Origin of the sequence: Nocardioides iriomotensis (assembly GCF_004168035.1) — a bacterium.
Taxonomy (GTDB): Bacteria; Actinomycetota; Actinomycetes; order Propionibacteriales; family Nocardioidaceae; genus Nocardioides_B; species Nocardioides_B iriomotensis.
Window position 1 is genome coordinate 223,209 of sequence record NZ_SDPU01000034.1, and the last position, 49,583, is coordinate 272,791.

Genomic DNA, 49,583 nt, shown 5'->3' on the forward strand with positions numbered 1-49,583 from the left:
GGGACCGCTGATGACGGTCGCGGCGATCATCGCCGGGTCGCCGGTGGTGTAGTAGGTCGACGCCAGTGTCAGGGTGCGCGGAACGACGACGTTCTCGCGGTAGGTGCCCGGCGAGACCAGGACGAGTGCGTTGAGCGGGGCGGCGTTCAGGGCCGCCTGCACGGTCGGGTAGTCGGCCGGTACGCGCAACGTCGCCGCGTGCGTCGTGCCGACGGTGAGGGACAGGTCGTCGCTCGCCGTCCCCCCGCCGTCGTCGGCGGTCAGCCGCAGCACGTAGCTGCCCGCCGCGCCGAAGCGCGCCGACGTGAAGGCCTCGTCGGCCCGGCCGAACGTCACGCTGCCCGGTCCGCTGACCACGCTCCACCGGGCCTCGACCTGCGACGGGGCGGGCTGCCCGTCGTCGCTGACCCGCCCCGGGAGGAACGCGGTGTCCGCGGTGGTGAGCACCTGGTCGGGCCCGGCGTTCACGGTGGGTGGTGCGCCGGTCGCCGCGCCGGCCGGCACGGGCCCGAGCACCGAGGCGCACACCGACGCCACGACGAAGGTGACGAGAGCAGGACGCAGGCGACGCTTTCCCCGGAGCATGCGCCAGGATCACCCGGGCGGTCCGGAGGGAGGATCGTGCGATGTGCGTAGGAATCGGCCGTAAAAGGAACGGCGCCCCCGGTAGGATTCGAACCTACGCACCCGCCTCCGGAGGGCGGTGCTCTATCCCCTGAGCTACGGGGGCTCGGGATGCGCCGAAAGCGTACATGAACGTGGCTCCTACGACGGACCGGGGGTTTGACCGAGGTGATGGCCCGATGACGCCGCCTCGGGGGCGCGTGCTGGTCGTCGACGACGCCCCCGCGATCCGTGAGCTGATCGCCGTCAACCTCGAGCTCGAGGGGTACGACGTCGACCGGGCGGGCGACGGCGAGGAGGCCCTGGCGGCGGTCGCCCGGCAGCGGCCCGACGTGATCACCCTCGACGTGATGATGCCGCGGCTCGACGGGTTCTCGACGATCGAGCGGCTGCGCTCCGACCCCGACACCGCCGACATCCCGGTGGTGCTGGTGACCGGCCGCGCGTCGGCCGCCGACCGCGCGCGGGGCGAGCTGCTGGGCGTCGACGGGTTCCTCGCCAAGCCGTTCGAGCCGGCCGAGCTCCTGGCCACGATCCAGCGGCTCACGGGCGGCGCCCCGGTCGTGGACTGAGGGGCCGGTGAGCCGGAGGTCACGCCTCGCATACCGATATCGGTAGCGGAGCGGGCACGGCGCGTCGATACCCTGGTTCGGTGACCCCTGAACAGCTCTCGACCGCCATCGTCGGCGCGCTCACGGACCTCGTGGACTCCGGCGCGCTGACCCTCCCCGACGCCGTGCCGGCGAGCGTGGTGGTGGAGCGACCGAAGAGCAAGGAGCACGGCGACTACGCCACCAACGTCGCCCTCCAGCTGGCCAAGAAGGCCGGCCTCCCGCCGCGCGACCTCGCCGGCCTGCTCGCGGACCGGCTGCGCGCCACCGAGGGGATCGCCGCGGTCGACATCGCCGGTCCCGGCTTCCTCAACATCACCGTCGAGGCCGCGGCCCAGGGCGCCCTGGCGGCCCAGATCGTCGAGGCCGGTGCGGCGTACGGCGGCAGCGACCTGATGGCCGGCGAGAAGGTCAACCTCGAGTTCGTCTCCGCCAACCCGACCGGGCCGATCCACCTCGGCGGCACCCGGTGGGCCGCCGTCGGCGACGCGCTCGGCCGGATCTTCGAGGCCAGCGGCGCCGACGTGACGCGGGAGTACTACTTCAACGACCACGGTGCCCAGATCGACCGCTTCTCCACGTCGCTGCTGGCCAGCGCCAAGGGTGAGCCGACCCCCGAGGACGGGTACGGCGGGGCGTACATCGCCGACATCGCCCAGCAGGTGATGCAGACCGAGCCGCGCGTGCTCGACTTGCCGGACGACGAGGCGCAGGAGGTCTTCCGGTCCGTCGGCGTCAACCTGATGTTCGACGAGATCAAGCAGAAGCTGCACGAGTTCGGCGTGGACTTCGACGTCTACTTCCACGAGAACAACCTGCACGAGTCCGGGGCCGTGAAGCGCGCCGTCGAGCGGCTGACCGACCTGGGCAACACCTACGAGAAGGACGGCGCCCTCTGGCTGTCGACCGAGCAGTTCGGCGACGACAAGGACCGCGTGATCATCAAGTCCGACGGCAAGGGCGCCTACCTGTCCGGCGACCTCGCCTACTACCTCGACAAGCGCGAGCGCGGCTTCGACCGCTGCCTGATCATGCTCGGGGCCGACCACCACGGCTACGTGGGCCGGATGATGGCCATGTGCGCCGCGTTCGGCGACAAGCCGGGCGAGAACCTCGAGATCCTGATCGGGCAGATGGTCAACCTGCTCTCGGACGGCCAGCCGCTGCGGATGTCGAAGCGGGCGGGCACCGTGGTCAGGCACGACGACCTGGTCGACGCCATCGGGGTGGACGCGTCGCGCTACGCGCTGGCCCGCTACACCTCCGACACCACGATCGACATCGACCTCGACCTGTGGGCCAAGCAGACCAACGACAACCCGGTCTTCTACGTGCAGTACGCCCACGCGCGGCTCGCCTCGATCCTGCGCAACGCCGCCGACCTCGGCCTGTCCGCGGCGCGTGGCGATGCGTTCGACCCGTCGCTGCTCTCGCACGAGAAGGAGGGCGACCTGCTGCGGGCGCTCGCCGAGTTCCCGCGCGTGGTGGCCGCGGCCGCGCAGCTGCGCGAGCCGCACCGGGTCGCGCGCTACCTCGAGGACACCGCGTCGAGCTTCCACAAGTTCTACGACGCCTGCCGCGTGCTCCCGATGGGCGACGAGGAGCCGGCGCCGATCCACGCCGCCCGGCTGCTGCTCGTCGAGGCCACCAAGACCGTCATCGCCAACGGACTGCACCTGCTCGGCGTCTCCGCGCCCGAGCGCATGTAGTAAGGAGAACCGTGCCCGTCTCCCACGAGGCCGGCTGGGCGCACGCCGACGGGGCACTCCGTGGCCCCTCCTGGCTGCGCGAGCCCGGCGACGTCAACGCGCTCGTCCCGCTGCTCTGGTCGTCGACGGCCCGCAAGAACGCCGACGGCGCCCTCGAGGTCGGCGGCGTCGACCTGCGCGACCTGGTCGCCGAGCACGGCTCGCCGGCCTACGTCCTCGACGAGGCCGACTTCCGGGCCCGCGCCCGGGCGTTCCGGGAGGCGTTCGCCGACTACGACGTCTACTACGCCGGCAAGGCCTTCCTCTGTACGGCGGTCGCCCGCTGGGTCGCCGAGGAGGGCCTGTGCCTCGACGTCTGCTCCAGCGGGGAGCTGACCGTGGCGCTGCGCGCCGGCGTCGACCCGGCCCGGATCGGCTACCACGGCAACAACAAGACCGTCCCTGAGCTGCGCCGCGCGGTCGACGCCGGCGTGGGCCGGATCGTCCTGGACTCCTTCACCGAGATCGAGCGGCTGGCCGCCGTCACCACCGAGACCGGCCGCACCGCGCCGGTGATGGTCCGGGTGACCGCCGGGGTCGAGGCGCACACCCACGAGTACATCGCCACCGCGCACGAGGACCAGAAGTTCGGCTTCTCCATCTCCTCCGGCGACGCGTTCGAGGCGGTCCGGCAGGTGCAGGAGGCGGCCGGCCTCGACCTGCGCGGCCTGCACTCCCACATCGGCAGCCAGATCTTCGACACCTCCGGCTTCGAGGTCGCGGCACGTCGCGTGCTGACCCTGCACGCGAGGGTCTCCGACGAGCTCGGCGTGTCGATGCCCGAGATGGACCTCGGCGGCGGCTTCGGCATCGCCTACACCACCCAGGACGACCCGTCCGACCCGGCGCAGCTCGCCACCGAGCTGACCAAGATCGTCGAGCACGAGTGCCGGGCGTTCGACGTACCCGTGCCGCAGCTGTCCGTCGAGCCCGGCCGCGCCATCGTCGGGCCGGCGATGTGCACGGTCTACGAGGTCGGCACGGTCAAGCCGGTCGGGCTCGACGCGGGAGCGGTGCGCACCTACGTCTCGGTCGACGGCGGGATGTCCGACAACATCCGCACCGCGCTGTACGACGCCGACTACTCCTGCACGCTCGCGTCCCGTCACTCCGACGCCCCGGCGGTGCTGGGCCGCGTGGTCGGCAAGCACTGCGAGGCCGGTGACATCGTGGTCAAGGACGAGTTCGTGCCCGCCGACATCGCACCCGGCGACCTGCTGGCCGTGCCGGGCACGGGCGCCTACTGCCGCTCGATGGCCAGCAACTACAACCACGCGCTGCGGCCGCCCGTGATCGCGGTGCGCGACGGTCGCGCGACGGTGCTGCTGCGCCGCGAGACCGAGGACGACCTGCTCGCGACCGACGTCGGGTGACGTCTCGGAGACCGGAGACTCGTGCGCCGCGGCGGCGGGATGGCCCAAGATGAAGGGCCGGACCCCAGAACCACGGGAAGAAAGAGGGTGAGCCCGCTGTGTCGGCCCCACCACTGAAGCTGGCCCTGCTCGGCTGCGGCTCGGTCGGCAGCCAGGTCGTGCGGCTGCTGCGCGAGCAGGCCGACGACCTCACGGCCCGCGTGGGTGCGCCGATCGAGCTCGTCGGCGTCGCCGTACGCCGCCCCGAGCTGCAGCGTGACGCCGAGGTCCCGGCCGAGCTCCTCACCACCGACGCCGCCGGGCTCGTCGCCCGCGACGACGTCGACCTGGTGATCGAGGTGATCGGCGGCATCGAGCCGTCCCGCGCGCTGATCCTGGCGGCGCTCGAGAACGGCGCCTCCGTCGTCACCGCCAACAAGGCCCTGCTCGCCGAGGACGGCAGCACGCTGTTCGCCGCGGCCGAGAAGGCCGGGCGCGACCTCTACTTCGAGGCGGCGGTGGCGGGCGCCATCCCGATCCTCCGCCCGCTGCGCGAGTCGCTCGCCGGTGACCGGGTCACCCGGGTGCTCGGCATCGTCAACGGCACGACCAACTTCATCCTCGACAAGATGGACACCCTCGGCAGCGGCTTCGCCGAGGTGCTCGAGGAGGCGCAGGCGCTCGGGTACGCCGAGGCCGACCCCACCGCCGACGTCGAGGGCTACGACGCCGCCGCCAAGGCCGCGATCCTCGCCAGCCTGGCGTTCCACACCCGGGTCACCGCGGCCGACGTCTACCGCGAAGGCATCAGCGAGGTCAGCGCCGCCGACGTCGCCTCCGCCCGCGAGATGGGCTGCGTCGTCAAGCTGCTCGCGATCTGCGAGCTGCGCGAGGGCCCCGACGGCCCGGCCGTCTCCGCGCGCGTGCACCCGGCGATGATCCCGAGGAGCCACCCGCTCGCCAGCGTCCGCGAGGCGTTCAACGCGGTCTTCGTCGAGAGCGAGGCCGCCGGCCAGCTGATGTTCTACGGCCCCGGCGCCGGCGGCGCACCCACGGCGTCCGCCGTCCTGGGTGACCTGGTCACCGTCGCGCGCAACCGGCTCAACGACGTGCGCGGCGCGGGGGAGTCGGCCTACGCCGACCTCGACGTGCTGCCGATGGGCGAGACGGAGACCCGCTACCACGTGGCGATCGACGTCGACGACCGCGCGGGCGTGCTGGCCCAGGTCGCGCAGACCTTCGCCGCGCACCAGGTGTCGATCCAGACCGTCCGCCAGGAGGGTCACGGCGACGACGCCCAGCTCGTCGTCGTCTCGCACCGCGCGGCCGACTCCGCGCTCGCCGCCACCGTCGACACCCTGCGCAAGCTCGACTTCGTCCACGACGTCTCGTCCGTCATGCGCGTGGAGGGCGACTTCTGATGGCACACCAGTGGCGGGGCGTCCTCGAGGAGTACGGCGACCGGATGTCGCTGCCCGAGGGCACCCCGACCATCACGCTGCGCGAGGGCGGCACCCCGATGGTTGACAGCCGCTGGCTGTCCGGCCTGCTCGACGCCGAGGTGTGGCTCAAGGTCGAGGGCGACAACCCGACCGGGTCCTTCAAGGACCGCGGCATGACCGTCGCCCTGTCCGTCGCCGTCGGCCAGGGCGCCGAGGCGGTGGTCTGCGCGTCGACCGGCAACACGTCGGCGTCGATGGCGGCCTACGCCGCCAAGGCCGGGATCAAGCCGCTCGTGCTGGTGCCGCAGGGCAAGATCGCCGCCGGCAAGCTGGCCCAGGCGATCGTGCACGGCGCCCAGGTGATCATGGTGCGCGGCAACTTCGACGACTGCCTGCGGATGTCGCGCGAGCTGGCCGAGCACTACCCGGTCGCCCTGGTGAACTCCGTGAACCCGATGCGCCTCGAGGGCCAGAAGACCGCGTCGTTCGAGATCGTCGACTTCCTCGGCGACGCCCCCGAGCTGCACGTGCTGCCGGTGGGCAACGCCGGCAACGTGTCGGCGTACTGGAAGGGCTACGTCGAGTCCGAGAAGGCCGGGGCCAGCAGCCGCCGCCCGCGCATGCTCGGCTGGCAGGCCGCCGGTGCCGCCCCCCTCGTCCTCGGCGAGCCGGTCGCCCACCCCGAGACGGTCGCCTCCGCGATCCGCATCGGCAACCCGGCGTCCTGGCACCTCGCGGTGGCCGCGCGCGACGAGTCCGAGGGCTCGTTCCGCGCGATCGACGACGACGCGATCCTCGCCGCGCAGCGCGAGCTGGCCGCGCGCGACGGCGTCTTCGTCGAGCCCGCGTCGGCCGCCGGCGTCGCCGGCCTCCTCCGCGACCACGCCGACGGCGTCTCCTACGCCGGCCGGCAGGTCGTCGTCACCGTCACCGGCCACGGCCTCAAGGACATCGACACCGCGCTGTCCACGTTCACCGACCTCGTCGACACCGTCGTCGACGCCGACGTCGACGCCGCCGCGGCGGCCGCGGGACTGCGTTGATGCCCACCCTGCTTCCCGGACCGGTCACCGTCACCGTGCCCGCCACCAGCGCGAACCTCGGCCCCGGGTACGACGCCCTCGGCCTCGCGCTGAGCCTGCGCGACACCGTCACCGCCGAGGTCGTCGACGGCCCGGGCTCGGTCGTGGTACGCGGCGAGGGGGCGGGCGCCGTACCCCTCGACGACAGCCACCTCGTCCGCCGCGCCATGCAGCGCGCGTTCGACGCGATGGGCTGCGGCACCCCGTCGATCCGGCTCACCTGCGACAACGTCATCCCGCACGGCCGCGGGCTCGGCTCGTCGTCCGCCGCGATCGTCGCCGGCGTCTGCGCCGCGCGCGGTCTGGTCGGCGGAGGGTCGCTGCTGATGGACGACGACGCGGTCTTCGCGCTCACCGCCGAGATCGAGGGCCACCCGGACAACGTGGCGCCCGCGTTCTTCGGCGGGTTCACCGTCGCCTGGGGGAGCGGCGGCCGGTTCCACGCCACCAACGCGTCGGTCGACCCGCGGGTCGCCGCGGTCGCGTTCGTCCCGCCCGACCCCGTCGAGACGACGGTCGCGCGCGGTCTGCTCCCGGCCCAGGTGCCGCACGCGGACGCGGCTTTCAACGTCGGCCGGGCCGCGCTGCTGGTCGCCGCGCTCGGCGGGCGGCCGGAGCTGCTGCTCGAGGCGACCGAGGACCGGCTGCACCAGGACCAGCGGGCGCCCGCCATGCCGGGCACGGCCGCCCTGGTCAAGGAGCTGCGCGCCGACGGGCTTCCCGCGTTCGTGTCGGGGGCGGGCCCGACCGTGCTCGTGCTGACCGACCCGCTCGCCCAGGCGGGCGTCGCGGCGCGGGTTCCGGACGGCTGGCGGGTGCACACCCTGGCGGTCGAGTCGCAGGGCGCCGTCGTCACGGAGGGCTGATCCGGCGAGCATTCGCGGGACTCTTCGCGGGAACAGCGCGCGGTGTGTCGGTGTTGTAACAGTTGCGGACCGCCGTACCCGATGGTGTTAGTCTGCCGCTGCGCGAGCGAATCGTGGGGTCCCACGGTCCGAGCTTTCCGATCCAGCTCCCACGATCCCTCTCCGAGCGCACTCTTCCTCTCGCTCTACTTCACGCGACGCGTGCGACGCGTCGCCGTGGCGCTCTGCGACGGGATCGACCAACACACGGCCGCTCGGGTGTCTCCCGACCGGCCTGGACGTGGGAAGGACCTCACGTGACCGACACGACCACCCCCATCCCCGAGACCGCCCCCGCCGCCAAGAAGCGTGCGGGCGGACTGAGCGGGATGCTGCTCCCCGAGCTCAAGCAGCTCGCCGGTGGGCTGGGTATCAAGGGCGCCGGCGGCATGCGCAAGAGCCAGCTGATCGACGCCATCCGGGCCGCCCAGGGCGGCGGCCAGCCGGACCGCTCCGCGGCGAAGGCGAGCCAGGACGACGCGGGCGACCGGCCCGCGAAGGCGCCGAAGAACGACCGCGCCGACAAGACCGAGAAGACCGACAAGCCGGAGAAGGCCGCGCAGGCCGAGAAGGCTGACAAGAACAACACCAGGACCGAGCAGTCCGACAAGCGCCCCGAGCAGTCCGGCAAGTCCGGGCAGCCCGAGCAGGCCGAGCAGAAGGACCGCGGCGGCCAGCAGAACGACCGCGGCGGCCAGCCGAACGACCGTGCCGACCGTGGTCAGCAGCAGAACGACCGCGGCGGTCAGCAGCAGAACCAGGGCAACGACGACGGCGGCAGCCGCCGGAACCGTCGCCGCCGCGGCCGGGACCGGGACCGCGAGCGCCCCACCAGCAGCAACCAGCGCAGCAGCGGCGGCCGCGAGCCGGACACCCAGATCCTCGAGGACGACGTGCTGCTGCCGGTCGCCGGCATCCTCGACGTGCTCGACAACTACGCGTTCGTCCGCACCAGCGGCTACCTGCCCGGCCCCGACGACGTGTACGTCTCGCTGTCGATGGTGCGCAAGTTCGGCCTGCGCCGCGGCGACGCGGTCACCGGCCAGGTGCGCCAGCAGCGCGAGGGGGAGCGCAAGGAGAAGTTCAACCCGCTGGTCCGGATCGACACCATCAACGGTGGCGACCCGGAGGGTGCCAAGCACCGGGTGGAGTTCCAGAAGCTCACCCCGCTGTACGCCTCCGAGCGGCTGCGCCTGGAGACCGAGTCGACCAACCTGATCGGCCGCGTCATCGACATCGCCGCCCCGATCGGCAAGGGCCAGCGCGGCCTCATCGTCTCCCCGCCCAAGGCCGGCAAGACGATGATCATGCAGTCGATCGCCAACTCGATCACGACCAACAACCCCGAGTGCCACCTGATGATCGTCCTCGTCGACGAGCGTCCGGAGGAGGTCACCGACTTCCAGCGCACGGTGAAGGGCGAGGTCATCGCGTCGACGTTCGACCGTCCCGCCACCGACCACACCTCGGTCGCGGAGCTGGCCATCGAGCGCGCCAAGCGTCTCGTCGAGCTCGGCCACGACGTCGTCGTGCTGCTCGACGGCATCACTCGCCTCGGCCGCGCGTACAACCTGGCGGCCCCCGCCAGCGGCCGGATCCTCTCCGGTGGTGTCGACTCGTCGGCGCTGTACCCGCCGAAGAAGTTCTTCGGCGCCGCCCGCAACATCGAGGACGGCGGCTCCCTGACCATCCTCGCCACCGCCCTCATCGAGACCGGTTCCAAGATGGACGAGGTCATCTTCGAGGAGTTCAAGGGCACCGGGAACATGGAGCTCCGGCTCCGCCGCGAGTTCGCCGACAAGCGGATCTTCCCGGCCATCGACGCCGTCCAGTCGGGCACGCGCCGCGAGGAGCTCCTGATGAGCAAGGAGGAGCTCCAGATCGTCTGGAAGCTCCGCCGCGTCCTCTCCGGCCTCGACGGCCAGCAGGCCCTCGAGCTGCTGCTCGAGCGGCTGAAGAAGTCGCAGAGCAACATCGAGTTCCTGATGCAGGTGCAGAAGACCACGCCCACCGCGAACGGCAACGGTCACGCGCAGCACGGGCACGGCCACAACGACTGACGACTATCCACAGAACTTCCCGGCCTGTTCCTGCACTTCCAGGGCGTTGCAACGCCCTGGAAGCGCAGGAGTCCCTGGTGAACCAGGGACTCCGACACGCCGGACGCCGGGAATAGTCCACACGCCGGGGGACTTGAGGGGACACGTGGAGACGGTGACCCAGCGCCCTGGTACGACGCGGACCCGGCCGCCCGCGCACGGGCTGAGCCGCGGCCGGCACGTCCAGCTGATCGTCGTGCTGGGCAGCCTGATCGCGCTCGGTCCGCTGACGATCGACATGTACCTCCCGGCGTTCCCGCAGCTCGCCGACGAGCTCGACGCGTCGGCGGCGTCGGTCCAGCTCACGCTGACCGGCATGCTCGGCGGTCTGGCGTTCGGCCAGCTCGTGATCGGGCCGCTGTCGGACGCGTTCGGGCGTCGCAGGCCGCTGCTGGCCGGGCTCGTCGTGCACGCGCTGGCGTCGCTGCTCTGCGCGGTCGCGCCGAACATCGCGGTGCTCAGCGTCGTGCGTGTGCTGCAGGGGTTCGCGGGCGCCGCGATCTCGGTGGTCGCGCTGGCGACCGTGCGCGACCTGTTCAGCGGTGTCGCCGTCGCGCGCACGATGTCGCGGCTGATGCTGGTGATCGGCCTGGCGCCGATCGTCGCGCCGTCGATCGGCGGGTTCATCCTGCAGGTCACCGACTGGCGCGGCATCTTCTTCGTGCTCGCGGGCGCGGCCGTCGTCCTGATCGGGGTCGCGCTGGTGGGACTGCGGGAGACGCTGCCCGTCGAGCGCCGGCGCTCCGCGCGGGTCGGCGCGACGCTGCGCACCTACCGCTCGCTGCTGTCCGACCGGACCTTCGTCGCGCTCGTGCTGGTGGCCGGCCTGTCGTTCTCCTCGCTGTTCGTCTACGTCTCCGGGGCGTCGTTCGTGCTCCAGGAGGGCTTCGGCCTGGACGCCCGGACCTTCGGCCTCGTCTTCGGCGCCAACTCCGCGGCGCTCACCATCGCCTCGCAGCTCAACCCGACGCTGATCCGGCGGTTCGGCCCGGCCAACGTGCTCACCGGGGCGATCCTGGTCTCGATGGCCGCGGCGGTGGCGCTGCTGGTGGCCGGGCTGGCCGGTGGGGGACTGGTGACGGTCCTCGTGCCGCTGATGGTCGTCCTCGCCTCGGCCGGCCTCGCGATGCCCAACACCCCGGCGCTGGCGCTCAACCGGCACGGCGAGGCGGCGGGTACGGCGTCCGCGATGCTCGGCTGCGTCCAGTTCGGCGTCGGCGCGCTGGTCGCCCCGCTGGTGGGCGTGCTGGGCAGCACGACGGCGGCGCCGATGGGCGCGGTGATGCTGACCGTGACGGGGCTGGCGGCGCTGCTGATGTTCGCCGTCGTCCGCCGCGACCCGACCGTGCAGGCGGTCCGCTGACCGGGTTCCGACACCCGTCGCACGGCCCCGACGTCGCGGAATTAGGTCGGCGCCGCAGTTGTTTGGCAGACTGTATGGCTGGTTCCGGTTCACGCCGTGAGCACTCGCGCTCCGGCGACCCGGCGACTGCACCTCGAGAGGAAACCATGAAGAAGGACATCCACCCGGACTACGTGTCCACCCAGGTCACCTGCACCTGTGGCAACACGTTCACCACCCGCAGCACCGCGAAGAGCGGCGTCATCCACGCCGACGTCTGCTCGCAGTGCCACCCGTTCTACACCGGCAAGCAGAAGATCCTCGACACCGGCGGCCGCGTCGCCCGCTTCGAGGCCCGCTACGCCAAGAAGGACGCTGCCAAGAAGTAGCGACCGCGACAGCGCCGGCTCCCCGTCCACACAGGGGACCGGCGCTGTCTGTTTGTCACGGGCGGTGGTCTCGACGAGCTGGACCACCCGGAGCAAGAGGAGGAGCGGTGTTCGAGGCGGTCGACGGCCTGGTCACGGAGCACCGTGAGCTGGAGACCCGGCTCGCCGACCCCGCGATCCACGCCGACCAGGGGCTCGCGAAGCGGCTGAACCAGCGGTACGCCGAGCTCTCCGCCATCGTCCGGACGTACGACGAGTGGCAGCAGCTCGGCGACGACGTCGAGGCCGCCCGGGAGCTCGCGCACGAGGACGAGTCGTTCGCCGAGGAGGCCGAGCAGCTCGCCGAGCGCCGTGTCGCCACCGAGGAGCGGCTGCGGCACCTGCTCGTCCCGCGCGACCCCGCCGACTCCAAGGACGCGATCCTCGAGATCAAGTCCGGCGAGGGCGGTGAGGAGTCCGCGCTGTTCGCGGGCGACCTGCTCCGGATGTACTCCCGCTACGCCGAGCGCCGCGGCTGGAAGACCGAGCAGCTCGACGCCACCGAGTCCGACCTCGGCGGCTTCAAGTCAGTCACGGTCGCGGTCAAGGCCAAGGGCGCGCCCGAGCCCGGCGAGGCGCCGTACGCGCTGCTGAAGTTCGAGGGCGGCGTGCACCGCGTCCAGCGCGTGCCGGTCACCGAGAGCCAGGGCCGGGTGCACACCTCGGCCGCCGGGGTGCTGGTGATGCCCGAGGCCGAGCAGGTGGACGTGACGATCGAGGAGAAGGACATCCGGATCGACGTGTTCCGGTCGTCCGGCCCCGGCGGCCAGTCGGTCAACACCACCGACTCCGCGGTCCGGATCACCCACCTGCCGACCGGCATCGTCGTGTCCTGCCAGAACGAGAAGAGCCAGCTCCAGAACCGCGAGCAGGCCATGCGCATCCTGCGCTCCCGCCTGCTGCAGGCCGCCCAGGACGCCGCCGACGCCGAGGCCTCTGACGCGCGCCGCTCCCAGGTCCGCACCGTCGACCGGTCCGAGCGGATCCGCACCTACAACTTCCCGGAGAACCGCATCTCCGACCACCGCACCGGCTACAAGGCCTACAACCTCGACGCGGTGCTCGACGGCGACCTCGAGCCGGTCGTCACCTCCGCGGTCGAGGCCGACCTCGCCGCCCGCCTCGACGCCCTGGAGCCGGAGCAGTCGACGTCGTGACCGGTCGCCGCGCACTCGTCAAGGGGGCGGCGCTCCGGCTGGCCCGGGCCGGGGTGGCCAGTCCCGAGCACGACGCCGCCGAGCTGCTCGCCCACGTGCTGGGCACGACCCGCGGCAACCTGCCGCTCTCCGACGAAGTCGACGCCGCGCAGGCCGCCGCCTACGAGGACCTGGTGGGCCGGCGCGAGGCCCGCGAGCCGCTCCAGCACCTGGTCGGCTCCGCCGCCTTCCGGTACGTCGAGCTGGCGGTCGGCCCGGGCGTCTTCACGCCCCGGCCCGAGACCGAGCTGCTCGCCGGCTGGGGCGTCGACCGCGCCCGCGACGTGCTCGCCTCGGGGCGCACCCCCGTCGTCGTCGACCTCTGCACCGGCTCCGGCGCGATCGCGCTCAGCCTCGCGACCGAGGTGCCCGAGGCGGTCGTGCACGCCGTCGAGCTGAGCGAGGACGCCTTCGTCTGGGCGCAGCGCAACCTCGCCGGATCGGGCGTGGACCTGCGCCAGGGCGACCTGGCCGACGCCTTCCCCGACCTCGACGGCACCGTCGACGTCCTGCTCTGCAACCCGCCGTACATCCCGCTCGAGGCCTATGAGTCCGTCGCGCAGGAGGCGCGCGACCACGACCCGCACCTCGCGCTGTTCTCCGGGGACGACGGCCTCGACGCGATCCGGGCGCTCGAGGTGACCGCCGCAAGGCTGCTGCGCGACGGCGGCGTCGTCGGGGCCGAGCACGCCGACGTGCAGGGCGAGGTCGCGCCGGCGGTGTTCCGGCGCACCGGCCGGTGGCGCGAGGTGACCGACCACGACGACCTCGCGGGCCGCAACCGCTACCTGACCGCGCGACTGGCACGATGAGGACCGTGATCGACGCATGAGCAACCGCTTCGCCACCGACGAGCCCACCGAGCGCGAGGCCGGCATCGCCGCTGCGGCGCTCGCCGTCCAGCGCGGCCAGCTCGTCGTCCTCCCGACCGACACCGTGTACGGCGTCGGCGCCGACGCGTTCTCGGCCGACGCCGTGCGCTCCCTGCTGGCCGCCAAGGGCCGCGGCCGCGACATGCCGCCGCCCGTGCTCGTCTCGGCGGCCACGACGCTCGACGCCCTCGCGGTCGGGGTGCCGTCCTACGCGCGGGCGCTGATCCAGGAGCTCTGGCCCGGCCCGCTCACGCTCGTGTGCCGGCAGCAGCCGTCCCTGCAGTGGGACCTCGGCGACACCCGCGGCACCGTCGCGGTCCGGATGCCCGACCACGAGGTCGCACTGGAGCTGCTCTCACGCACCGGGCCGCTGGCCGTGAGCAGCGCCAACCGCACCGGCCTCAACGCGGCGACCGACGCCGACGCGGCCGAGTCGATGCTGGGGGAGAAGGTCGAGGTGCTGCTCGACTCGGGCCCCACCGCCGGGGAGGTGCCGTCGACGATCGTCGACGTCACCGGTGACACCGGCCGCGTGCTGCGCCTCGGGGCGGTCTCGCTCGAACGTCTCAACGAGATCGTGTCCCCGATCGGCGCCACGATCGTCGACGAGGGGTAGGCGCCCCGCCGTGCGCGAGTACCTCACCGTCTTCCTCGTCGCCGCCACGACGACGTACCTCCTCGGCGTCTTCGCCCGGGAGATCGCGCTGCGCACCGGCGCCGTCGCCCGCGTGCGCGACCGCGACGTGCACGCGGTGCCGATCCCGTACTTCGGTGGCGTCGCGATGCTCGGCGGGCTCACCGCGGCGTACCTCGTCGGGGCCCGGCTGCCGTTCCTCTCCCAGGAGAGCCACGACCAGGTGTTCCGCGACGGCGCGGTGGTGCTCGTGGCCGGCGCGATGATCTGCCTGCTCGGGGTCGTCGACGACCTGATCGAGATCGACGCGCTGACCAAGCTCGGCGGCCAGCTGCTGGTCGCGGGCGTGCTCGTCTACAACGACGTGTACTTCTACTACTTCCAGCTGCCCGGCGGCGGCCAGCTCAGCCCCGACCCCGCCCAGATGCAGCTGCTCAGCGTCATCGTCGTGGTCGCCACGATCAACGCGGTGAACTTCGTCGACGGCCTCGACGGGCTCGCGTCCGGCGTCGTCGGCATCGGCGCGGTCGCGTTCTTCCTGTTCAGCTACACCCTGGCCTACGCCAACGACGAGACGCGGGCCATCACCGCGGCGCTGCTCTGTGCGGCGCTCGCCGGCGCCTGCGCCGGGTTCCTGCCGCACAACTTCTTCCCGGCCCGGCTGTTCATGGGTGACTCCGGGTCGATGCTGATCGGCCTGGTGCTGGCCGCGAGCGCCCTGACGCTCACCGGGCAGTTCCCCGACGCGCTCGTCACCCAGGGGGCCGGTGCGAGCGACGCGAGCCTGCTGCCGACGCTGCTGCCGATCATCCTGCCGATCTCGATCCTGATCGTGCCGTTCGCGGACCTGCTGCTCGCCGTCATCCGCCGCACCCGGGCCGGCCGCTCGCCGTTCTCGCCCGACAAGCAGCACCTGCACCACCGGCTGCTGGAGATCGGGCACTCGCACCGCCGCGCGGTGCTGATCATGTACCTCTGGGCCGGCCTGATCGCCTTCGGCGGCGTGCTCGCCAGCCTGTACGCCGGCGCCTTCACCACCTACCTGCTCGTCGTGTGGGTGCTCGTCACGGTCGCGCTGACGTTCGTCGTCCCGCGGCTGCAGCGGCCCTCGACCCGCCTCTGACACGCCTCCGACACGCCTCCACCCCGCCCCTGACAGACCGGGACCAACCGGCGTACAGACCACCGATTTCCGGCCTCAGGGGACTTTGTGCTAACTTTCACAAAGTCAGCAGGGGCCACCCGGACGCACCGTCCGGACCCCAGTGACGACTGTCCCGTCGAGCACGACAGAACGGCCGCCCATGATGACCGAGCAGCGACCAGCCCAGGGTGTCACTGACGCCCTGACCGGTCCCGCGGCGCTCGGTCGGCTGGTCCGGCGGGCCCTCCTGGCCGCCGTCGTCTCCGGGGCGCTCACCATCCTGGTCGCCGCGCTCGTGGCCGGCCGCGGCGCCGCCGCCGGCGCCCTCGTGGGCACGTTGCTCACCTGCGCGACGCTGGCGCTCGGCCTGCCGGTGCTGGCCTGGGTCACCCGCGTGCTGCCGGCCATGTCGCTGCTCGTCGCGATGATGACCTACCTGATGCAGGTGGTCTTCCTGCTCGCCGCCTACGTCGTCCTCCAGCGGTCGCCGGAGGCCCGCGACGCGGTCGACGGCAGCTGGCTCGGGATCGCCGTCATCGTCACGACCGTCGTGTGCCTGATCGTGCAGGTCACCGGCTTCCTGAAGGGCCGTCACCCCTACTTCGACGTCGAGCCCGGAGAGGGCACCGAGGGCGGCTCCGGACGGCCGGAGGCGGGTGCGCGATGACCCCCCACGGCTGCTATTGTCCGGAACGCGATGTCACAGCAGAGGCGTGCGTCTGCTCCCGACGGCGAACCCCCCAGACAGGCCATGGGCGACCCCTGGCAGGCCTTCGGGTACGTCACCGCGGGGGTCCTCGTCTACGGGTTCATCGGTTGGCTGCTGGATCGCTGGTGGGGCACGACCTTCATGGTCGCCATCGGCATCCTCGCCGGCGCCGGGCTCGGCATCTACATGACTTTCGGTCGCTTCGGCCGGCCACCCGAAACACCCGCAACACCGGACAGCACCACGGGCACGAGCGAGACGGGCAGGACTGAGGAGTGAGTGTGAGCGTCACGGGCACGATCGTCGCCGCGGCCGAGTCTGGGTCGGACGGCTTCCACGCGCCGGGTCCGGCCAGCTTCGACCTGCCGGCGATCTTCCACGTCGGCGGGCTCGGCGTGACCAAGCCGATGGTCCTGCTGCTGCTGTCGGTCGTGGTGATCTCGTGGTTCATGATCGCGGCGTCCCGCAAGGCCGCGGTCGTGCCGGGCCGGCTGCAGTTCGCCGGCGAGGCCGTCTACGGCTTCGTCCGCAACACCGTCGCCCGCGACACCATCGGCAGCGAGCACTTCATGAAGTTCGTGCCGTACCTGTTCTCGCTCTTCATGTTCATCATCGTGAACAACTACTACGGCATCATCCCGCTGCTGCAGTTCCCGAGCTTCTCGCGGATCGGCTTCATCGTCCCGCTGGCGCTGGCCTCGTGGCTGCTGTTCATCGGCACCGGCATCTGGAAGCACGGCGCGCTCGGCTACCTCAAGCACGCAACGATGCCGGGCGGCGTGGGCGGCCCGATCCTGGTCCTCCTGGTCCCGCTGGAGTTCATCTCCAACATCCTGGTCCGGCCCTTCACCCTGACCCTGCGACTCTTCGGCAACATGTTCGCCGGCCACCTGCTGCTGATCCTGTTCGCCACCGGCGGTGCCTACCTGCTGACCAGCGGCAACATCCTGTACGGCGGCGTCGGCATCCTCTCGTTCGGCATGGGCATCGCCGTCAGCTTCCTCGAGATGCTGGTGATGTTCCTGCAGGCCTACGTCTTCACCCTGCTCAGCGCGATGTACATCGGCGAGGCCCTCGCCGAGGAGCACTGAGCACCCGCACCACCTGACGCACGACCCACAAGTTTCGCCACAACAACCGGCGCCGAGGAAGGCGTCGGACGACGAAAGGAAAAGCCGTGGAAGGCTCCCTCAACCTGGTCGGTCTCGGCCTCTCCGCCATCGGTCCTGGTGTCGGTATCGGCCTGATCTTCGCCGCCTTCATCTCGGGCGTCGCCCGTCAGCCCGAGGCGCAGAGCCGCCTCCAGTCGATCGCGATCCTCGGCTTCGTTCTGGCTGAGGCGCTCTTCATCATCACCGTGGCGCTCGCCTTCGTCCTCTGACGACGGCACCTGACGACTGCTAGGAGTTCGACACATGGACCAGTTCGTGCTGGCGGCGGCTGAGGCTGAGGAGCACAGCCCGCTGATGCCGATCCTCTCCGAGGTCGTGCTCGCGCTCATCGTCTTCGGGATCCTGTTCTTCATCGTGAGGAGCAAGATCGTGCCGATGTTCGAGAAGGCCTACGCCGAGCGCACGGCTGCGATCGAGGGTGGGCTGCAGGCGGCCGAGACCAAGCAGGCCGAGGCCGACGCCAAGATGGCCGAGCTCGAGAAGCAGCTCGGCGACGCGCGGCACGAGGCGGCACGCATCCGCGAGGACGCGCGCGAGCAGGGTGCGGCGATCATCGCCGAGATGCGCGAGCAGGCCCAGACCGAGGCCGCGCGGATCGTCGACCACGCGCACACCCAGATCGAGGCCGAGCGCCAGCAGGCGGTCACCTCGCTCCGTGCCGAGGTCGGCTCGCTCGCCACGTCCCTGGCCGGCCGGATCGTCGGGGAGTCCCTCGACGACGACGCCCGCCAGGCACGCGTGGTCGAGCGCTTCCTCACCGACCTCGAGGCCCAGCAGGGCCAGTCGAACGCGGGAGCCAACTGATGTCGCACCAGCTCCGAGGCGCCTCCGCCGACGCGCTCGCCGTCCTGACCGACAAGCTCGGTCAGGTCGTCGGGTCGGGTGCGGACGCGTCCCGGGTGGCCGACGACCTGTTCGGGGTGTCCGACGTGCTCCGGCGCGAGCCGGCGCTGCGCCGGGTCGCCACCGACGTGTCGGTCACGCCGGAGGGCAAGGCCGAGCTGGTGCGCGGCATCTTCGGCTCGCAGCTCGACGCGGCCTCGCTCGACCTGGTCACCGACGCGGTCGGCCGCCGCTGGGCGGCGACGCGCGACCTCGGTGACGCCCTGGAGCACCTCGGCGTCGTCGCTGTCGTGCGCAGCGCGGAGGGCGCCGGCCAGGCCGACGCCCTCGAGGACCAGCTGTTCGCCTTCGAGCGGCTCGTGTCGGGCACCCCGGAGCTGCGCGACGCGCTCTCCGACCCGGCGCGCTCCGTCGAGGACAAGCGAGGGCTCGTCCGCGGCCTGCTCGACGGCAAGGCCACGCCCGCGACCATCCGCCTGGCGGAGCAGTCGCTGGCCGGCACCCACCGCACGGTGGCGGTCGCGCTCGAGGAGTACCAGAAGGTCGCCGCGGCGCACCGCGACCGGCTCGTCGCCGAGGTCCGGGTCGCGCGCGAGCTGCCCGAGGCCGAGACGCAGCGGCTGGCCGGCGTGCTGGCCAGGCAGTACGGCCGCCCGGTGCACCTCAACATCGTGGTCGACCCCGACGTGATCGGCGGCATCCGCGTGGAGATCGGTGACGACGTCATCGACGGCACCGTGGTCAGCCGGCTCGACGACGCCCGCCGCAGGCTCGCGGGCTAGCAGCACAAGACAACCGGTTGAGTGGTCTCGACAGGCTCGACCACCCGAGAAGAATCATCGAGAGACAAGGGACTCAGAACATGACGGAGCTTTCGATCCGTCCGGAGGAGATCCGGGACGCGCTCCAGCGCTTCGTGTCGGACTACAAGCCGGAGACCGCGAGCCGCGAAGAGGTCGGCACCGTTGCCGAGGCCGGCGACGGCATCGCCCGCGTGACCGGTCTGCCTTCGGTGATGGCCAACGAGCTGCTCGAGTTCGAGGACGGCACCCTCGGCCTGGCGCTGAACCTCGACACCCGCGAGATCGGTGTCGTCATCCTCGGTGACTTCGAGAAGATCGAGGAGGGTCAGACGGTGCGGCGCACCGGCGAGATCCTCTCCGTGCCGGTCGGTGACAACTACCTCGGCCGCGTGGTCGACCCGCTGGGCACCCCGATCGACGGGCTCGGCGAGATCGAGACCACCGAGCGCCGCGCGCTGGAGCTCCAGGCTCCCGGCGTGATGCAGCGCAAGTCGGTGCACGAGCCGCTCGCCACCGGCATCAAGGCGATCGACGCGATGACCCCGATCGGCCGCGGCCAGCGCCAGCTGATCATCGGCGACCGTGCGACCGGCAAGTCGACGATCGCGATCGACACGATCATCAACCAGAAGCAGAACTGGGAGTCGGGCGACCCGACCAAGCAGGTCCGCTGCATCTACGTCGCGATCGGCCAGAAGGGCTCGACCATCGCCTCCGTGCGTGGCGCCCTCGAGGAGGCCGGCGCGCTGGAGTACACCACCATCGTCGCCTCCCCGGCGTCGGACTCCGCGGGCTTCAAGTACCTCGCGCCCTACACCGGCTCGGCCATCGGCCAGCACTGGATGTACGACGGCAAGCACGTCCTCATCGTCTTCGACGACCTGACCAAGCAGGCCGAGGCCTACCGCGCCGTGTCGCTGCTGCTGCGCCGCCCGCCGGGCCGCGAGGCGTACCCCGGTGACGTCTTCTACCTGCACAGCCGGCTGCTCGAGCGCTGCGCCAAGCTGTCCGACGACATGGGCGCCGGCTCGATGACCGGCCTGCCGATCATCGAGACCAAGGCCAACGACGTGTCGGCGTACATCCCGACCAACGTCATCTCGATCACCGACGGCCAGATCTTCCTGCAGTCCGACCTGTTCGCGGCCAACCAGCGGCCCGCGATCGACGTCGGCATCTCGGTCTCCCGCGTGGGTGGTGCCGCGATGACGAAGGCGATCAAGGCCGTCACCGGCTCGCTCAAGGTGGACCTGGCGCAGTTCCGCGCGATGGAGGCGTTCGCGATGTTCGCGTCCGACCTCGACGCCGCCTCGCGCCAGCAGCTCGACCGCGGTGCCCGTCTGATGGCTCTGCTCAAGCAGCCGCAGTACTCCCCGTACCCGGTCAACGAGATGACCGCGTCGCTCTGGCTCGGCACCACCGGTCGCCTCGACAAGGTGCCGACCGACGACGTGCTGCGCTTCGAGTCGGAGTTCCTCGACTACCTGCGCCGCGAGCACGGCGGGATCCTCGACACCATCGGGGAGACCAACAAGTTCGAGGACGACACCGAGACGTCCCTCGAGGACGCCTACACCACGTTCCTCGACCAGTTCGAGACCTCGGACGGCCAGTCGATCAAGGCGGGCAAGGAGGAGCACGAGGCGCTTCCGGAGGACGAGCTCGAGCAGGAGCAGATCGTCAAGCAGAAGCGAGGCTGACCATGGCAACCTCAGTGCGTGAGCTGCGTGCGCGGACGAAGTCCGTCACGTCGATGAAGAAGATCACGCGCGCCATGGAGCTCATTGCTGCCTCCCGGATCATCAAGGCGCAGCAGCGGGCCCAGGCGGCCGCGCCCTACGCCCGCGAGCTGACCCGTGCGGTCTCGGCGGTGGCGACGTACTCCAACGTGGAGCACGCCCTCACCACCGAGCCGGAGGACCCCAAGCGCGCCGCGATCCTGATCGTGACCAGCGACCGGGGTCTGGCCGGTGCCTACTCCAGCAGCGTCCTCAAGGAGGCCGAGCGCCTCGCGGAGAAGCTGCGCAGTGAGGGCAAGGAGATCGACACCTACATCTCCGGCCGCAAGGGCGAGGCGTACTTCAAGTTCCGCAACCGCACGGTCGCGGCGAGCTGGACGGGTCACTCCGACCAGCCGACGTACGACGTGGCCCGTGAGATCGGCGACGCGCTCATCCAGGCGTTCCTCGCCGGCGAGGACAACCCGGAGATCGAGCTCGAGGGCGAGGCCAGCCCGGTCGACGAGGTGCACGTGGTCTACACGCGCTTCCGGTCGATGCTGGTGCAGGAGCCCACCGCGGTGCGGCTGCTGCCGCTCGAGGTCGTCGAGGGCGAGGAGCCCCCGAAGGCCGACGAGGTGCTGCCGCTCTACGAGTTCGAGCCCGACGCGGCCGAGGTGCTCGACGCGCTGCTGCCGCGCTACGTCCAGAGCCGGATCTTCTTCGCGCTGCTCCAGGCCGCCGCGTCCGAGCTGGCGGCACGCCAGCGGGCGATGAAGGCGGCGACGGACAACGCCGAGGAGCTCATCAAGAAGTACACGCGTCTGGCCAACCAGGCGCGCCAGGCCGGTATTACCCAGGAAATCAGCGAGATCGTCGGTGGCGTCAACGCGCTGGCCGATGCGACTGCCGGGAGTGAGTGAAGGAAATGACTGCCACCCTGAATGAAAGCGCCGAGACCACCTCTGCGGGCGGCGTCGGTCGCATCGCGCGCGTGATCGGCCCCGTGGTCGACATCGAGTTCCCCACGGACTCGATGCCCGAGATCTACAACAAGCTCGAGGTCGACTTCGAGCTGGGCGGCGAGACCCGCACCCTGCCGCTCGAGGTCGCCCAGCACATCGGCGACGGCATGGTCCGCGCCATCTCTCTGAAGCCGACCGACGGCCTGGTCCGCGGCGCGCAGGTGCAGGACACCGGCGGCCCGATCACCGTCCCCGTCGGTGACATCACGCTCGGCCACGTGTTCAACGCGACCGGCGACGTGCTGAACCTCGAGGAGGGCGAGAGCTTCGAGGTCAACGAGCGCTGGGGCATCCACCGCAAGGCACCCGCCTTCGACCAGCTCGAGTCGAAGACCCAGATGTTCCAGACCGGCATCAAGGTCATCGACCTCCTCACGCCGTACGTCCAGGGCGGCAAGATCGGCCTGTTCGGCGGCGCCGGCGTGGGCAAGACCGTGCTGATCCAGGAGATGATCGCCCGGGTCGCGAAGGACCACGGTGGTGTGTCCGTGTTCGCCGGCGTCGGCGAGCGCACCCGTGAGGGCAACGACCTCATCGTCGAGATGGAGGAGGCCGGCGTCATCGGCCAGACCGCCCTCGTCTTCGGCCAGATGGACGAGCCGCCGGGCACCCGGCTCCGCGTCGCGCTGTCCGCGCTGACGATGGCGGAGTACTTCCGCGACGTGCAGGGCCAGGACGTGCTGCTGTTCATCGACAACATCTTCCGGTTCACCCAGGCCGGCTCCGAGGTGTCGACGCTGCTCGGCCGGATGCCGTCCGCCGTGGGCTACCAGCCCAACCTCGCCGACGAGATGGGCACGCTCCAGGAGCGCATCACCTCGACGCGCGGCCACTCGATCACCTCGATGCAGGCGATCTACGTGCCGGCCGACGACTACACCGACCCGGCCCCGGCCACGACGTTCGCGCACCTCGACGCGACCACCGAGCTCTCGCGCGAGATCGCGTCGCTGGGCATCTACCCGGCCGTGGACCCGCTGACCTCGACGTCGCGGATCCTCGACCCGCGCTACATCGGTGAGGACCACTACAACACCGCGGTCCGGATCAAGCAGATCCTCCAGCGCAACAAGGAGCTGCAGGACATCATCGCGATCCTCGGTGTCGACGAGCTCTCCGAAGAGGACAAGATCATCGTGTCCCGGGCCCGTCGTATCCAGCGGTTCCTGTCGCAGAACACCTACGTCGCCAAGCAGTTCACCGGCATCGAGGGCTCGACCGTCCCGATCGAGGACACCATCGAGGCGTTCACCAAGATCGCGGACGGCGACTACGACCACGTCGCCGAGCAGGCGTTCTTCATGTGCGGTGGTCTCGACGACGTCGAGCGCAAGTGGGCCGAGATCCAGAAGAGCCTCTGACATGGCCGACAAGCTGATGCAGGTCGAGCTGGTCGCAGCCGACCGCCTGGTGTGGTCGGGCGAGGCCTCCATGGTCATCGCCCGCACCACCGAGGGTGACGTCGGCATCCTGGCGAACCACGCGCCGATGCTCTCGCTGATGGTGGACGGCGTCGTCGACGTGACGACGGCGGAGGGCGAGACGTGGATCGCGGCCGTGGACGCCGGGTTCCTGTCGGTGGCCAACAACCGGATCTCGATCCTGTCCGAGCACGCGGAGATGTCGCACGACATCGACCTCGAGAACGCCCGGGCCGACCTCGAGCGCGCGCACGCCGCCGGGGAGAACAACGACGACGCCGAGGCCGCTGCAGCGCGGGCGTGGGCCGAGGCCCGCATCCGCGCCGCCGAGAAGGTCTGACCCTCAGGCATCGGACGAACGAGAAGGCGAGGCGGTAGATGCCGTGGTGGCAGTGGTTGGCCGACGTGGCCGGCGTCCTGCTGCTGCTGGTGCTGTGCTACGGCATCGCCCTCGTCGTCCGTCGGCGCTTCCTGTCGCGCCACGGTGGCACCTTCGAGTTCTCAGTCCGCGTCCGGTCCGGTAGGGCCGGGCGCGGCTGGGTTCTCGGGCTCGGCCGCTACTCCGGGGGCGACCTGGAGTGGTTCCGGATCTTCTCGCTGCTGCCGCGTCCGCGGCGCACCTTCCGCCGCGCCGAGCTGGAGTACCTCGGCCGGCGCGACCCCGGAGGGGTGGAGTCCTACTCCCTCTACTCCGGGCACATCATCGTCAGCTGCCGCACGCCCACCGGCCCGCTCGAGGTCGCGATGAGCCCCGAGGCGTTGACCGGCTTCCTGGCCTGGCTCGAGGCCGCGCCGCCGGGACAGCGCTCGCGGAGGCGCTGAGGCGCTGGGCTCAGCGCTCGCCGCCCGGCACCCAGAGCACGTCGCCCTGCGCGCGGTTGGCGTGCCTGGCGAGGATGAACAGCAGGTCGGAGAGCCGGTTGAGGTACGTGATCGCCACGACGTTCATCGTGTCGGCGTGGTGCTCGTAGGCCGCCCAGCCGGCCCGCTCGGCCCGCCGTACGACGGTGCGGGCGACGTGCAGCAGCGCCGCGCCCGGCGTGCCGCCGTTGAGGATGAACGACCGCAGCTTGCCGAGGTCCTCGTTGTAGTGGTCGCACCAGGCCTCGAGCCGGTCGACGTACGCCTGCTCGATGCGCAGCGGCGGGAACTCCGGGTTCTCCACCACCGGCGTGCAGAAGTCGGCGCCGACGTCGAACAGGTCGTTCTGGACGGTGGTCAGCACCGTCACCACGTCGTCGTCCAGCCCGCCGGTCGCGATCGCGACGCCGATGTGCGCGTTGGCCTCGTCGACGTCCGCGTAGGCGTGCAGACGGAGGTCGTTCTTCGTCGTGACGCTCATGTCGCCGAGGCGCGTCTCCCCGGCGTCGCCGGTGCGCGTGTAGATGCGGGTGAGGTTGACCATGTCGTGAGCCTAGGCGGTACGGCGGGCCGGAGCGGCGGCCGCGGCTGTGGGATGGGTCGCACCTGCGGCCCGGGGTTCCGCCGTGGCCCGGGGCACTAGCATCGGCCCGATGGAAGGGTTCCAGGTCGTCTCGCAAGGCCCGCTGTCGTCCCCGCTCACCGGCACCGTGGCGGTGAGCGGCGCCAAGAACAGCGCGCTGAAGCTGATGGCCGCCTCGCTCCTCGCCGTCGGGCGCACCACGATCACGAACGTGCCCGACATCCTCGACGTGCACGTGATGGCCCGGCTGCTCGAGGAGCTCGGCTGCACCGTGACGATCGAGGGGGACGGATCGGTCTCGCCGGCCGCCCTGACCGTCGGCGTCGACACCCCGCACGAGCTCACGCCCGAGGCGCCCTACGAGCTGGTCCGCCGGCTGCGGGCGTCCATCAGCGTGCTCGGCCCGCTGATCGCCCGCTGCGGGCGTGCACGCGTGGCGCTGCCGGGCGGCGACAACATCGGCTCGCGCGGCCTCGACATGCACATCGCCGGGCTGCACGAGCTCGGCGCGACGGTACGGATCGAGCACGGCTTCGTCGTCGCCGAGGTCGCCGGCGGCCTGCAGGGCGCGAACCTCTGGCTCGACTTCCCGAGCGTGGGCGCGACCGAGAACCTCCTCATGGCGGCCGTCCTGACCCGGGGCCAGACCGTGATCGACAACGTCGCCCGCGAGCCGGAGATCAGCGACCTCTGCGAGATGCTGATCGCGATGGGCGCCGACATCGAGGGGGTCACCACCTCGACCCTGTCGATCCGGGGTGTCGAGGCGTTGCGGCCGGTCGAGCACGCCACGGTGCCGGACCGGATCGTGTCGGGCACCTGGGCGTTCGCGGCGGCGGTGGCCGGTGGCGACCTGACCGTGCAGGGTGGCCGCGCGCGGCACCTCGACATCGTGCTGGACAAGCTCGCCTCCGCCGGCGGGCACGTCGAGGACGACGAGGACGGGTTCAGCGTGCGCGTCGACAAGCAGCTGGCGTCGTTCGACGTGGTGACGCTGCCGTACCCGGGCTTCCCGACCGACCTCCAGCCGTTCGCGATGGCTCTCGCGTCGGTGAGCGACGGGACGGCGATGATCACCGAGAACGTCTTCGAGGCGCGCTTCATGTTCGCCCAGGAGCTGGCCCGGCTCGGCGCCGACCTGCGCACCGACGGCCACCACGCCGTGGTCCGCGGCAAGCCGGTGCTGTCGGGAGCGCCGGTCATGGCGCACGACATCCGGGCCGGCGCCGCGCTGGTCCTCGCCGGCCTGGCCGCGCAGGGCACCACGACCGTGGCCGAGTCGCACCACATCGACCGGGGCTACCCGCGCTTCGCCGAGGTGCTGTCCGGCCTCGGGGCCGAGGTCACCCGGGTCCAGCTTCCTGACCTCACCCCCTGACCCAGCCCCGGCGTCGTTCGGCCGAGTCACTCCCGTCACACGCGACACACCCGGCTCAGCCCGCGGAGGCAACCTTTTCCGTGTGCGCTGCGTCATAGTGGGTACGCCACCGGTCACGGGGGACCGGCCCAGCAGGCAGGAGCTGTAGATGGAAGCGACCACCAACCGCGAGGCGCTGGTCCTCGCCGGCCGGCTCGACGGACGGTCCACCGCCATGGTCCGCGAGATCCTCCACTCCCTGATGTCCCGCTTCGACGACGTCGTCGTCGACCTGACCGACGTCGAGTCCATCGACGTCACCGGCCTCACCATGCTCGCCGCGACGAGCAAGCTCATGGAGCGCGACGGCCGCCACCTGGTGCTCCGCGGCTGCCGGCCGGCGCTGCGCCGCGTCATCGCCTTCACCCGGATCCGCCACGTGCTCGAGCTCGAGAGGCAGGCCGCCACCGCCTGAGCGGGCGCGTCGTACCGCCGTACCGCCCACGTGTCTGTGACCTAGTTGGCAGAGTGGAACAGTTCACAAGGTAGTTACCCGCGGGTCAGGTCCGCCCTATCGTCGGCCCATGAGCCAGAAGGACCGTCCCTGGGTGATGCGCACGTACGCCGGCCACAGCTCCGCGGCCGACTCCAACGCGCTGTACCGGACCAACCTCGCCAAGGGCCAGACCGGCCTGTCGGTGGCGTTCGACCTGCCGACGCAGACCGGGTACGACCCCGACTCGGCGCTCGCCCGGGGCGAGGTCGGCAAGGTGGGCGTGCCGATCCCTCACCTCGGCGAGATGCGCCGGCTCTTCGAGGACATCCCGCTCGCCGAGATGAACACCTCGATGACGATCAACGCCACCGCGATGTGGCTGCTCGCGCTCTACCAGGTGGTCGCCGAGGAGCAGGCCGGCGAGGGCGCCGACCTCGACGCCGTGCACGCGGCGCTCGCCGGGACCACCCAGAACGACATCATCAAGGAGTACCTCTCGCGCGGGACGTACGTCTTCCCGCCCGAGCACTCGCTGCGGCTGACCAGCGACCTGATCGCCTACACGGTCAACAACATCCCGAAGTGGAACCCGATCAACATCTGCAGCTACCACCTGCAGGAGGCCGGCGCGACGCCCGTGCAGGAGCTCGCCTACGCGCTGTGCACGGCCATCGCGGTGCTCGACACGGTGCGCGACTCCGGCCAGGTGGCGCCCGAGGACTTCCCGAAGGTGGTCGGGCGGATCTCGTTCTTCGTCAACGCCGGCGTGCGGTTCGTCGAGGAGATGTGCAAGATGCGCGCCTTCGTGCAGCTCTGGGACGAGGTGACGCGCGAGCGGTACGGCGTCGAGGACGAGAAGATGCGGCGCTTCCGGTACGGCGTCCAAGTCAACAGCCTGGGTCTCACCGAGGCGCAGCCGGAGAACAACGTGCAGCGGATCGTGCTCGAGATGCTCGGCGTCACGCTGTCCAAGGACGCCCGCGCCCGCGCCGTGCAGCTGCCGGCGTGGAACGAGGCGCTCGGCCTGCCCCGGCCCTGGGACCAGCAGTGGTCGCTGCGGCTGCAGCAGGTGCTCGCCTACGAGTCGGACCTCCTGGAGTACGACGACCTCTTCGCCGGCTCGCACGTCGTCGAGGCGAAGGTGGCCGAGCTGGTCGCTGGAGCCCGCGAGGAGATGGACCGCGTCCAGGCGATGGGCGGGGCGATCGCCGCCGTCGAGTCCGGCTACATGAAGCAGGAGCTGGTCTCCTCGCACGCCGCCCGCCGCGGCCGGATCGAGTCCGGCGAGGAGAAGGTGGTCGGCGTCAACGTCTTCGAGACCACCGAGCCGTCGCCGCTCACCGCAGACCTGGACACTGCGATCCAGACCGCCGACCCGCAGGCCGAGCAGGCCGCGCGCCGGGTCGTCGAGACGTGGAAGGGCCAGCGCGACGAGCGCGAGGTCGACGCCGCGCTGGAGCGGCTCGCGTCCGACGCCAAGGGCTCGGCGAACCTCATGGAGGCCACCCTCGCCGCGGCCCGGGCCGGCGCGACGACGGGGGAGTGGGCCGCCGCACTGCGCGGCGTCTTCGGCGAGTTCCGCGCGCCGACCGGGGTGTCCGGCGCGGTCGGCGTCGCCGAGGCCGGCGCCGAGCTGACCACGGTGCGGGAGGCCGTCCGCCGTACCGGCGAGGAGCTGGGCGGGCGGCTCCGCCTGCTCGTCGGCAAGCCCGGTCTCGACGGACACTCCAACGGCGCCGAGCAGGTCGCGGTGCGGGCCCGGGACGCCGGCTTCGAGGTCGTCTACCAGGGCATCCGGCTGACCCCCGAGCAGATCGTCGCCGCCGCGGTGGCCGAGGACGTGCACTGCGTCGGGCTGTCGATCCTCTCCGGGTCGCACATGGAGCTGGTGCCCGCCGTGCTCGACGGCCTGAAGGCCCAGGGGCTCGGCGACCTGCCCGTGGTCGTCGGCGGGATCATCCCGTCGGGCGACGCCGCCCGCCTGAAGGACCTGGGCGTGGCCGCGGTGTTCACGCCGAAGGACTTCGGTCTGACCGAGATCATGGCCGGCATCGTCGCCGCGATCCGGGGCGCGCACGGCCTGGACTGAGCCCTCGGAACGACTCTTTCGCGCGGCATTGCTGCATCTGACAACGAAATCCGTCGACTGGACCACTCATTGCGGATGGAACGACACGACGAAAATTACGTGACGTAGTCCGGTCGGAAGGCACAGAATGGCCCAACCGGGCATCTCGGGGCGTCGCCCGTGTGAGGTGGGGAGAGCCTGTGGGCGGGGCGAGCACTGCCAGTCGACCGGACGCGGTCGAGCGACGCCTGCCACCGGAGCCGGCCAGCGTCGGCGAGGCGCGCCGCCTCGTCCGCGACCTGCTCGTCGCCTCCGACCGCGAGGACCTGCTCGAGTCCGGCGCGCTGGTGGTCAGCGAGGTGGTCACCAACGCGCTGCTGCACGCCGGTACGCCGATCGACGTCGCCGCCTGGGTCGACGGGACCGGACTGCGGGTCGAGGTCTCCGACGGCAGCCCGCACCTGCCCGCCCGGCGCCGCTACGCCACGACCGCCGGCACCGGCCGCGGGATGCTCATGCTCGAGAGCGTGGTCGACGACTGGGGCGTCACCCGGCACGACCGGGGCAAGACGGTCTGGTTCCACCTGACCGACCCCGCCGCCAACGCCGAGCGGCAGGAGCTCCAGGAGGACGAGGCGCCGGCCCGCCGTACGACGGCAGGGGACGTGGTCCGGGTCGAGCTGCTGAACATGCCGCTGCTGCTGCACGCAGCCTGGCAGGAGCACGCCGAGGCACTGCTGAGGGAGTACCTCCTGGCCAGCCTCGACGACGAGTCCGACATCAACCCGATCCAGATGCACGCCGACGCCACCGACGCGATCGCGATCCTCGAGGAGCAGGTCCCGCGCGCCGACGTGGCGATGGACCCCGACGAGCTGATGGCCGGCGCGACCGAGCCGTTCGTCTCACTGCCGGCGGTCGTGCTGGAGGTGCCGCTCGCGTCGGTTCCGCACTTCCGGACCCTCAGTGACGCGATCGAGGCGAGCATCGGGCTGGCCCGCACCGGCCGCATCCTCACCCCGCCGACGCAGCCCGAGGTGCGTGCGTTCCGGCGCTGGCTGTGCACCGAGGTCGTGGAGCAGGCACGCGGTCGGTCGGCGCGCCCGTGGTCCTTCGCGACGACGACCGCAGATCCGCTGACCGAGCCGTGGCCCTGGGACATGTCGACGGTGCGGACGGCGGCGGGCGGTCTCATCGCCGCCGACGAGACCAACCGCATCCTCGCGGTGAGCCGCGAGGCGCTCGACATCCTCGGCTACGACGACCCCACGCAGATCGAGGGCCGCCGGCTCGTCACGATCATCCCGGAGCGCTACCGGCAGGCGCACATCGCGGGCTTCACGCTGCACCTGCTGGTGGGCCGCCAGCCGCTCGTCGGACGCACTGTCGAGGTCCCCGCGCTGCGCGCGGACGGCGCCGAGGTCCTGGTCGACCTGGTCGTCACGGCCGAGAAGATGGGCAACGGCCGCACCCTGTTCCTCGCCGACATCCGCCGCGTCTGACCTCGCTGCTCAGCCGGGTGGGCGGGAGGACGCGGTCGACTGCGGGCAGAACGCCTCGCGCGGCGAGCCGGTGTGCACCTCCTCGGGGAGCCGCACCGTCACCACCTCGTCGACCAGGCCGCCGGCGCGGGTGGTGCGCAGGGCGGCCTCGGTGGCGAAGCTGCCGGCGCGGGCCGAGAGGTGCTCGCACGACTCCATCCGCAGCCGCAGCAGCACCGTGGTGCTGCCCCCGGGCGGGACCGTGAACGTCCGGGAGCCGTCGACGGCCTCCTCGACCGACAGGTAGCGGAACAGCTTCGGTGCGGGTACGGGCGGCGTGAGGCCCTCGACTGTCACCGGCAGGCTGCCGTCGTTGTGCAGCACGAACCGGTAGGCGAGCACGCCGTGGTCGTCGTAGCGGACCTGCCGGATCTTCCGGTCGGCGATGTCGAACACGGCGGTGGCCGAGGTGCCGTCGACGTCGGTCGGGCCGGACGCGGACAGCCGCGCCGGCGCGTTGGCCACCGCGACGCCCGCGCCGCCGGTCACGACCACGAGCGCGACCAGGAGCACCAGCAGGTGCCGTCCGGACGGCCGCACGTCGAGTCGCACGTCAGCCCGCCCGGCGCCGGCCGAGCACCAAGCCGCCGAGGGCGATCACGCCGAGGCCGATCGTCAGCAGGTGGGTGCCGTCGAACGGCGCCCCGGACGTGGCGGTGCCGTCGGACACCGGCGCGGCCAGCGGGAGCGGCGAGGCGGCCTCGTCGGTCGGCTTCGACGGGCTGTCGAACCACTCGCACTCCGGCGGGTGCCGCCAGGTCGGGTCGGCGCGGTCGTACTGGCTGCAGGACAGGAAGCCGGCGTCCTTCGCGGCGATGCCGGGCACCAGCCTGGACCCGCCGTCGGCGCACGGGCCCGGGTCGACGACGAAGTTGTCGGTGGGCTCGCCGCGCGAGGACGTGTTGTCCTCCCAGCAGTTGCCGAGGCCCTGGTCGTCCCACCAGAAGTCGACGCCGTTGTGCTTCTCGGCACCGCTCGGCGTGATGCCCATCTTGTTGCCGAAGGACCGGTTGTAGTTGGAGGTGTCGTAGAGCTTGCTCGGGTCGAACTCGTCGCGCAGCGGGGCGGGCACCCAGAACTGCATCGTGCCGTTCCGCCAGTTGTCGTAGATCCAGTTGTGGTCGGTGGAGTTGAAGTTGCCGCCGGCGATCAGCACGCCGGTGCCGACCGGGACCGGCACGACCGGGCAGACGGTGCCGTCCATGTAGCCGCGCTCGGGCATCGGCTTGTCGCAGACGCCCTGGTCGACGAAGCGCGTGTAGTAGTTCTCGTTGTTGGAGTAGATCTTGTTGCGCGTCCAGCGGGCGTGGTCCTGCGGCAGGCCCGGGTGGCCGGGGAAGAGCGAGTCGGTCGAGATGCCGGTCGCGTTGTCGTAGAACTCGTTGCCGTGCGCGAGGATCGAGTTCCCCGCCGTACCGCTGTAGCCGAGCGTGTTGTCGTGGCTCTTGTTGTCGCGGATCTCGATGGCGTAGCGGGTCGGCTCGAAGCTCGGGTTGTCGGCGTTGAGGTCCGAGCCGGAGCCGGGGTAGATGCCCGAGTCGCCGTTGAAGTAGTTGTCGGTGCGCTGGATCAGTCCGTGGTCGGACGCGAAGGCGAGGATGCCGTACTCGTCGTTGCCGCGCGTGATCAGCTTGTCGACCACGAAGCCGTCGGTCTCGAGGACGTAGACGGCGTTGAACTCGGCCTGCTGCACGGTGAAGTTGCGCATCAGCACGCCGCCGGCGCGGTCGGCGCGGATCGCGTTGAGCTTCTGGAACTGGTTGTCGATGATCACGTCGAGCTTGCGCTTGCCGGTGCCGACGAGCTGGGTGCCGCAGAGCCGGCTGTTGCAGCGGATCGAGTCGTCGTGCGGCGTCCGGTCGCCGAAGATCGAGATCAGGTTGAGGTTGTGCGGGCACGCGCGCTGGTCGGCGTACGACAGCGCGATCGGGTCGGAGCCGTCCTCGTCGGCCGCGGCGGCACCGCCGGTGTCGGGGGAGGACAGGCTGCCGATGTACGTCGACAGCGGGAGCGGGTCCTTGGACGCCGACTCGAGGTTGGAGCAGTAGCTGCTGCGCTTCTTCTGCGCCCACCTCGTCTCGTGGTAGACGCCCGGGAGGATGTAGACCGAGGTGTTGCGCCGCGTGATCGCGTTGACGGCGCTCTGGATCGAGCGGAACTCGCAACGGTCGAGCAACGCGAGGTTGGCCGTCCTGAGCCGCCCCGGCGTCATGGCCCGGATCCGCTTCGCGCTGTCGGACGTGCACACCACGCGCGAGCGCGGGTTGTCGAGCCCGAGGTACGTCGGGCGGGTGCCCGTGCCGTCGGGGAACTCCGCCGGTCGTTCCTCGTGGGCACTGGCCGGGGCCGCGCCGACGAGGACGGTCAGGCTGCCGACGAGCGCAGCGAGGACGGACACCACGAGAACGCGCAGAGTGCGCATGCAACCACCTCCGATGCAGCAGCAACGAGGCGGGGCGCCCGGAAGTTACGCACGGGTAGGGTCGACGGCATGACGAGGAGCTCCCGACACGTCAGCACGTTCGTCGACCGGCCCGCCGAGGCGGTGTACACGATCGCGGCGGATCCGCAGCGGTTGCCCGAGTGGGCGGCCGGGCTCGCCGGTGCGGACGTGGTTCGCGACGGCGACCAGTGGGCGACGGACTCGCCGATGGGCCGGGTGCGCTTCGCGTTCGTGCCGCGCAACGACCTCGGCGTGCTCGACCACACGGTGACGCTGCCGAGCGGTGAGGCGGTGCTGAACCCCATGCGCGTGGTCCCGGTCGACGACGCGACCTGCGAGGTGCTGTTCAGCGTGCGGCAGCGCGACGGCATGAGCGCGGACGACCTGGAGCGCGACGCGGAGGCAGTCGCGCGTGACCTCGCCACGCTCAAGGAGATCGCCGAGCGGGGCTGAGTCGGGCAGACTCGTCGCGTGAGCAGGGTGATCGTTGTCGGGGCGGGCGTCACCGGACTCTCCTGCGCCGTGCGGCTGCTCGAGGCCGGGCACCGCGTCGACGTGCTCGCCCGCGACCTGCCGCTCGAGACCGTGTCGGCCGTCGCGGCCGCGCTCTGGTACCCCTACCGGGCGTTCCCCTACGAGCGCGTGACGGCGTGGTCGGCGGCGACCTTCGCCGAGCTGGCCCGGCTCGCCAAGGACGAGCGGACCGGCGTGACGATGCGGCACGGCACCGAGGTGCACCGCGAGCGGGTCGCGGACCCGTGGTGGGCGAGCGCCGTACCCACGCTGACGCGGGTGACCGCGCTGCCCGGGCCGTACGTCGACGCCTGGACGTTCGAGGCGCCCGTCGTGGAGATGCCGGTCTACCTGCGCTGGCTCGTCGACCGGCTCGAGGAGCTCGGCGGCACGCTGACCCGGATGGCGCTCACCGCGCTGCCCGAGGGCGACGGCGCGGAGGTGGTCGTCGACGCGACCGGGCTCGGCGCGCGGCGGATGGCCGGCGACACCTCGGTCACGCCGGTGCGCGGCCAGGTCGTGCTCGTGGAGCAGAGGGGCCTCGACCGGTGGTGGCTCGACTCGTCCGGGCCGGGCCCGGTGTACGTCGTACCCCGCAGCCACGACGTCGTCGTCGGCGGCACGGACGACGAGGGGGAGTGGGACCGCCGGGTCGTGCCCGAGACCGCCGAGCGGATCCTCGCCCGCGCGACGGAGCTGGTGCCGGCGCTCGCGGGTGCTCGGGTCGTCGGGCACCGGGTCGGGCTGCGGCCGGCGCGGCCGACCGTCCGGCTGGAGGCCGAGCAGCGCGGCGTCACCCGGCTCGTGCACTGCTACGGTCACGGCGGCGCCGGGGTCACCCTGTCGTGGGGCTGCGCCGACGAGGTGGTCGCGCTCGTGGCCGGCGAGGGAGGGACGCGATGACCGAACGCAACGTGCTCGGTGGCGAGCTCGAGCCCTGTGGCACCGAGCCGATGACCGGCTTCTTCCGTGACGGCTGCTGCAGCACCGGGCCCGAGGACCTCGGCAGCCACACGATCTGCGCGGTGGTCACGGCCGAGTTCCTGGCCCACCAGCGGACGATCGGCAACGACCTGACCACGCCGGTGCCGGTCTACGCCTTCCCGGGGCTGCAGCCCGGCGACCGCTGGTGCGTGACCGCGGCCAACTGGGTGCGGGCGTACGGCGCCGGGGCGGCCGCGCCGGTCGTGCTCGCCTCGACCAACGAGGCGGTGCTGGGCATCGTGCCGCTCGAGGCGCTGCAGGAGCACGCGGTCGACGTGCCCGCCGACCCGGGCTCGCTCGACTGGTGACCTCGGTCCTCGGCGGCCGCCGCCTAGAGCGGTCGGACCTCGACGACGGCGTCGAGGTCGATCGGCCCGTAGACGTGCGGGTACGGCGCGTCGGCGTCACCGAGCTGCTCGACCACGACGGGCGACGAGAGCCGGGCGGGGTCGACGACGAGCAGCACGACGTCGTCGAGGTCGGCGTAAAACCGGTCGCGGATCACCGGCCACTGCTCCTCGTTCGAGCAGTGGACGTAACCCTCCTGCTCCAGCGTGACGCCCCGGGTGGAGAGGGTGTAGGCGCCGGCCGCCTGCGCCGTCGCCCAGTCGGCCGCGGTGGTGACGTGGAAGATCACGTCAGAACAGCCGCTCGGTCGGGTCGTCCATCCCGCGCAGCGCGTCGTAGTCGACGACCGCGCAGGCGATCCCGCGGTCCTCGGCGAGCACGCGGGCCTGGGGCTTGATCGCCTGGGCGGCGAAGATGCCGCGCACCGGGCCCTTCGCGGTGAGCAGGGGCTCGCGGTTGAGCAGCTCGAGGTAGCGGGTGAGCTGCTCGACGCCGTCGATCTCGCCGCGCCGCTTGATCTCGACGGCCACGGACGCGCCCTGGGCGTCGCGGCACATGAGGTCGACCGGGCCGATGGCGGTCGGGTACTCCCGCCGTACCAGGGTCAGGCCCTCGGCCAGCGTGGACGGGTGCTCGGCGAGCAGCTCCTGGAGGTGCTTCTCCACGCCGTCCTTCTGGAGGCCGGGGTCGATGCCGAGGTCGTGCAGGGAGTCGTGCAGCACCTCCTCGAGCAGGATCCGCAGCGTGTCGCCCTCCTTGCCGGTGACCAGCCACTCGTCGGTGCCCTCCTCGCTGGTGCCCTCGACCACCTTGCACGGCGGGGACATCCAGTTGAGCGGCTTGTAGGAGCCGCCGTCGGAGTGGACCAGCACCGACCCGTCGTTCTTCACCATCAACAGCCGGGTGGCCATCGGCAGGTGGGCGGTCAGGCGGCCGGCGTAGTCGACCTGGCAGCGAGCGACGACGAGTCTCACGGGGGAGGAATCTACCCAAGGCCGGTAGCGGTCCGGACGGGTGAGGTGGGTCACGGACCGCGCCGGACCTCGCGTGTCATGATGCGCCGCATGACCAGTACCTCGCGGGAGCTCCGCACCATCGGCGTCGTCGGACTGGGCACCATGGGTGCCGGCATCGCGGAGGTGTTCGCGCGCAACGGCTACGCCGTGATCGGCGTCGAGCAGAGCGACGACTCGCTCGACCGCGGCCGCCAGCACATCGAGCACTCGACCGGCCGGGCCGTGAAGCGCGGCAAGCTCTCCGAGGGCGAGCAGAAGGAGCTCGTCGACCGGATCGAGCTCACCACGGACCTCGAGGCCGTCAAGGCCTGCGACTTCGTGATCGAGGCGATCATCGAGCAGCTCCCGCTCAAGCAGGACCTGTTCCGCCGGCTCGACGCGATCGTCGGCCCCGACGCGATCCTCGCCACCAACACCTCCTCGCTGTCGGTCACGGAAATCGGCACGGCGACCAGCCGCCCCGGCCGCGTCGTCGGCGTGCACTTCTTCAACCCGGCGCCGGTGCAGAACCTCGTCGAGGTGATCCGCACGGTCGTCACCGAGCCCGACGTGCTGGAGGACGTGGCCGGCCTCGCGCGCTCGCTCGGCAAGACCCCGGTCATCTGCGGCGACAAGGCCGGCTTCATCGCCAACGCCCTGCTGTTCGGCTACCTGAACCACGCGGTGTCGATGTACGAGGGCCGCTACGCCACCCGCGAGGACATCGACGCGGCGATGCGCTTCGGCTGCGGCTACCCGATGGGGCCGCTGGCGCTGCTCGACCTGATCGGCCTCGACACGGCGTACGAGATCCTCGACACGATGTACAAGCAGGGCCGCGACCGCCTGCACGCGCCCGCCCCGATCCTCAAGCAGATGGTCACCGCCGGGCTGCTCGGCCGGAAGGCCGGACGCGGCTTCTACACCTACGAGGACGCCGACAGCCCGGTCGTGGTCGCCGACGCGCTCACCCCGTCGCCCGACGACGAGCCGCAGCTGGTCCGCCCGGTCCGCACCGTCGGCGTGGTCGGCACCGGCACGATGGCCACCGGCATCGTCGAGGTGTTCGCCAAGGCCGGCTTCCCGGTGACGTACGTCGGTCGCACCCCGGAGAAGGTCGACGGCGTCCGCGCCAGCATCGAGCGGTCCCTCGACAAGGCGATCCAGCGCGGCAAGCTGGAGGAGTCCGCCAAGGCCGACGTCCTCGACAAGCTGACCGGCACCACGTCCCTCGACGACCTCGCCTCCGCCGACATCGTCGTCGAGGCGATCGCCGAGGACCTGCACGTCAAGACCGTGCTGTTCGAGAACCTCGACGAGATCTGCAAGCCCGGCGCGATCCTCGCCACAACGACGTCCTCACTCCCCGTCATCTCGCTGGCGAAGGCGACCTCGCGGCCGCAGGACGTCGTCGGCATGCACTTCTTCAACCCCGCCCCGATCATGAAGCTGGTCGAGGTGGTCAGCACGGTCAGCACCGCCGACGACGTCGCCGAGACCACGCGGGCCCTGTGTGCCGCGGTCGGCAAGGTCGCCGTCTCCTGCGGCGACCGGGCCGGCTTCGTGGTCAACGCGCTGCTGTTCCCCTACCTCAACGACGCGGTGAAGATGCTCCAGGCGCACTACGCGACGGCCGACGACATCGACACCGCCATGAAGTACGGATGTGCGCTGCCGATGGGGCCGTTCGAGCTGCTCGACGTGGTCGGCAACGACGTGTCGCTGGCCATCCAGCGCGAGCTCTACCTGGAGTTCCGCGAGCCCGGCTTCGCGCCCGCGCCGCTGCTGGAGCACCTGGTCACCGCCGGCTACCTCGGTCGCAAGACCGGGCGCGGGTTCCGCGACTACAGCCACCGGTGAGCGACCGCACCGAGACCTTCCACGGCGAGGAGTACGTCGTCCGCCGGGTGACCGGCTCTGCGGCGACCAAGCCGTACACCTGCCCCGGCTGCCACCAGACGATCCGCCCGGCCACGCCGCACACCGTGGCGTGGCCGGTGGTCCCGTCGTCGTTCAACCGCGACGCCACCGGGCTCGACGAGCGGCGGCACTGGCACAACGCCTGCTGGTCCGCGCGCGAGTCCCGCCGCTGACCGCCCCGGGTGGTCGAGCCTGTCGAGACCACGTCGGAGACAATGGCCGCATGGCGCAGATCCGTGCGAACTCCGTGCTCCCGGCCCGCCGCGAGGCGATCACCCTGCAGACCGCCGACGGGCTGAACCTCGTGGGCGAGGTGGCCGTCCCCGAGGACCGCGAGCCGGTCGCGACGCTGGTCTGCCTGCACCCGCTGCCGACCCACGGCGGGATGATGGACAGCCACGTCTTCCGCAAGGCGGCGTTCCGGCTGCCGGCGCTGGCGGGTGTCGCCGTGGTCCGCTTCAACACCCGCGGCACGTCGAGCCTGCACGGCACGTCGGAGGGCGAGTTCGACCACGCCGAAGGGGAGCGGTACGACGTCGCGGCGGCCATCGAGTACGCCGAGTTCCACGACCTGCCCAACATCTGGGTCGTCGGCTGGTCGTTCGGCACCGACCTCACGCTCATGCACGGGCACGACCCGGCCGTGCGGGGCGCGATCCTGCTGTCGCCGCCGCTGCGGTTCAGCACGACCGAGCACCTGGAGACCTGGGCCGAGTCGGGCAAGCCGCTGACCGCGCTGGTGCCCGAGCACGATGACTACCTCCAGCCGCCCGAGGCGCGCGAGCGGTTCGCCTCCGTGCCGCACGCCGAGGTGGTGGGTGTCGACGGCGCCAAGCACCTCTGGGTGGGCGACGCCGAGACGGTCCTGGACGAGATCGTCCGCCGCGTCGCCCCCGACGTACCGCTGCCGCTGCCGCGCGATTGGGACGGCCCGATGGAGACCGCGGACACCTCGGGGTACGCCGACCGCACGGTGGCGGCGTTCAAGGACGTGCCGGTGCCGGGGCCCGACGAGTCCTAGCTCGACCTAGCGCGTGTCGAGCCGCGGCACCACGACCTCGCGCACGATCAGCAGGATCGCGGCGGCCGTCGGGATCGCGAGCAGTGCCCCGACCACGCCGAGCAGGCCGGCGCCGATCAGCGCGGCGATGACGATGACCGAGCCCGGGATGTCGACCGAGCGCGCCATCACCCGCGGGTAGATCACGTAGTTCTCGAGCTGCTGGTAGATGACGTAGAAGATGACGCAGGCGATGCCCGTGGCCGGGCTGATCGCCACGCCGATCAGCGACACCACGATGGCGCCGAGCGTGGCACCGATCATCGGGATCACGTCGAGCAGCGCGACGACGGCGGCCAGCGCGACGGCGTACTGCCCCATCCCGACGATGAACAGGAAGACCAGCGTCGAGATGCCGGCGCACAGCGCCACGATGAACGCGCCGGAGACGTAGGCGCCGATGTTGTCGACGATCTTGTCGCCGATGCGGGAGACCTTGCTCCGCTTGGTCGACGGGGCGAACTGGTAGGCCGCGTGCTTGACCCGCTCCAGCGAGGCCAGGAAGTACAGCGTCAGGACGACGACGATGAACGCGTTGGCCAGGGTGGACAGCACCGCGACGCCGACGCCGACGACGCCGCCGAAGACCTGCTTGCCCACGTCGCCGCTCACGACGTAGTCCTGGGTGCGCTCCATGATGTCGTACTGCGCGTCGAGGCGCTGGATCTGCCGGTTGCGCCGCAGCTGCTGGAACCAGTCGGGCGCGTGGTCGGCGATCAGCCGCACCTGGTCGGCGATCACCGGCACCAGGGCCACGAAGAACAGCGTGATGGCCAGCAGCACGATGGCGATCACCACCAGCACGGACCAGCCGCGGGAGAGCCCGCGCCGCTCGAAGAAGCGCACTGCGGGGTGCAGGCCGGCGGCGAGGAAGAGCGCCACCACGATCAGCACGATCAGGGAGCTGATCGAGAGCACGAGCCCGCCGAGCCACCAGGCGACGAAGGCGCCGAGGGCGGCGAAGAAGCCGACGCTGAACGGGTGCGCCAGCACGGTGCGCAGCGCCTCGCGGTGCGGGGCGTCAGGAGCGATCGCGGGATCGCGGTGCTGCCGCTCCCGCTGGGCCCGGGTCACGCGGCCGGGCCGGGCGGCGTCGGTCACTTCTTCGGCGCGTCCTGGCGCACGGCCTTCGTCGTGGGCGTCGCGGGCGCCTTGTCGGCGGGGTCGTCTGCCTCCGCCGCCGCCGGGGCCGGAGCCTCGGCGGGCTTCGCGGCGGGCTGTGCGGCCGGCTTGTCGACGGTGTCGTCGGCGAACCCGGCCACCACGTCACGCAGCGCGCCGAGCTGGGCCACGATCGCGTCGCGGCGCTTGCCCAGCCGGGAGACCTCCGCCTGCAGCTCCTGGAGCTCGCGCTCCGCGTCGGCCTGGCCGGCGCTGACGAAGCTCTTGGCCTGGGTCTGGGCCGACGCGACGATCTGCTCGGCCTCGCGCCGGGCGTGGCTGAGCAGCCGGTCGGACTCCTCCTGCACCTGCTTGCGCGACGCCGTCGCCTGCACGGACGCCTCGCGGGCCCGGGCCTCGGCGGCGGTGGCGCGGCCCTCGGCCTCCTGCACGAGACGCTCGGTCTCGGCGGTCGCGGTCGAGTGGTGCTCGGCGGCCTCGCGGGTCAGCCGCTCCTTCTCGACGCTGAGCGCGCGGCGGGCCTCGGCGACCTCCCGGTCGGCGGCGGCCCGGGCCTGCTCGGCCTCCCGCTTGGCGGAGGTGCGCAGCGCGTTGGTCTCCTGCTGGGCGGCGAGCCGGAGCTGCTCCGCCTCCCGCTTGGCCGCGGCCAGGATGTCGTCGGCCTCGGCCTTGACCTGGTTGCGCTCCTGCTCGACCTCGGCCATGGCGCGTGCGCGGGTCTCGTCGAGCTCCTTGAGCTGGACCATCCGCATGTCCTCGGCGTCGCGGGCCGCCTGCGCCTTGAGGGCGTCGGCGTCCTTCTGCGCGCGCTTGAGCACGTCGTCGCCCTGGGCGCGGGCCGCGACGAGCACGTCGTCGGCCTGCTCCTCGGCGAGACGCAGCATCTCGCTGGCGCGGCCGCCGAGCCCGGCGTACGTCGGGTTCTGGTTCTCCTTGACGGCCGCCTCGAGCTCGGCGACCCGCCGCTCCATGGCCTGCGCCTTGGTGCGGGCCTCGGTGAGGCTGTCCTTGAGCCCGGCGTTCTCGCCGGCCAGCGTGTTGACCTCGCGGTCGACGGACGCGGTGTCGTAGCCGTTGCGGCGCACGATCGGGAACGTCGGCACGCTCCGAGCCGGCGCGGGCGCGGCGCCGGCGGGGCGGGCTGCCGGCTCGCCGGACCCGACCGCGGGGATGACCTGGGTGGCCTCGTTGCGGTCGTCCTTGCCGTTGTCGTCGTTGTCGAAGATGGACAGGCCGGGGCGGTCGCTCATGGGTGGCGCTTCCTCCAGGTCAGGTTCGGGCGGTGCGTCCGAGCCTATGACCCTCGGGCGGCCGATCCCAGCCGCCCCGGGCGTGTCCTGCGTGACCTCACGCTCAGTTTCGGCTCAGATGCCGCGGAAGCGGTTGATCGCGTCCTCGTGCTTGGAGCGGAACTCCCGGTCCCGCACGCCGAGACCCTCGCTGTCGGCCAGGCAGAGCACGCCGACCTTGCCCTGGTGGGCGTTCTTGTGCACGTCGAGCGCGGCCTGCCCGGTCTCCTCCAGGCGGTAGCTGCGCGAGAGCGTCGGGTGGATCATCCCCTTGGAGATCAGCCGGTTGGCCTCCCACGACTCGCGGTAGTTGGCGAAGTGCGAGCCGATGATCCGCTTGAGGTTCATCCACAGGTAGCGGTTGTCGTACTGGTGCAGGTAGCCGCTGGTCGACGCGCAGGTCACGATCGTGCCGCCCTTGCGTGCGGCGTACACCGAGGCGCCGAAGGTCTCGCGGCCCGGGTGCTCGAAGACGATGTCGACGTCCTCGCCACCGGTGAGCTCGCGGATGTCCTGGCCGAACCGGCGCCACTCCTTCTGGTCCTGGGTGTGCTCGTCCTTCCAGAACTTGTAGGCCTTCTCGGAGCGGTTGATGATCAGCTCCGCGCCCATCGCGCGGCAGATGTCGGCCTTCTCGTCGTTGGAGACCACACAGACCGGGGTGGCGCCGCCGTTGAGGGCGTACTGCGTCGCGAAGCCGCCGAGGCCACCGCTGGCGCCCCAGATCAGCACGTTGTCGCCCTGCTTCATGCCGGCGCCGTTGCGGGACACGAGCTGGCGGTACGCCGTGGAGTTCACCAGCCCGGGCGAGGCCGCCTCCTCCCAGGTGAGGTGGTCGGGCTTCGGCATGAGCTGGTTGGACTTCACCAGCGCGATCTCGGCGAGGCCGCCGAAGTTGGTCTCGAAGCCCCAGATCCGCTGCTCCGGGTCGAGCATCGTGTCGTTGTGGCCGTCGGGGCCCTCGAGCTCGACCGACAGGCAGTGCGCGACGACCTCGTCGCCGGGCTTCCAGGCGTGCACGCCGAGGCCGGTCTTGAGCACGACGCCGGCCAGGTCGGAGCCGACCACGTGGTACGGCAGGTCGTGCCGCTTGGCGAGCGGGGAGGTCCGCCCGTAGCGCTCGAGGAAGCCGAACGTCGACACCGGCTCGAAGATCGAGGTCCAGACGGTGTTGTAGTTGATCGCGCTGGCCATCACCGCGACGTACGCCTCGCCGGGGCCGAGCTCGGGCAGCGGGACGTCGTCGACGTGCAGGCTCTTGCGCGGGTCCTTGTCGCGGGCCTCGAGCCCCTCGAACATGCCGGCCTCGTCCTTGTGGACGGTCACCCCGCGGTAGCTCTCGGGCAGCTCCAGGGCCGCGAACTCCTCGGCGGTCACGGTGGTGCCGGCCTCGCGGGCAGCGATGGCGTCGACGATGTTCTTCACGGGGGCTCCTGGAAGTGCGGACGACCGGGGGACTGGCACCTCGTCGTGCCGGGGAGTCCGAAAGTACCCACCGGTAATCACTGGTGTCAGCACGGTGTGACCTATCTGGCTCGCACCCTGCCCGGGTGGTCAGGACCGCCGCGGCCCGGAGCCGTCCAGGGCGGTGATCGCCTCGACGAGCTGGTGCTCGGCCGCCCGGAGGTACGACGTCAGCCGGTCGGCCGCGTCGTCCCCGCGGCCCTCCTCGAGCAGGTTCGCGATCGCGGCGTTCTCCTCGAGGTAGGGCCGGTGGAACGGCTCGGGCGCGCCCATCCGCTGGAAGAAGAGCCGCATCTCGGCGAGCAGCAGCTCCATCTGGGCGTCGAGCCGCGGGCTGCCGGCGAGCGCGACGAGCCCGCGGTGGAAGTGCTGGTTGGCGCCGGCGACCCCCGGCCAGTCCTCGGCGGCCGCGGCGGCCCGCCCCTCCGTCACCGCGGCGCGGACCGCCGCGAGACCGCCGGTGGAGTGCGCCGTCGTGTCGCGGCAGACCCCGGGTTCGACGAGCAGCCGCACCCGGTAGACGTCGCGGACGTCGTCGGCTCCCGGGGTGGCGACCACGACGCCGCGGTGCGGGGCGCGGACGAGGATCCGCTCGGCGACCAGCTGGCTGAGCGCCTCGCGCAGGGTGTTGCGGGAGACGCCGAGGGAGGCGGACAGGCGCTCCTCGGGCAACCGCGTGCCACAGCTGAGCGCGCCCTCGGCGACCTGGTCGCGCAGCGCCCGCGCGGCCCGGTCGGCGGACATGCTCATCACGCTCACGGCGGCGAGTCTAGGCGAGCGACGACCAGGATTGTTCAACAAAGGTCTGGACCGACCCTGGACAAAGTTGTTGAACAATCCCTACGGTCGGGAGATCTCGGACACAAGGAGCCGCCATGAGCGACCGGACGAACGACCCGACCACCCCGACCACCCCGACCACCCGGGCGACCAGCACGGCTGAGGCTCAGGCGCCCGGCAAGGGGACCCGCTCCGCCGTCATCGGCGCGGTGTTCCTCATGGCCACCAGCGCGATCGGCCCGGGCTTCATCACCCAGACCGCGTCGTTCACCGTCTCGCTCGGTGCCGCCTTCGCCTGCGCGATCGTGCTGTCGGTCATCGTCGACATCGCCGTGCAGATGAACGTCTGGCGCGTCGTCGGCGTCTCCGGCAAGCGGGCGCACGAGCTCGGCAACGAGGTGCTGCCCGGCGCGGGCTACCTGCTGGCGGGGCTCGTCGTCCTCGGCGGCCTGATCTTCAACATCGGCAACGTCGCGGGCACGGGCCTGGGCACCGACGCGATGTTCGGGCTCGACCCGCGCATCGGCGGCGCGCTGTCGGCGCTGCTCGCGATCGGGATCTTCCTCAGCAAGCGCGCGGGCGTGGCCCTCGACCGGGTGGTCATCGTGCTCGGCCTGGTGATGATCCTGGCGACGCTGGTCATCGCGGTCACCTCGGCGCCGCCGGTGGGTGAGGCGCTGGTCAACGTCGTGCGGCCCGACAAGTTCGACTTCGTCGCGGTCACCACGATCATCGGCGGCACGGTCGGCGGCTACATCACCTACGCCGGCGCGCACCGCCTGCTCGACTCGGGCCGCGTCGGTCCCGAGAACGTCCGCGAGATCACCCGCAGCTCGGTCGTCGGCATCCTGGTCACCGGCGTGATGCGGGTGCTGCTCTTCCTCGCCATCCTCGGCGTCGTCGCGGGCGGCGTGACGCTGGCGACCGACGACCCCGCCGGTTCGGCGTTCCAGGAGGCGGCCGGCGACATCGGGCTGCGCGTCTTCGGCCTCATCCTGTGGGCCGCCGCGATCACGTCGGTCATCGGTGCGGCGTACACCTCGGTGTCGTTCATGACGCGGTCGACGACCTCCGAGCGCCGGCGCAACCTGCTCACGGTGGCGTTCATCGCGCTGACCGCCGGCGTCTTCGTGGTCATCGAGGAGACCCCGGTGACGCTGCTGATCTTCGCCGGCACCTTCAACGGGCTGATCCTGCCGATCGGGTTCGGCGTGTTGCTGTGGGTGGCCTGGCGCCGCCGCGACCTGCTGGGCGGCTACCGCTACCCGGCCTGGCTGCTGCTCGTCGGCGTGCTGGCCTGGCTGCTGACGCTGTACCTCGGCTACAACGCGATCCTGACCCTGGGCGACCTGTGACGACCCGCGTCGACCTCAACAGCGACGTCGGCGAGTCGTTCGGCCGGTGGACGCTCGGTGACGACGACGCCGTGCTGCGTCAGGTCACCAGCGCGAACGTCGCCTGCGGCTTCCACGCCGGTGACCCGTCGACGCTGCGCCGTACCTGCGTCACCGCCGTGCGCGAGGGCGTGGTGATCGGGGCCCAGGTCGGCTACAACGACCTGGCCGGCTTCGGCCGCCGGTTCATCGACGTGACGGCGGAGGAGCTCGCCGACGACGTGCTGTACCAGATCGGGGCCCTCGACGCGCTCGCCCGCGCGGCCGGCAGCCGGGTCCGGTACGTCAAGCCGCACGGCGCGCTCTACAACGCGATCGTGCACCACGAGGAGCAGGCCCGGGCCGTGGTCGAGGCCGTGCTGGCCTACGACCCTGCGCTGCCGCTGCTCGGCCTGCCCGGCTCCGCCGTGCTGGCCGCCGCGGAGAAGGCCGGGCTGCGCACGGTGCGGGAGGCCTTCGCCGACCGTGCCTACACGCCCGAGGCCACCCTGGTGTCGCGGCGCGAGCCCGGCGCCGTCCTCGACGACCCCGAGGAGGTCGCCCGCCGCGTCGTCGAGCTGGTGACCACCGGGCGGATCACCGCCGTCGACGGCTCGACGGTCAAGGTCGAGGCCGACTCGGTCTGCGTGCACGGCGACTCACCGGGCGCGGTCGCGATGGCCCAGCGCGTCCGTGCCTCGCTGGCCGACGCGGGCGTGGAGGTCACGGCGTTCGTGGAGGCACCGTGACCGTGGAGGTGCTGCCGTACGGCGACCGCGCGCTCCTGGTCGAGGTCGGCGACACCGGCGCGGTGGTCGCCTACGTCGACGCCCTGCGCACCCTCGACCTCGCCTGCGTCGCCGACCTGGTGCCGGCCGCCCGGACCGTGCTGGTCGTCGCCCACGCCACGGGCGACGTACCCGGCCTGCGGCAGGCTCTGGCCGACCTCGCCCCCGAGGCCGCCGAGCACCACGCCTCCGAGGAGGAGGACGTCATCGAGATCCCGGTGCACTACGACGGCCCGGACCTCGCCGACGTCGCCCGGCTGACCGGGCTCTCCGAGCAGGACGTCGTCGCCGCGCACACCGGCACCGAGTGGCGGGTGGCGTTCGGCGGCTTCGCCCCGGGCTTCGGCTACCTCGTCACCGACCACCAGAAGCTGCACGTGCCGCGGCGCGACTCCGCGCGCACCGCCGTCCCGGCCGGTGCGGTCGGGCTGGCCGGGGAGTACACCGGCGTCTACCCCCGCGAGTCCCCGGGCGGCTGGCAGCTCATCGGCACCACCGACGCCCCGATGTGGGACCTGCACCGGGACCCGCCCGCCCTGCTCCGGCCCGGGGCCCGGGTCCGGTTCACTGACGTGGGCGGCGGCGCGTGAGCGCCCGGCTGCGGGTGCGCGCGACCGGACCGCTCTGCCTCGTCGAGGACCTGGGCCGGTACGGCAGCTCCGGCATCGGCGTCGGCCGCTCCGGCGCCGCCGACCGCGCCTCGCTGCGCGCCGCCAACCGCGCGGTCGCCAACGCCGAGGAGGTGGCCGCGCTGGAGGTCACGCTCGGCGGCCTCGAGGTCGAGGTCGCCGGCGGGCAGGTGCTGATGTGCCTCACCGGCGCGCCCTGCCCGGTCTCCGTCGACGGCCGCGAGGTCGGCCCGTACGCCGTGTTCGCGGCTCCGGAGGGCAGCCTGGTCCGCGTCGGCCCGGCGACCAGCGGTCTGCGCGGCTACCTCGCGGTCCGCGGCGGCATCGACGTGCCCGAGGTGCTCGGCTCCCGCAGCCACGACGTGATGGCCGGACTCGGCCCGGAGCCGCTGCAGCCCGGCCACGAGCTGCGGATCGGCCCGGCCGCGCCACGGTTCCCGGTCGTGGACGCGCTGCCGCCCCCGTCGTACGACGGGGAGGTGGTGCTGCGCGCGGTCCGCGGACCGCGCGACTCCTGGATCGCGGACGCCGACCTGCTGGTGCGTGCGGCGTGGACCGCGAGCGACAAGAGCAACCGCGTCGGCATGCGGCTCGCGGGGGAGCGGCTCGCGCCGGTCGACCCCGACAAGCAGCTGCCGAGCGAGGGCGCCTACCGCGGCGCCGTCCAGGTCCCGCCCTCCGGCGAGCCCGTCGTGTTCCTCGCCGACCACCCCGTCACCGGGGGCTACCCGGTGGTCGCGGTGGTCGTGGACGAGGACGTCGACCGGGCGGCGCAGGTGCGGCCGGGGCAGTCCCTGAGGTTCCGATGGGTGGAGGCCCCGTGACCGATGTGAGCAACGCCGACCGCACGCCCGCCGAGGCGCGGGCGCTGTTCCGCGACGGCCTGGTCACCCCGACCGCCGGCTGGTCGGCGGGCTGGACGCAGGCGAACCTGCTGGCCCTGCCGCGCGATCTCGCCTACGACTTCCTGCTGTTCACCCAGCGCAACCCCAAGCCGTGCCCGGTCCTCGACGTGCTCGACGCCGGTCAGGTCTCCGGCCCGATCCTCGACGGCGACATCCGCACCGACATCCCCGCCTACCGGGTGTACGTCGACGGCGAGCTCACCGACGAGACCACCGACGTCACGTCGTGGTGGCGCGACGACCTCGTCGCGTTCCTGATCGGCTGCTCGTTCACGTTCGAGGCCGCGCTCCTGGAGCAGGGCGTGCCGGTCCGTCATGTCGAGCAGGGCGTGAACGTGCCGATGTACCGCACCACCCGCCGCTGCCGCGACGCCGGCGCGATCACCGGGCCGCTGGTCGTGTCGATGCGTCCCATGCCCGCCACCCAGGTCGCCGACGCGGTACGCGTGACGTCGCGCTACCCCGCGGTGCACGGCGCGCCCGTGCACGTCGGGGACCCCGCCGACCTCGGGATCGCGGACCTCGCCCGGCCCGACTACGGCGACCCGGTCGAGGTGCGTCCGGGCGAGGTGCCGGTGTTCTGGGCGTGCGGGGTCACGCCGCAGGCCGCCGTGGTCGAGTCGCGCCCGTCGCTCGCGATCGCCCACGCGCCCGGGCACATGCTCGTGACGGACGCGCGGGACAGCAGCTACCTCGTCTGAGCCGACCGTCGCCCCAGCACGATGGCCTGGTCGTCGTGCTCCGGCCCCTCGGCTCGCCGTACCAGACGGGTGAGCTCGCGCACCCGGACCGCCTCCAGCCGTGCCGCCACCTCGTCGGCGGTGAAGAGGTGACGCTCGAGCTCGACGTCGTGGCCGTACCTGCTGTAGGCCGCGGACACGTCCTTCGTGCCCGTGCCCGCCTGGAACCCGACGAGCAGGTGACCACCGGGACGCAGCACCCGGGCGGCCTCGGCGAAGATCCGGTCCTGCCCGGCGGGAGCCGTGTGGATGATCGAGTACCACAGCAGCACGCCGGCGAAGCTGCCGTCCGGGTAGGGGAGGTCGGCCAGCGACCCCACCGTGAACCGCACGCCCGGCGTGTCCCGGCGTGCCATCGCCACCATGCCGGGCGACAGGTCGACGCCCTCGACGTCGCAGCCGCGGCGGAGGAGGTAGCGGCTCATCCGCCCCGCGCCGCAGCCGGCGTCGAGGATGGCGCCCTCGTCCACGGCGGCGGCGAACGCGTCGACCATCGCGAGGTCGATCGCCGCCTCCGACCGGTTGTCGGGGAGGCGGGCGGCGTAGTCCTCCGCTACCACGTCGTACGCGCGGCGCACGCCGGACATGTCGATCTTCTCCGGGTTCGACGGGGGCATGCAGGGATCATGCACGACGGCCCGGCCCTCACCCGAGGCCGCTACCGTCCGGGAATGCCTCCCGCCGAGCCGATCGACCCTCGCGACCTGGATCCCGTCGTTGCCGTGGAAACCGGGCGGAGGGGACAGCAGCTGGTCTGTGAGGGCTGGTTCGCCAGCCATGCCGACAGCGGAACCCCTGGGCCGCACGTGCACCTGCGCACCTCCGACGGCGAGACGCCCGTGCTGCGCACGGACCAGCTGCCCGCGCTTGTCACCGCCCTGACGACGGTCGCCGAGCGGATCGAGCGGCTCTGGGAGACCGACGGGGAGCAGTACGCCGCGGACGTCGTGCTCCGGTCACGCGACCCCCAGGACCCGCGCGTGATCCGGCAACGCCGGCGGGAGCGGTTGAGCCTCGTCCAGGCCGTCCGGGACAACCTGGCCGACGTGATGCGCCTGCTGGTCGAGGCGTCGAGCACCGACGAAGCGCTCGTCGACATCGCCGCGTTGCTGGACGTCGACGAGGTGGACGTCATGGTCGGCCTGGCCCGCTTCGACCTCCTCGCCCTGACGCGACCGGCGACGGAGCGCCGGCTGGGACTGCTCGCTGAGCTGGAGGAGTGAAGCCGGTCGTCAGCGGCGGTGCCTGACGACGACAGCGCGGTAGTCGAAGCCGTCCTGGCCGGGCGTCTCGGCCTGTCGAGCACTCCCCAGCCGAGGTCGGCATGCCACTCGCGCACCGTCGCGATCGTCATGCGCTGACGAAACGAAGCGCTCCGGTACGTCCGCTCGCGAAGCGTTTGCGCAAGCATGCCGAACGCCCCGCCGAGGGCGGGGTGCGGGGCGTGGCGGCTACGGGTCGGGGACGAGCAGGAGGTGACCGCCGCCGAATCGCCGGTCGAGGCGATCCGGGCGAGTGACGTCGGTGGTGCCGGTGCGGTCGCGGAGGAAGCTGAGTCCGTGCGGGCTGGTCCACAGGTAGCTGCCGCGTTCGAGGACGGCGTAGCGCCAGGCGGTGTGGGTCTTGAGGCGGTGGTGTCGGCGGCAGAGGCGGGCGATGTTGCAGGAGCAGGTGGGGCCGCCCTCGGCATGCGGTACGACATGATCACAGTCGGCCGACCGCGCCGGCCGCGAGCACCACGGGAACACGCAGGTGTCGTCGACGTGGGTGGCCTGGTCGGCGAGCCGGTCGGGGGTCTCGTAGGCGGTGCCGGACAGGTGCTCGGCCAGATCGAGCACCGGCCGGACGGTGATGGTGGTGCCGGGGGTGCCGCACCAGGTGCGGACCTGGTCGGCGTCGACGAAGGAACGGGTGTTGTCGACGCGCGCGAGATGGGTGCCTGGCTGGTCGCTGATCGCGTCCGGCGTGACGTGGACGTTGAGCACGACCTCGCGGCCCTGACCGTTCATGGGCTGGTCCAGCTCCAGCGTCGGGTCGGTGCCGCGGGCGAGCTCACCGAGCGCGTGCGCGCGGCGCACGTCGAGGGAGTCCTGGTTGCCGAGCGCCGCGAGCCGGGCGGCACCGGTGCTGAGGGCTTGGTCGAGGTCGAGGGCG

General features: G+C 71.8%; 52 protein-coding genes and 1 tRNA gene (1 of these 53 only partly in view). 40 read left to right on the forward strand and 13 right to left on the reverse strand.

Annotated features, from left to right (window positions below):
• Both ETU37_RS19505 and ETU37_RS19510 read right to left on the reverse strand, forming a co-directional pair.
• Positions 1-585, reverse strand: the beginning of a protein-coding gene (locus ETU37_RS19505) for a right-handed parallel beta-helix repeat-containing protein (protein WP_129989016.1). 3,453 nt of this gene lie to the left of the window's left edge; the window shows 585 of its 4,038 coding nt (coding positions 1-585); its start codon is at positions 583-585; its stop codon lies beyond the left edge, outside the window.
• Between the two features lie 73 nt (positions 586-658).
• A tRNA-Arg gene (locus ETU37_RS19510) sits at positions 659-730 on the reverse strand.
• Positions 731-803: 73 nt separating this feature from the next.
• On the opposite strand from ETU37_RS19510, the gene ETU37_RS19515 reads away from it, so the two are divergent.
• From ETU37_RS19515 to ETU37_RS19630, 24 genes are all read left to right on the forward strand, one after another.
• Positions 804-1,196 carry a response regulator transcription factor gene (locus ETU37_RS19515; protein WP_129989017.1) on the forward strand — a complete coding sequence of 131 codons (393 nt, stop codon included), beginning with the start codon at positions 804-806 and terminating at the stop codon, positions 1,194-1,196.
• 80 nt (positions 1,197-1,276) lie between these two features.
• Positions 1,277-2,944 carry an arginine--tRNA ligase gene (gene argS / locus ETU37_RS19520; RefSeq protein WP_129989018.1) on the forward strand — a complete coding sequence of 556 codons (1,668 nt, stop codon included), beginning with the start codon at positions 1,277-1,279 and terminating at the stop codon, positions 2,942-2,944.
• An 11-nt stretch (positions 2,945-2,955) separates the two neighbouring features.
• Positions 2,956-4,356, forward strand: a complete 1,401-nt coding sequence (lysA, locus tag ETU37_RS19525) for a diaminopimelate decarboxylase (protein WP_129989019.1) — start codon at positions 2,956-2,958, stop codon at positions 4,354-4,356.
• 98 nt (positions 4,357-4,454) lie between these two features.
• Positions 4,455-5,756, forward strand: a complete 1,302-nt coding sequence (locus ETU37_RS19530) for a homoserine dehydrogenase (protein WP_129989020.1) — start codon at positions 4,455-4,457, stop codon at positions 5,754-5,756.
• Positions 5,756-6,820, forward strand: a complete 1,065-nt coding sequence (gene thrC, locus ETU37_RS19535) for a threonine synthase (protein ID WP_129989021.1) — start codon at positions 5,756-5,758, stop codon at positions 6,818-6,820. Before ETU37_RS19530 ends, thrC begins: the two co-directional genes overlap by 1 nt.
• A complete protein-coding gene (gene thrB, locus ETU37_RS19540; protein ID WP_129989022.1) occupies positions 6,820-7,725 on the forward strand; it encodes a homoserine kinase in 906 nt (301 codons plus the stop codon). Before thrC ends, thrB begins: the two co-directional genes overlap by 1 nt.
• A gap of 296 nt (positions 7,726-8,021) precedes the next feature.
• Positions 8,022-9,824: a transcription termination factor Rho gene (rho, locus tag ETU37_RS19545; protein ID WP_420819120.1), complete on the forward strand. Its 1,803-nt coding sequence runs from the start codon at positions 8,022-8,024 to the stop codon at positions 9,822-9,824.
• 154 nt (positions 9,825-9,978) lie between these two features.
• Positions 9,979-11,226 (forward strand): Bcr/CflA family multidrug efflux MFS transporter, encoded by a 1,248-nt coding sequence (locus ETU37_RS19550; protein WP_240755841.1) that lies wholly within the window; start codon positions 9,979-9,981, stop codon positions 11,224-11,226.
• Between the two features lie 146 nt (positions 11,227-11,372).
• Positions 11,373-11,594, forward strand: a complete 222-nt coding sequence (gene rpmE, locus ETU37_RS19555; protein ID WP_129989023.1) for a 50S ribosomal protein L31 — start codon at positions 11,373-11,375, stop codon at positions 11,592-11,594.
• A gap of 107 nt (positions 11,595-11,701) precedes the next feature.
• Positions 11,702-12,790, forward strand: a complete 1,089-nt coding sequence (gene prfA / locus ETU37_RS19560; RefSeq protein ID WP_129989024.1) for a peptide chain release factor 1 — start codon at positions 11,702-11,704, stop codon at positions 12,788-12,790.
• Complete coding sequence (gene prmC / locus ETU37_RS19565; RefSeq protein WP_129989025.1) at positions 12,787-13,641, forward strand: peptide chain release factor N(5)-glutamine methyltransferase; 855 nt, start codon at positions 12,787-12,789, stop codon at positions 13,639-13,641. Before prfA ends, prmC begins: the two co-directional genes overlap by 4 nt.
• 16 nt (positions 13,642-13,657) lie before the next feature.
• Entirely contained in the window at positions 13,658-14,317 is a 660-nt protein-coding gene (locus ETU37_RS19570) for an L-threonylcarbamoyladenylate synthase (protein WP_129989026.1), read from the forward strand.
• Positions 14,318-14,327: 10 nt separating this feature from the next.
• The gene (locus tag ETU37_RS19575; protein ID WP_129989027.1) at positions 14,328-15,458 is read left to right on the forward strand and encodes a glycosyltransferase family 4 protein; all 1,131 of its coding nucleotides are present in this window, start codon (positions 14,328-14,330) and stop codon (positions 15,456-15,458) included.
• Positions 15,459-15,639: 181 nt separating this feature from the next.
• Positions 15,640-16,146, forward strand: a complete 507-nt coding sequence (locus tag ETU37_RS19580; protein WP_129989028.1) for a hypothetical protein — start codon at positions 15,640-15,642, stop codon at positions 16,144-16,146.
• A gap of 84 nt (positions 16,147-16,230) precedes the next feature.
• Positions 16,231-16,467 (forward strand): AtpZ/AtpI family protein, encoded by a 237-nt coding sequence (locus ETU37_RS19585; protein ID WP_129989029.1) that lies wholly within the window; start codon positions 16,231-16,233, stop codon positions 16,465-16,467.
• 2 nt (positions 16,468-16,469) lie between these two features.
• Entirely contained in the window at positions 16,470-17,279 is an 810-nt protein-coding gene (gene atpB / locus ETU37_RS19590; RefSeq protein WP_206054052.1) for a F0F1 ATP synthase subunit A, read from the forward strand.
• A gap of 86 nt (positions 17,280-17,365) precedes the next feature.
• Positions 17,366-17,569 (forward strand): ATP synthase F0 subunit C, encoded by a 204-nt coding sequence (atpE, locus tag ETU37_RS19595; protein WP_129989030.1) that lies wholly within the window; start codon positions 17,366-17,368, stop codon positions 17,567-17,569.
• Positions 17,570-17,603: 34 nt separating this feature from the next.
• Positions 17,604-18,164 (forward strand): F0F1 ATP synthase subunit B, encoded by a 561-nt coding sequence (locus ETU37_RS19600; RefSeq protein WP_129989031.1) that lies wholly within the window; start codon positions 17,604-17,606, stop codon positions 18,162-18,164.
• Positions 18,164-18,985 (forward strand): F0F1 ATP synthase subunit delta, encoded by an 822-nt coding sequence (locus tag ETU37_RS19605; protein ID WP_129989032.1) that lies wholly within the window; start codon positions 18,164-18,166, stop codon positions 18,983-18,985. Before ETU37_RS19600 ends, ETU37_RS19605 begins: the two co-directional genes overlap by 1 nt.
• Before the next feature lie 80 nt (positions 18,986-19,065).
• A complete protein-coding gene (atpA, locus tag ETU37_RS19610) occupies positions 19,066-20,706 on the forward strand; it encodes a F0F1 ATP synthase subunit alpha (protein ID WP_129989033.1) in 1,641 nt (546 codons plus the stop codon).
• Between the two features lie 2 nt (positions 20,707-20,708).
• Positions 20,709-21,647 (forward strand): F0F1 ATP synthase subunit gamma, encoded by a 939-nt coding sequence (locus ETU37_RS19615; protein WP_129989034.1) that lies wholly within the window; start codon positions 20,709-20,711, stop codon positions 21,645-21,647.
• 5 nt (positions 21,648-21,652) lie between these two features.
• Positions 21,653-23,110 (forward strand): F0F1 ATP synthase subunit beta, encoded by a 1,458-nt coding sequence (atpD, locus tag ETU37_RS19620; protein WP_129989035.1) that lies wholly within the window; start codon positions 21,653-21,655, stop codon positions 23,108-23,110.
• Position 23,111: 1 nt separating this feature from the next.
• Entirely contained in the window at positions 23,112-23,510 is a 399-nt protein-coding gene (locus tag ETU37_RS19625) for a F0F1 ATP synthase subunit epsilon (RefSeq protein WP_129989036.1), read from the forward strand.
• A 38-nt stretch (positions 23,511-23,548) separates the two neighbouring features.
• Positions 23,549-23,992 carry a DUF2550 domain-containing protein gene (locus tag ETU37_RS19630; protein WP_129989037.1) on the forward strand — a complete coding sequence of 148 codons (444 nt, stop codon included), beginning with the start codon at positions 23,549-23,551 and terminating at the stop codon, positions 23,990-23,992.
• Positions 23,993-24,002: 10 nt separating this feature from the next.
• Here ETU37_RS19630 and ETU37_RS19635 read toward each other — a convergent pair whose 3' ends face one another.
• Entirely contained in the window at positions 24,003-24,575 is a 573-nt protein-coding gene (locus ETU37_RS19635) for a cob(I)yrinic acid a,c-diamide adenosyltransferase (RefSeq protein ID WP_129989038.1), read from the reverse strand.
• 109 nt (positions 24,576-24,684) lie between these two features.
• Here ETU37_RS19635 and murA point away from each other — a divergent pair, with 109 nt between their 5' ends.
• The 4 genes from murA (at position 24,685) to ETU37_RS19655 (ending at position 30,037) form a co-directional block, all read left to right on the forward strand.
• A complete protein-coding gene (murA, locus tag ETU37_RS19640) occupies positions 24,685-25,992 on the forward strand; it encodes a UDP-N-acetylglucosamine 1-carboxyvinyltransferase (RefSeq protein ID WP_129989039.1) in 1,308 nt (435 codons plus the stop codon).
• 148 nt (positions 25,993-26,140) lie between these two features.
• A complete protein-coding gene (locus ETU37_RS19645) occupies positions 26,141-26,446 on the forward strand; it encodes an STAS domain-containing protein (protein WP_129989040.1) in 306 nt (101 codons plus the stop codon).
• 109 nt (positions 26,447-26,555) lie between these two features.
• The gene (locus ETU37_RS19650) at positions 26,556-28,556 is read left to right on the forward strand and encodes a protein meaA (protein WP_129989041.1); all 2,001 of its coding nucleotides are present in this window, start codon (positions 26,556-26,558) and stop codon (positions 28,554-28,556) included.
• Between the two features lie 179 nt (positions 28,557-28,735).
• Positions 28,736-30,037 carry an ATP-binding protein gene (locus tag ETU37_RS19655; RefSeq protein ID WP_129989042.1) on the forward strand — a complete coding sequence of 434 codons (1,302 nt, stop codon included), beginning with the start codon at positions 28,736-28,738 and terminating at the stop codon, positions 30,035-30,037.
• A gap of 9 nt (positions 30,038-30,046) precedes the next feature.
• Here the strand turns inward: ETU37_RS19655 and ETU37_RS19660 are convergent, their stop codons facing one another.
• Positions 30,047-30,628: a hypothetical protein gene (locus tag ETU37_RS19660; RefSeq protein ID WP_129989043.1), complete on the reverse strand. Its 582-nt coding sequence runs from the start codon at positions 30,626-30,628 to the stop codon at positions 30,047-30,049.
• Position 30,629: 1 nt separating this feature from the next.
• Positions 30,630-32,498 (reverse strand): right-handed parallel beta-helix repeat-containing protein, encoded by a 1,869-nt coding sequence (locus tag ETU37_RS19665; RefSeq protein WP_129989044.1) that lies wholly within the window; start codon positions 32,496-32,498, stop codon positions 30,630-30,632.
• 69 nt (positions 32,499-32,567) lie between these two features.
• Here ETU37_RS19665 and ETU37_RS19670 point away from each other — a divergent pair, with 69 nt between their 5' ends.
• The 3 genes from ETU37_RS19670 to ETU37_RS19680 are packed head-to-tail and all read left to right on the forward strand — an operon-like array spanning position 32,568 to position 34,324.
• Positions 32,568-32,972, forward strand: a complete 405-nt coding sequence (locus tag ETU37_RS19670) for an SRPBCC family protein (protein ID WP_129989045.1) — start codon at positions 32,568-32,570, stop codon at positions 32,970-32,972.
• Positions 32,973-32,990: 18 nt separating this feature from the next.
• A complete protein-coding gene (locus ETU37_RS19675; RefSeq protein ID WP_129989046.1) occupies positions 32,991-33,935 on the forward strand; it encodes an FAD-dependent oxidoreductase in 945 nt (314 codons plus the stop codon).
• Positions 33,932-34,324 (forward strand): DUF2237 family protein, encoded by a 393-nt coding sequence (locus tag ETU37_RS19680; protein WP_129989047.1) that lies wholly within the window; start codon positions 33,932-33,934, stop codon positions 34,322-34,324. Before ETU37_RS19675 ends, ETU37_RS19680 begins: the two co-directional genes overlap by 4 nt.
• Before the next feature lie 23 nt (positions 34,325-34,347).
• On the opposite strand, the gene ETU37_RS19685 is transcribed toward ETU37_RS19680, so the two are convergent.
• Both ETU37_RS19685 and nucS read right to left on the reverse strand, forming a co-directional pair.
• Positions 34,348-34,653: a DUF952 domain-containing protein gene (locus ETU37_RS19685; RefSeq protein WP_129989048.1), complete on the reverse strand. Its 306-nt coding sequence runs from the start codon at positions 34,651-34,653 to the stop codon at positions 34,348-34,350.
• 1 nt (position 34,654) lies between these two features.
• Positions 34,655-35,338: an endonuclease NucS gene (nucS, locus tag ETU37_RS19690; RefSeq protein ID WP_129989049.1), complete on the reverse strand. Its 684-nt coding sequence runs from the start codon at positions 35,336-35,338 to the stop codon at positions 34,655-34,657.
• A gap of 90 nt (positions 35,339-35,428) precedes the next feature.
• Between nucS and ETU37_RS19695 the strand changes: the two genes are divergently transcribed.
• From ETU37_RS19695 to ETU37_RS19705, 3 genes are read left to right on the forward strand one after another with little or no spacing between them, the layout of a single operon-like run.
• Positions 35,429-37,219: a 3-hydroxyacyl-CoA dehydrogenase family protein gene (locus ETU37_RS19695; protein ID WP_240755842.1), complete on the forward strand. Its 1,791-nt coding sequence runs from the start codon at positions 35,429-35,431 to the stop codon at positions 37,217-37,219.
• On the forward strand, positions 37,216-37,452 hold the full coding sequence (locus tag ETU37_RS19700) for an ATP/GTP-binding protein (RefSeq protein ID WP_129989051.1): 237 nt from the start codon (positions 37,216-37,218) through the stop codon (positions 37,450-37,452). The genes ETU37_RS19695 and ETU37_RS19700 overlap by 4 nt, the downstream gene beginning before the upstream one ends.
• Positions 37,453-37,502: 50 nt before the next feature.
• Complete coding sequence (locus ETU37_RS19705; RefSeq protein WP_129989052.1) at positions 37,503-38,300, forward strand: alpha/beta hydrolase; 798 nt, start codon at positions 37,503-37,505, stop codon at positions 38,298-38,300.
• Between the two features lie 6 nt (positions 38,301-38,306).
• Here the strand turns inward: ETU37_RS19705 and ETU37_RS19710 are convergent, their stop codons facing one another.
• The 4 genes from ETU37_RS19710 to ETU37_RS19725 form a co-directional block, all read right to left on the reverse strand.
• Positions 38,307-39,440 carry an AI-2E family transporter gene (locus ETU37_RS19710; RefSeq protein WP_129989053.1) on the reverse strand — a complete coding sequence of 378 codons (1,134 nt, stop codon included), beginning with the start codon at positions 39,438-39,440 and terminating at the stop codon, positions 38,307-38,309.
• Positions 39,437-40,711, reverse strand: coding sequence for a hypothetical protein (locus ETU37_RS19715; RefSeq protein WP_206054054.1), 1,275 nt, complete (start codon positions 40,709-40,711; stop codon positions 39,437-39,439). The genes ETU37_RS19710 and ETU37_RS19715 overlap by 4 nt, the downstream gene beginning before the upstream one ends.
• Before the next feature lie 114 nt (positions 40,712-40,825).
• Positions 40,826-42,175, reverse strand: a complete 1,350-nt coding sequence (gene ccrA, locus ETU37_RS19720; RefSeq protein ID WP_129989054.1) for a crotonyl-CoA carboxylase/reductase — start codon at positions 42,173-42,175, stop codon at positions 40,826-40,828.
• A gap of 129 nt (positions 42,176-42,304) precedes the next feature.
• Positions 42,305-42,964, reverse strand: a complete 660-nt coding sequence (locus tag ETU37_RS19725; protein ID WP_129989080.1) for a GntR family transcriptional regulator — start codon at positions 42,962-42,964, stop codon at positions 42,305-42,307.
• 125 nt (positions 42,965-43,089) lie between these two features.
• Here ETU37_RS19725 and ETU37_RS19730 point away from each other — a divergent pair, with 125 nt between their 5' ends.
• From ETU37_RS19730 to ETU37_RS19750, 5 genes are read left to right on the forward strand one after another with little or no spacing between them, the layout of a single operon-like run.
• Entirely contained in the window at positions 43,090-44,349 is a 1,260-nt protein-coding gene (locus ETU37_RS19730) for an NRAMP family divalent metal transporter (protein WP_129989055.1), read from the forward strand.
• Positions 44,346-45,116 (forward strand): LamB/YcsF family protein, encoded by a 771-nt coding sequence (locus ETU37_RS19735; RefSeq protein WP_129989056.1) that lies wholly within the window; start codon positions 44,346-44,348, stop codon positions 45,114-45,116. Before ETU37_RS19730 ends, ETU37_RS19735 begins: the two co-directional genes overlap by 4 nt.
• Positions 45,113-45,745, forward strand: coding sequence for a 5-oxoprolinase subunit B family protein (locus tag ETU37_RS19740; RefSeq protein ID WP_240755843.1), 633 nt, complete (start codon positions 45,113-45,115; stop codon positions 45,743-45,745). The genes ETU37_RS19735 and ETU37_RS19740 overlap by 4 nt, the downstream gene beginning before the upstream one ends.
• Positions 45,742-46,608, forward strand: coding sequence for a 5-oxoprolinase subunit C family protein (locus tag ETU37_RS19745; RefSeq protein WP_206054057.1), 867 nt, complete (start codon positions 45,742-45,744; stop codon positions 46,606-46,608). The genes ETU37_RS19740 and ETU37_RS19745 overlap by 4 nt, the downstream gene beginning before the upstream one ends.
• Positions 46,605-47,390: a putative hydro-lyase gene (locus tag ETU37_RS19750; RefSeq protein ID WP_240755844.1), complete on the forward strand. Its 786-nt coding sequence runs from the start codon at positions 46,605-46,607 to the stop codon at positions 47,388-47,390. Before ETU37_RS19745 ends, ETU37_RS19750 begins: the two co-directional genes overlap by 4 nt.
• Here ETU37_RS19750 and ETU37_RS19755 read toward each other — a convergent pair.
• On the reverse strand, positions 47,378-48,046 hold the full coding sequence (locus tag ETU37_RS19755) for a class I SAM-dependent methyltransferase (RefSeq protein ID WP_206054058.1): 669 nt from the start codon (positions 48,044-48,046) through the stop codon (positions 47,378-47,380). The two genes, ETU37_RS19750 and ETU37_RS19755, sit on opposite strands and share 13 nt — an antisense overlap.
• A gap of 189 nt (positions 48,047-48,235) precedes the next feature.
• Between ETU37_RS19755 and ETU37_RS19760 the strand changes: the two genes are divergently transcribed.
• Complete coding sequence (locus tag ETU37_RS19760) at positions 48,236-48,652, forward strand: hypothetical protein (protein ID WP_129989058.1); 417 nt, start codon at positions 48,236-48,238, stop codon at positions 48,650-48,652.
• A 228-nt stretch (positions 48,653-48,880) separates the two neighbouring features.
• Here the strand turns inward: ETU37_RS19760 and ETU37_RS23345 are convergent.
• The coding region (locus ETU37_RS23345) for an HNH endonuclease signature motif containing protein (protein ID WP_165372611.1) at positions 48,881-49,583 on the reverse strand (703 nt) is incomplete at its 5' end.

What these genes read in the sequence shown, in the direction of transcription:
- ETU37_RS19515 (WP_129989017.1), top strand. Translation starts at nt 804, where the DNA reads ATGACGCCGCCTCGGGGGCGCGTGCTGGTCGTCGACGACGCCCCCGCG.
- thrC (WP_129989021.1), top strand. Translation starts at nt 5,756, where the DNA reads ATGGCACACCAGTGGCGGGGCGTCCTCGAGGAGTACGGCGACCGGATG.
- thrB (WP_129989022.1), top strand. Translation starts at nt 6,820, where the DNA reads ATGCCCACCCTGCTTCCCGGACCGGTCACCGTCACCGTGCCCGCCACC.
- rpmE (WP_129989023.1), top strand. Translation starts at nt 11,373, where the DNA reads ATGAAGAAGGACATCCACCCGGACTACGTGTCCACCCAGGTCACCTGC.
- ETU37_RS19570 (WP_129989026.1), top strand. Translation starts at nt 13,658, where the DNA reads ATGAGCAACCGCTTCGCCACCGACGAGCCCACCGAGCGCGAGGCCGGC.
- ETU37_RS19580 (WP_129989028.1), top strand. Translation starts at nt 15,640, where the DNA reads ATGATGACCGAGCAGCGACCAGCCCAGGGTGTCACTGACGCCCTGACC.
- ETU37_RS19585 (WP_129989029.1), top strand. Translation starts at nt 16,231, where the DNA reads ATGGGCGACCCCTGGCAGGCCTTCGGGTACGTCACCGCGGGGGTCCTC.
- ETU37_RS19600 (WP_129989031.1), top strand. Translation starts at nt 17,604, where the DNA reads ATGGACCAGTTCGTGCTGGCGGCGGCTGAGGCTGAGGAGCACAGCCCG.
- ETU37_RS19605 (WP_129989032.1), top strand. Translation starts at nt 18,164, where the DNA reads ATGTCGCACCAGCTCCGAGGCGCCTCCGCCGACGCGCTCGCCGTCCTG.
- atpA (WP_129989033.1), top strand. Translation starts at nt 19,066, where the DNA reads ATGACGGAGCTTTCGATCCGTCCGGAGGAGATCCGGGACGCGCTCCAG.
- ETU37_RS19615 (WP_129989034.1), top strand. Translation starts at nt 20,709, where the DNA reads ATGGCAACCTCAGTGCGTGAGCTGCGTGCGCGGACGAAGTCCGTCACG.
- atpD (WP_129989035.1), top strand. Translation starts at nt 21,653, where the DNA reads ATGACTGCCACCCTGAATGAAAGCGCCGAGACCACCTCTGCGGGCGGC.
- ETU37_RS19625 (WP_129989036.1), top strand. Translation starts at nt 23,112, where the DNA reads ATGGCCGACAAGCTGATGCAGGTCGAGCTGGTCGCAGCCGACCGCCTG.
- ETU37_RS19630 (WP_129989037.1), top strand. Translation starts at nt 23,549, where the DNA reads ATGCCGTGGTGGCAGTGGTTGGCCGACGTGGCCGGCGTCCTGCTGCTG.
- ETU37_RS19635 (WP_129989038.1), bottom strand. Translation starts at nt 24,575, where the DNA reads ATGGTCAACCTCACCCGCATCTACACGCGCACCGGCGACGCCGGGGAG.
- murA (WP_129989039.1), top strand. Translation starts at nt 24,685, where the DNA reads ATGGAAGGGTTCCAGGTCGTCTCGCAAGGCCCGCTGTCGTCCCCGCTC.
- ETU37_RS19645 (WP_129989040.1), top strand. Translation starts at nt 26,141, where the DNA reads ATGGAAGCGACCACCAACCGCGAGGCGCTGGTCCTCGCCGGCCGGCTC.
- ETU37_RS19650 (WP_129989041.1), top strand. Translation starts at nt 26,556, where the DNA reads ATGAGCCAGAAGGACCGTCCCTGGGTGATGCGCACGTACGCCGGCCAC.
- ETU37_RS19665 (WP_129989044.1), bottom strand. Translation starts at nt 32,498, where the DNA reads ATGCGCACTCTGCGCGTTCTCGTGGTGTCCGTCCTCGCTGCGCTCGTC.
- ETU37_RS19670 (WP_129989045.1), top strand. Translation starts at nt 32,568, where the DNA reads ATGACGAGGAGCTCCCGACACGTCAGCACGTTCGTCGACCGGCCCGCC.
- ETU37_RS19680 (WP_129989047.1), top strand. Translation starts at nt 33,932, where the DNA reads ATGACCGAACGCAACGTGCTCGGTGGCGAGCTCGAGCCCTGTGGCACC.
- ETU37_RS19695 (WP_240755842.1), top strand. Translation starts at nt 35,429, where the DNA reads ATGACCAGTACCTCGCGGGAGCTCCGCACCATCGGCGTCGTCGGACTG.
- ETU37_RS19705 (WP_129989052.1), top strand. Translation starts at nt 37,503, where the DNA reads ATGGCGCAGATCCGTGCGAACTCCGTGCTCCCGGCCCGCCGCGAGGCG.
- ETU37_RS19715 (WP_206054054.1), bottom strand. Translation starts at nt 40,711, where the DNA reads ATGAGCGACCGCCCCGGCCTGTCCATCTTCGACAACGACGACAACGGC.
- ETU37_RS19725 (WP_129989080.1), bottom strand. Translation starts at nt 42,964, where the DNA reads ATGAGCATGTCCGCCGACCGGGCCGCGCGGGCGCTGCGCGACCAGGTC.
- ETU37_RS19730 (WP_129989055.1), top strand. Translation starts at nt 43,090, where the DNA reads ATGAGCGACCGGACGAACGACCCGACCACCCCGACCACCCCGACCACC.
- ETU37_RS19755 (WP_206054058.1), bottom strand. Translation starts at nt 48,046, where the DNA reads ATGCCCCCGTCGAACCCGGAGAAGATCGACATGTCCGGCGTGCGCCGC.